Below are 56,492 nucleotides of genomic sequence, written 5' to 3' on the forward strand. Positions count from 1 at the left end.
GTGGAACCTGAGTTGTGTGACACGCCTCAATCGCGTTCCGGCTCATCTGCGCCGCAAATGGATGGGTCGCATCCACGACATGGGTGATCGCGTTTTCACGGATGTAGTGGGCCAGACCTTCCGGGCCGCCAAACCCGCCAACTCGCACCGGCAACGGCTGCGGACGCGGGGTTTCCACCCGTCCCGCATAAGAATACACAGCCGTAATCCCTTGTTCCGCAACAGCTTTGGCCAAAGCGTTGGCCTCGGTCGTGCCGCCAAGAATCAGGAGGTTGGGCATGTCTGAGTCTCCGTGGCTGACCGTTTTGGGATTGGGCGAAGATGGGCTTGATGGCCTGTCGCCTGCAAGCCGTCAAGTGCTGGACCGGGCCGAAGTGATCATGGGGCCGCCTCGTCACCTGTCGCTGCTGCCGGAAAACGAGGCTGAGCGAGTCGAATGGCCGGTGCCGTTCTCGGACGGATTGCCGATCCTGAAAGGCCTGCGCGGACGGCAGACGGTGGTTCTGGCGTCAGGTGATCCGTTCTGGTTTGGCGCGGGGTCCGTCATCGCGCGTAACTTCGATGCCAACGAGTGGACCGCCCTGCCCGGCCAGTCCACGTTTTCGCTGGCCGCCGCGCGGCTGGGCTGGCCTTTGGAAAGCACGCCGACGTTCGGCCTGCACGCTGCGCCTTTGACCCGATTGCGGCCGCATCTGGCCCCGGCTCTTCATGCCATTGTGCTTTTGCGTGACGGCAAGGCGGTTGCTGAACTGGCGACATATCTGAGCGAAACCGGTTTTGCCGACAGCGCGTTGCATGTGATGCAGGCCCTCGGCGGCCCGCGGGAAAGCATCCAGACAGTGAGCCTGACCGAAGCTCTGCTGGGAACCTTCGATCATCCTGTCTGCGTCGGGCTGGAAGTGACCGGCACTGGGCGGGGACTTTCCAAGGCCTCGGGTAAGCCGGATGATCTTTTTGAAACCGACGGCCAGATCACCAAACGCCCGATCCGGGCACTGACCCTGTCCGCACTGGCACCGCAGCGGGGCGAACATCTGTGGGACATTGGCGGTGGCACCGGCTCGATCAGTATTGAATGGCTGATGTGCGACCCGACCCTGACCGCCACCAGTATCGAACCCCGCGCCGACAGGGCCGAACGCATTCGCCGCAATGCCGACGCGCTGGGGCAGGATCGGTTACAGGTTGTCCGCGGCACTGCACCCGAAGCGCTGGCCGGTTTGCCCCTGCCGGATGTGGTTTTCATCGGCGGTGGGCTAAGCGCCAGCCTGCTGGCGTGGCTTCGCGACGCCCTGCCCGCTGGCACACGGATGGTCGCCAACGCGGTAACGCTGGAGAGCGAAGCCTTGTTGGCGCGTTGGCACCAAGATCTGGGCGGAGACCTGTTGCGGATCGAACTGGCTCATTCTGCACCCCTCGGACCGCGGCGCGGCTGGAAATCTGCCTATCCGGTTGTCCAGTGGAGCGTGACGTTATGATCGTGGCAGGCTTGGGCTTCTCATCAGACGCGACGGCAGACAGTTTGCGCGCCGCCTATGACGCGGCAGCGGCCAGCCATGATGTCCAAGCTCTGGCGACGGTCGCTGACAAAAACGGCCACTCTGCGCTGGTGGCCTTTGCGGAAAGCCTTGCTCTTCCGCTGCATTTCGTGGCGGCTGCCGATTTGGCCGGACAACGAACCCTGACATGCTCGAACCGCAGCCGTGCCGCTTATGGCACCGGCAGCGTTGCCGAAGCATCGGCCCTTGCCGCCGCCGGGTCCGGCGCGCGACTGCTTTCACCCAGACATATTTCGGACGACCGGCTGGCCACCTGCGCCATCGCCATCGGAGGACAAACATGACCGTTCATTTCATCGGCGCCGGACCGGGCGCTGCAGACCTGTTGACATTGCGTGGGCGCGACATCATAGCCTCGTGCCCCGTGTGCCTTTATGCCGGATCGCTGGTGCCAGCGGAAATTCTGAGCCACTGCCCCAAAGACGCAAAAATCATCAACACTGCGCCCATGGATCTGGACCAGATCATGGCCGAGATCGAAGTCGCGCATAAAGCGGGTCAGGACGTGGCACGGCTGCATTCGGGCGATTTGTCAGTCTGGTCAGCGATGGGCGAACAAATCCGGCGCCTGAAAGAAGTGGGCATTCCGGTCAGCGTCACCCCTGGCGTGCCATCCTTTGCCGCCGCCGCAGCGGCCCTGGGCACCGAACTAACCCTGCCGGGACTGGCGCAGTCGGTGGTTCTGACCAGAACGCCGGGGCGCGCGTCATCCATGCCCGAAGGTGAAACCCTGGTTAATTTTGCCCGTACCGGCGCGACACTGGCCATTCATCTGTCAATCGGCAATCTGGACAAGGTTATCGCAGACCTGACCCCGGCTTATGGTGCCGATTGCCCGGTGGCCGTTGTATATCGCGCAAGCTGGCCGGATGAACAGATCATCCGCGCAACGCTGGAAACCCTGAAAGGGTCGCTGGATGAAAGCATCTCGCGCACGGCTTTGATCATGGTTGGCCCTGCGTTGGCCGGTGAGGGTTTTGACGAAAGCTGTCTTTATTCCAGAGATTACGACCGCCGCTATCGCCCGCAAAGCGCCGACAGCCCTTGGTCAAGCTGGAGACATGGTGATGACTAACCCTCCGGGTATTCTGATTTCAGCACCCTCTTCGGGTACTGGCAAGACGACGGTCATGCTGGGCCTTTTGCGCGCGCTGGCCGAAGATGGCCTGACCGTGCAACCCTTTAAAAGCGGGCCGGATTATATCGATCCCGCCTTTCACCGGGCAGCTGCCGGGCGGGCTTCGTTCAATCTGGACAGCTGGGCGATGGCAGATCCCCTGCTCAGTGCAATTTCTGCTCAGGCCGAAGGCGCTGACATTGTGGTGGCCGAGGGCTCGATGGGTTTGTTCGACGGTGTCGCAAAGTCTGGCGAAGTCGGGCAAGGATCGAGCGCCGAGACCGCCCTGCGCATGGGCTGGCCCGTTGTGCTTGTGCTGGATGTGGGCGGGCAGGCACAATCAGCGGCGGCAACGGCGCTGGGGTTCAGGATGTACAATCCCGATCTGCCCTTTGCCGGAGTGATCCTGAACCGATGCGCCAGCCCCCGCCACGAACGCCTGACCCGTCTGGGAATGGAGCGCGCGGGCCTGCCTGTTCTGGGCGTGCTGCCCCGCCGTGGTGATTTGACCCTGCCAGAGCGGCATCTGGGACTTATTCAGGCGGTCGAACACCCCGATCTGGAAAGCGCCATTGTAGGCTATGCTGCGTTTTTACGAGAACATGTGGACCTTGACGCAATCAAGCGGGCAGCTTCCTCAGGCCCCAGCGGACCTTCGTCAGCCGCACTGCCGCGGCCCCCGGCCCAGCGGATCGCGCTGGCCCGTGATGCCGCCTTTTCCTTTACCTATCCCCACCTTTTGCAAGGGTGGCACGATGCGGGTGCCGAGATCTTGCCTTTTTCACCCTTGGCAGACGAACCTCCGGCGGCGGATGCCGATCTGGTCTGGTTGCCCGGCGGGTATCCCGAATTGCACGCCGGAACATTGGCAGCGGCCACCACCTTTCTGAGTGGTTTGCGTAAACACGCGGAAACAAAACCGGTGCACGGAGAATGCGGCGGCTACATGGCGCTTGGTCAGGCGCTGATCGACAAGGACGGCGTGCACCATGAAATGGCTGGTTTGCTGGGCCTTGTCACATCTTATCAGAAGCGCAAGTTCAACCTTGGTTACAGAAAGGCGGCCCTTCTGGCCCCTATGCCCGGCTTTGCCAAAGGCTCGGCCTTGCGCGGACACGAGTTCCATTATTCCTCGATCGTGGACCAACCGGACGCCCCATTGGCACGCGTGTTTGACGCCGAAGGGGAAGAAGGCCCGCAAACCGGATCACTGCGTGGCAATGTCACTGGCACGTTCTTTCACCTGATTGCGGAGGCGTCGGCATGAGCGGCTTTGTCTCTTTCATCGGCTCTGGCCCCGGCGATCCGGAACTGCTGACGCTCAAGGCGGTGGACCGGATGCAAAAGGCCGACGCGATCTTGTTCGACGATCTCAGCAGCGGCCCGATCCTGAGCCATGCGCGCGACGATGCGGATCTGGTTGGTGTCGGAAAGCGGGCCGGTCGTCCGTCACCCAAGCAGGACCATGTCAGCCGGTTGCTGGTGGATTACGCGCAGTCCGGTCAGCATGTGGTGCGCCTGAAATCCGGCGACGGCGGTATGTTCGGACGGCTTGAGGAAGAGCTTGTCGCCCTGCGCGCAGCCGGTATCGCCTATGAGATCATTCCCGGCGTCCCCTCAGCAGTGGCAGCGGCAGCGGCCGCAGGCATTCCATTGACGCGTCGGCTTACGGCCCGGCGGGTTCAGTTCGTGACCGGCCATGACGTCAGTGGTGAGTTGCCCGACGACCTGAACCTCAAGGCGCTGGCCGATCCGCAGGCCACCACCGTCGTTTTCATGGGCAAACGCACCTTCCCCTTGCTCGTCGAAGCCCTGCACACTCAAGGTTTGCCTTTGGATACTCCGGCGCTTATGGCCGAATCCGTCTCAACCCCCGACCAAAAACTGCAACGCGCCACGATTGGCGCGCTGGCGGAACAGCTGAAAACCGAGATCAGCAAAGCACCGGCGCTGATCCTTTACGGCCCGTTGGCGGAGTTCGACGATGATTGATTTGAGCCTGATCGGCATCGGCACCGGCAATCCGGATCATGTCACGTTTCAGGGTGCGCAGGCGATCCGGGCGGCGGATTTGATCCTGATTCCACGCAAAGGGGAAAACAAGGCTGATCTGGCCGGGCTACGTGAAGCGATCATTGAGCGTGTCGCCGAAACGCCGCCACAGATCGCCTATTTCGATATTCCCCAGCGCCGGGCCGACGATGGCTACCTGCGCGGTGTCGATGAATGGCACGACGCCATCGCCCTGCGCTGGCAAGCGGCCATTGCCGCTCATCCAGAGGCGCAGCATGTCGCGTTGCTGATCTGGGGGGATCCGTCCCTCTATGACAGCTCATTGCGTATCGCTGCCCGGTTGAACCCGCAACCCGATACCAAGGTTATCCCCGGCATCACCGCGTTGCAGGCGCTGACCGCTGCCCATGTGATTCCCATCAATGATCTGGGCGCGCCCTACGTTGTCACAACCGGTCGTCGTATCCGGGACGAAGGCTGGCCCGATGCGGACTCGAACGTCGCGGTGATGCTGGATGGCGAATGCTCGTTCCAAACCCTTGATTTGGCAGATTATGACATCTGGTGGGGCGCCTATGTGGGTATGAAAGAAGAGGTTCTGATCAGTGGCCCGCTGGATGAAGTCGCGCAGAACATCCTTGAGACCAGGGCGAAGGCCCGCGCCGAACATGGCTGGATCATGGATATCTACCTGTTAAAGACGCGCCGGAAAAACCGCACGGGCACATGAACACGGGTTTGTGATGTCGCGGGACGGTAAGGTCTGGCACACAGGTTGCACCTCAATACAGGAGACGTGACAATGAAAGCCCTCATTCCCTTGCTCTGCCTGATCACTTTACCCGTTTGGGCACAAGACGCCCCAACCGGTTGGGCCGTGTTTCCTGCGGACAAGACCTACTCGGAACTGGTCGATGCAACCAAGGCTGCGATCAAGGACAACGGGCTGATTGTGGTGACGCAGGCTGGACCCACCAAGGCTGCTGCGGCGCGCGGAATCACCATTCCGGGCAATCTGGTTATTGGCGCGTTCAACAACGATTACGCGGTAAGGGTGCTGGAAACCTCTACCAATGCGATGATCGAAGCACCGATCCGTTTCTATGTCACCGAGAACGAGGACGGAACCGCAACCCTGTCTTACAAGACCCCCAGTTTCGTGTTTGACCCTTACATGGCGGAAGGCGGACAAGCCTTGCAGGACATTGCTGCAGAACTTGATAAAACCTTTCAATCTGTCGCTGAAGACGCAGTCAAATAGTCACACTGACGTGATCCGCCTTGCGTCTGGTGGCGTCCTCCGCAATCTGCTTCGAAACGGTTATCTCGGAGCATGACTGATGCAGGACCCCACGCCGCGCGCCGCCGATCTTCTGGCCCAACGCCTGTATGAAGCGGGGTGCCGCCACGCCTTTGGAATGCCGGGGGGTGAGGTCCTGACACTGGTGGATGCGCTTGAAAAGGCGGGCATCACCTTTCATCTGACAAAACATGAAAACTCGGCCGGATTCATGGCCGAGGCCGTGCATCACCGCGACGGCGCGCCTGCGATTCTGGTCGCCACTTTGGGTCCGGGCGCGATGAACGGCATCAATGTGGTGGCCAATGCGTTGCAGGACCGTGTTCCGATGATCGTTCTGACCGGTTGCGTCGATGCGGACGAGGCGCTGACCTATACTCATCAGGTCATGGATCACAGCCAGGTTTACCGTTCCATCACCAAGGGCACGTTCACACTGACGGCCAAGGGCGCGGATATCGTCGCAGACAAGGCTGTGTCGCTTGCCACACAGCCGCGACCGGGCCCGGTCCATATCGATGTTCCGATCTCGGTCGCCGATACGCCAGTGACGGGTGTGAAACGCCGCCGTCTGGCCAAGGTCGCGCCTGTCAGTCCCAATGGTGAATGCCTTGAAAAAGCCCGGCGCTGGGTGGCTGAGGCCGAGCGCCCAATCGCCATTATTGGTCTCGATGTCCTCTATGACGACTCGCGCAGTGTGGTGCAGGCGTTTTTGGAACATTTCGGAATTCCATTTGTGACCACCTACAAGGCCAAGGGTGTTGTTCCCGAAGATCACCCATTGTGTTTGGGCGGCGCTGGCCTGTCGCCTTTGGCAGACAAGCACCTTGTCCCATTGGTCGAACAAGCCGATCTGGTGCTGTGTCTGGGGTATGACCCGATCGAAATGCGCCCCGGCTGGCGCGAAATCTGGGACCCCGAAGAAAAGCGCGTCATCGACATATCAGCGGTGATCAATGACCACTACATGCATCAGGCGGGTCTTAATCTGGTGGCCGACACGGGCGAGACGCTTGAGGCCATTGCCAAGGGAAACCCCGCCCGCACGACATGGCCGGGTGGTGAGCCCGCGCAGGTCAAAACCGCACTGGCATTGGCCTTTCCCACCGATGAGGACTGGGGACCCGCCGCTGTCATCGCCGAAACGCGCACGACCCTGCCCCCCGAAACACTCGCAACCGCTGACAGCGGCGCGCATCGCATTCTGCTGAGCCAGATGTGGGAATGCAGCGAAGAACGTGGGCTGATCCAATCCTCGGCGCTCTGCACCATGGGCTGTGCTGTCCCAATGGCCATTGGTCTGAAACTGGCCGAGCCCGACCGCCCGGTGATCAGCTTTTCGGGTGATGCCGGGTTTCTGATGGTCGCCGGGGAATTGTCTACGGCGGCTCAAATGGGCGGCAATCCGATCTTTCTTGTCTTCGTAGATGCCAGCCTTGCCCTTATCGAGTTGAAACAACGGCAGCGGCAGATGGTCAATAATGGTGTGGATTTCGACCACCATGACTTCGCCGCCATGGCCCGTGCATTTGGTGGGAACGGCCACACTGTCCGCAACCGGGCAGAGTTGCGTGCAGCACTTGAAGCTGCTGTAAAGGCCGAGACATTTACCGTAGTCGCCGCTGAAATCGACCGTGGAGGATACGATGGCCGCATCTGAGGGCCCGCTGAAGGGCGTCAAAGTTCTGGACCTCAGCCGTATTCTGGCCGGGCCAACCTGCACGCAGTTGCTGGGTGATCTGGGCGCAAGTGTCATCAAGATCGAGAACCCTGCCACCGGGGGCGACGACACGCGGCAATGGGGTCCGCCCTATGTCACCGATGCCGATGGCAACCGTTCGGACCTGAGCGCCTATTTCATGTCAGCGAACCGAAACAAGAAATCTGTGGCCCTGGATATCGCAACCGAGAAAGGTCAGGCGGAAGTACGGCGGCTGGCCTCACACGCGGATATTCTGATTGAGAATTTCAAACCCGGCGGTCTCGCGAAATACGGGCTGGACTATGCCACCCTGTCGCAGGAATTCCCTAGCCTCGTTTACTGCTCGATCTCGGGCTACGGCCAAACCGGGCCAAATGCCAGCAAACCCGGCTATGACCTGATGGCACAGGGCTATGGCGGGATCATGTCCCTGACCGGCGACCCGGAAGGCGCGCCGATGAAAGTGGGGGTCGGCATCGCTGATGTGATGTGCGGAATGTATGCAAGCGTTGGCATTCTGGCCGCGCTGCGCCACCGCGACCTGACCGGTGAAGGTCAGCAGGTCGATCTGGCACTTGTTGATTCTCAGATCGCATGGCTGATCAACGAGGGCGTCAATTACCTGACTTCTGGCAACGTTCCGCAGCGCCGTGGAAACGGGCACCCCAACATCGTGCCTTATGACGTTTACGAGACATCCGATGGGCATGTCATTCTGGCGGTTGGAAATGATGGCCAGTTCAGAAAGCTGTGCGGTTTCCTGGGACAACCCGAACTTGCCGACAACCCCAGATTCGTGACCAACCCGGCGCGACTGGAACACCGTGATGCGCTAAACGCCATTCTACGGCCCGCTGTCCAAGGTCTGGATACACGATCAGTAATTTCCGGTCTTGAAGCCGTGAAAGTGCCCGTAGGACCGGTCCAGACGCTGGATCAGGTTTTTGATACGGAACAGGTGGCAGCACGAAAAATGCAGATTTCGATGCAGGCCCAGCCCGGTATCGTGAACCTGATCGGGAATCCCCTGAACTTGTCACGCACGCCTGTAACATATCGCAGCGCGCCACCCACCTGCGGGGCCGATACTGACTGGGTGTTAAGCGCTGAAAACCCGTTCGACGATTGAAACACTTGCACAACTAGGCGGCAAGTTGCTGAAACATGCCTTTGAATCGGCGGATTTTTTCGACTTTCTTACACACGACATTTCACCAATTCGAGAGCGGGGTCGATACTGATACGCCGCTCTCGCACACTCTGTTACATCAAACAGTGTCAAATACCGCAATCAGATTGGACCCAAGTATGAAACAAGACGTTTTTGGACAGATGAACACCTTGGCGCAGCCGGAAGCTGTCGAAGCCTGGAATGGTGTTCTGCTTGGGTTTATGGCGCATGCCGCGGCTACACCCCAACATCTGGGCAAAGTGTTGGAGCTTGAGCCCGATTTTGCTTTGGGTCATGCCGTGAAAGGCCTGTTCATGGCCCTTCTCGGTCGGCGTGAGATGATGGCGGTTGCAGTCGAGGCTTTGGCGGCTGCCAATGCTGCGATGAGCCGGCAGCCCGTCTCGGCGCGCGAGCGGCTGTTTGTCGATGCATTGGGGCTGTATCTGGCGGGACACCTGACACAGGCGGTGCAAAAGTTCGAAGCGGTTCTGCGCGATCACCCACAGGATACGTTGGCGATGAAACTCAGCCATGCGACCCGTTTCGTTCTGGGGGATCCGGATGGAATGCGCCGTTCGATCGAACGGGTAATGCCAGCATATGAACCCGATCACCCCGGTCGCGGCTATCTGCTGGGCTGCCATTCCTTCGCGCTGGAAGAAACCGGAGCCTACGAAAAGGCCGAAATTGCAGGACGTCAGGCGCTTTGGATGGTGTCCGACGATGCCTGGGGTCTGCACGCGGTGGCCCATGTCCATGAAATGACTGGCAACGCGCAGCTGGGCCTTGACTGGCTGGCCGGGCGCGAGGCGGCCTGGGCCCATTGCAACAACTTCCGCTATCACGTCTGGTGGCATAAGGCTCTGATGCATCTGGATCTGGGTCAGATTGATCAGGTGATGGATCTGTATGACAACCACGTCCGCAAGGACAAAACCGACGATTACCGCGACATCTCGAACGGAACTTCGCTGCTGATGCGGCTTGAACTTGAAGGCGTAAATGTTGGGAATCGCTGGGAAGAACTGGCTGACCTGAGTGCTGCGCGCACCGAAGATGGCTGCCTGATCTTCGCCGATCTGCACTATCTACTGGCGCTGACCGGTGACAACCGCGCCGACGCCACCGCCAAGATGCTGACCCGCATGAACAAGGATGCAGCGCGTGCCAATGACGACACCACCCGCCGTATGGCCGATCCCGGTGTCGCGGCCGCCATGGGCCTTGAAGCCTTTGGTGACGGCCATTATGGCACGGCATTTGATCACTTGTTGGCGGCGCGCGGTTCAATGCAACTGGCCGGTGGAAGCCACGCACAACGTGATGTATTTGAACGCATTACCATCGACTCGGGTCTGCGTGCCGGGCGTCTGGATGCCGTCGAACGTATTCTGGATGACCGCCGTGCTAAACGCGCCGGCGGTGAAGACAATTATGCCATTGCGCGCCGCGCCCTGATTGATGCGGCGCGCGACGGCGGAGACATGCAAAGCGTCCCCGCCGAGTAACAAGACGACCAAGAAGGACAGAGACCGTATGGCGACCATATCGCCCGCTGCTGATTTTGCACCCGTCGCGGCCTCGGCTGCGACCCCCGCCCGCACGCGTGACCCGCGACTGGATTTCTATCGCGGCATCGCGATGTTCATCATCCTGATTGCCCACATTCCCAATGATCCCTGGGCGAATTGGATCCCGGCGCGCTTTGGGTACTCAGATGCAACCGAGATCTTCGTGTTCTGTTCGGGCATGGCCTCGGCCATCGCCTTTGGCGGGGCGTTCCTGTACAAGGGCTGGTGGATGGGCACAGCCCGTGTGGCCTATCGCATCTGGCAGGTTTATTGGGCCCATATTGCCCTGTTCTTCTTTGTTGCCATGACAATGGCAGCGCTGGACCTGACCGGTGCGTTCGAGAAAACCTATGTCTCGTCGCTGAACCTTCAGCATTTCTTCGATGATCCCGCCCCGCAGATGGTGGGGCTCTTCACGCTGACTTATGTACCGAACTACTTTGACATCTTGCCGATGTATCTGGTGGTACTGGCGCTGATGCCGCTCTACATCGCGCTATACCGTATCAGTTTCTGGCTGATGGCTGCTGCATCTGTGGCAATCTGGTGTGTCACCCAGACCGGCGCGCTGGCCCTTCCGGCCGAGCCGTGGTCGGATCGACAATGGTTTTTCAACCCGTTTGGCTGGCAATTGCTGTTCTTCACCGGATTTGCCTTGATGCGCGGCTGGATTCCCGCTCCACCGGTATCGAAATCTCTGGTCTGGGCGGCTGCCTTGTTCCTGATCCTGTCAGCTCCGTTTGGATCTTGGAAGGTCTTCCTCTGGGTCAATACCGCTGCGCCTGAGTTGGGCGCTGCGATCCGAAAGATCTGGCCACTGACTGACGAATTGCGCGACAAAACCGAGTTTGGCGCGCTGCGATATGTCCATTTTCTGTCATTGGCCTATCTGGGTTGGGCCGCGGCAGGCGAACATGGTCACCGCCTGATTGCGACGGGTCACAGCATGGGCGCGCGCGTCTGGCAGTTCCTGTTGACAGTCATCACCAAAGTCGGTCAGCAATCCCTTGCAGTCTTTGTATTTTCCATGGCGGCAGCACGACTTATCGGCGTTGCCCTTGATCAGACTGGGCGGGATGTTGCCACCGTCTTTGTCGCCAATATGATTGGCTTTGCCATGATCATTGGCGTGGCTTATCTGGCATCTTGGTTCAAGTCTCAACCCTGGAAATTGAAGAGATGAATTTAACCCGTCGCGCATTCCTCGTCTCGACGACAGCCTTGGCCTTTGCCCCATCGGCCTATGCATCCGGGGGCGCAGTCCCCTTTGACCGCGACTACGTGGTCGAATTGGCCCGCGACCTGGCCAGCCGCCCTTATGCGGAACGTGAAATGGTTCCTCAGGAATGGCAGGATCTGACTTACGAACAGTATCGCTCGATCCGATTCCGACTGGACCGGGCTTTGTGGTACGAGACCGAAACACCATTCAACGTCGATTTCTTCACACCGGGCCTGTATTTCCCCCGGACCGTCAAGGTGGAAACGGTCGAAAATGGCATGACCACACCGGTCGTTTTCGATCTGGGGATGTTCGAGAAATCTGAAGATGTGCCACAATTGCCCATCGACGAGACTCTGGGCTTTTCAGGCCTGCGCCTTCGGACCGAGATGCACCGCCCCGGCAAGACGGATGAATTCTGCGTCTGGCAGGGTGCCAGCTATTTCCGCGCTATCGGTCTGGACGAGGTCTACGGTTTGTCAGCACGCGGTCTGGCCCTGAAAACAGGTGAACCGGATGGTGAGGAATTTCCTGAATTCATCCGTTTCTGGCTGGAACGCCCCAAACCCGGCCATCGCAATATGGTCGTCCATGCGTTGATGGACAGTCCGAGCGTGACTGGCGCCTATCGCTTCAATGTCACGGCGGGGGCAGATTGCGTTATCGATGTCGAGGCCACGCTTTTTCCCCGCGAAGACCTGCCTCATGTGGGTATCGCGCCGGGCACCTCGATGTTCCTGTTCGACCAGACCAACCACAGCCGGTTTGACGATTTCCGCCCTGCCGTCCATGACAGCGACGGGCTGTTGATCCGCAATGGCGCGGGCGAGGTGTTGTGGCGTCCGCTGGCCAACCCGACCCGCCTGCAAATATCTTCCTTCGTTGACGAGAACCCGCGCGGCTTCGGGCTGATGCAGCGCAAGCGCGAGTTTTCGGACTATGCCGACCTTGAGGCGAATTATCACAAACGCCCGGGCCTGTGGGTCGAGCCTCAGAATGACTGGGGCAAAGGCACCGTTAGTTTGGTCGAAATACCGGCAGATCAGGAAATCTACGACAACATCGTTGCCTATTGGCGCCCGGCAGAACCCTATGCAGCAGGCAGTCGGGTTGACCTGTCCTATCGTCTGATATGGGGTGAGGAGCCTCAGCGCACTCCGATGCCACGGGTGACCAACACTGCCATGGGCGAGAACACCTTCGGTGAAGGGCGTTTGGCTGTCATCGATTTCGAAGGCAGCGATTTGTTCGATGATATCGAGGCGATCAGTGTCTTCGTGGATTCCCCTCATGCAGAAACCTCGGACGGTGTACTGCAACGCAACCCGGATACGGGTGGATTGCGTCTTGCGTTTTCATTCCAGCCAGATGGGCGCGATCATGTCGAGTTGCGCGCGCAACTGCTGAAAGACAAACAGCCTGCCTCTGAGGTGTGGCTTTACCGATGGACCATATGAACCGCGATTTGCATATCATGCCGCCCGAGGCACCTCTGGCGATGCCCACGCAGAATTTCAGCGTTGGGTTCCACGATGCCGATGCCCCGTCGGGCACAGACATGGGCGCGACTGGATTTTGGCGCGCGCTTGCGTTTTCACCGGCGATGGTAGCGACATTGGGCCTGCTGTGGATCATGAGCGACTGGTTCAGCGCCCAGGGGATCAATCTGATCGAGGGCATCCTGTTGGCGCTTATCTCGTTCAACTTCTTCTGGATTTCGTTCACGGTCTGCACCGTTCTGCTGGGTATGGTTTCGCTGTCGAGACAGGATCGTCCGCAGCGCAAACGCACAGCACAGCCCCTGCGCGTTGCCCTTTTGACACCGGTATACAACGAAGTGCCATGGAACGTGCTGGGCAACGCCCGCACCATGCTCGAAGATTTGCAGGCACGCGGTGGGCAGCATCACTATGCCATGTTCATCCTGTCCGACACGCGCGATCCTGAAATCGCGGCACAGGAACAGGCCAGCGTCGAAGCCCTGCGCACCACGCTCGCCCCAGGACTGGAGTTGTATTACCGCCGTCGCGAGCAAAACACCGACCGCAAGGTGGGAAACATCGCCGACTGGGTCAGTCGCTGGGGCGCAGACTGGGACGCGATGCTGGTTCTGGATGCGGACAGCCTGATGACCGGCCGCGCTATACACCGGCTGACCGATGCGCTGGCGCGTGATCCCGGTGCCGGGCTGATTCAGAGCTATCCGCAACTGATCGGCGCGCAATCGGTTTTTGCCCGAATGCAACAATTTGCCAATGGAGTCTATGGCATCGCCTTTGCCGAAGGGTTGGCGCGTTGGTGCGGGCAAGAGGGTAATTATTGGGGCCACAACGCAATTATCCGCACCAAGGCTTTCGCTACCAGTGCCGGACTGCCCAAGATGCGTGCGCTCAACGGTCAGGATAAGCTGATCATGAGCCACGATTTCGTCGAGGCTGGATTGCTGCGCCGTGCCGGATGGGCGGTGCGGTTCCTGCCGCGCATTCGGGGATCTTACGAGGAAACGCCCCCCACACTGATCGATCATGCGTTGCGGGATCGGCGTTGGTGCCAGGGCAATCTGCAACACCTGAAACTGTTGGGCTCAACTGGATTCCGGGCCGTCTCGCGTTTTCACATGTTCCACGGTGCCGTTGGCTATTTGATGTCACCTTTGTGGTTTGCGCTGCTTTTGATGTGGGCACTGATCGGTCAGGGCAAAGACGCTTCTGTCCTGCATTACTTCAGCCCCGATAATCCGCTGTTCCCGCAATGGCCGGAAATGTCGGAAACCCGGCACGTTCTGATCATTCTTGTGATGTATGCAATGCTGCTGGCACCCAAGGTGCTGGGAGTTCTGGCTTTGCCGCTAAGCGGTGTACGCTATTCCGAATTCGGAGGCGGCCTCAAGTTCCTGACCTCGTTTCTGGCCGAGGTCATTCTGTCGATCCTGTATGCGCCGATCCTGATGGTGCAACAGATGATCGCCGTTTTCCGGACGGCGCTTGGCATTCAGCGGGGCTGGTCGCCGCAAGCACGCGACGGTGGCAGTTACGGATTACGCACACTGCTTCTGTGTCATGCATTGGAAACAGTCAGTGGCATCGCCTTGAGTGTTGGTATCCTGTCCGGGCTGGTCTCGATCTGGTTGGCTCCGATTGCCATCAGTCTCGCCCTGGCCATCCCGCTATCGGCACTCAGCGGTGTTTCGGCCGGTGCCGCACGCCGGATGGTCGGGATGCGCGAGGATTTCCGCGAACCTGCCATCACCCGGTCGGCCCGCCGTTACCGGGCCGAGCTGAAGCAACTGGTTGAAGGCAAGATCAAGATGGCGCCGGCAGAATGATCAACTGCCGGGAAGCCCTTCGTACCAATCCACGACCATATCGGCCCAACCGGCTGGAACTGTATGACCCCCCGGGAACAAGGCGAACTCCAGCGCGCTGCCTTTGGCACAGGTGGTCCAGCGGCGACGCATGAAATTCCCCGTTGTGCTAAAGCCGGCCGGTTTGTGATCGACGCAGCCATTTGCCTCGCGCCAGATTTCGAGCCCGGCATAGATATCGCCCTGCTGAAACCTGCCCCCGCCCAGTACGCGCCCCTCAAGCGGAACTACGTTGTCCGTCCAGCCATGGGTATGTAACATCCGGATCGGACCCTTGCAGGTTTCTGGGTGTGGCCGCCAGAATCCTCCGGACACCGGAACATATGCCGAAAATGTCCAGGGTGACTTGCAGGCGAGATAGTTGACCATAAAGCCACCAGCCGAAAACCCGCCCAGCATGACCCGGTCCGCATTGATTCCGAACCGGTTTTCCGCGTCCTGAACCACTTCGGACAGAAAGGCGGTTTCATCCCGTTCGCCAAATCCAGGGATAAAATTCCAGCTTTTTCTGCCGCCCCGGTTGGGCCTTTCCGAACCTTCAGGCGCCATCACTGCATAACCGCGCGCCAACAGAGGTTCGACCATCCCGCGATTTCGCATCGTTCCCGATCCACTGCCGCCATATCCGTGCAGAAACACCACCAATGGCGGGTTTTCCGCATCGGGCAGTTCGATATGGTACGCGCCCAAGGAGGTTTCGCAAATTTCCCCCTGATCAGCGCAACCCGCCAGGGCCAACTGCGCGGTGAAGGCAAATACTGCTGCCAGGCTGATTTCCCTGATCATCCTGCATCCTCACTGTATTTACGGACCGGTAAACCGGCCCTTACCCATCCCGGCCCGGCCGCCGAGCCCAACATACCCTCGGGTACGTCGATGATATTTGTGAATCCGGCTTCAATCAAACGATTGCTGAGGCGCGCGGACCGCACCCCTCGGGCGCAAATCAGCGCCACGGGCGCAGCCTGATCACCGCCGGTCATTTGTGTCAGAACGTCGACGAAATCCTCGCGGCGCAAGTCCAGCGGTACCGCGCCCTCGCCAATTCCCGAGGCGCGCCACTCGCGCGGTGTGCGGATATCAACCAGCAGAACGCGCCCGTCCACTGCCTGCTCATGAGCGTCGGCCACACTGATCCGGCCACCGCTGTGATCTTCGGGGATCAGCCTGTATTGCCTAATCGCAAACCCGACAGCAATCGCGGCACCGACGCCAATCACTACCCACCGTCGGGATCGGTTCATTTTTTCGGCCACACCTCAGCCTCCTGTTCGCTGGTGCTGTTTCTATCACAACCAAACAGCAGGTTGCGCGGTGAAAGACAGCTCGCAGATCAAGATCGCGTCATTAATGCGCTGCGCCGCCAATACCTTGGTGATCCATTTCAGCTCGTTAAAAAGTTGCCATCTCTGGACAGTCGGCAAAATATCCTTACAAAATTGACCTCACCCTGACCGCCCAGACCGGAGTATCGCACTTGTCCCTATTCCTTATCGCGGCCCTTCCCTTCCTTGGTGCTGTATTTCCCGCACTGCTGATCCGCGCGGGCCGAAACGCTGCCGCATCCGCAGCCGGGTTGACCACATTTCTGGCCCTGATGGGGCTGCTGATCCACATCCCTTCGGTCATGCGCGGAGACGTCGTGACTGCCCGGTTTGACTGGATACCGAGGTTGGGCCTGAACGCGAATTTCATGCTGGACGGGCTGGGATTTCTTTTCGCCTTGCTGATCCTCGGCATTGGATTGCTCATCATTCTCTACGCACGGTTTTACCTGTCGCGCGAAGACCCGATGGGGCAGTTCTATACCTACCTGCTGCTATTTCAGGGGGCGATGGTTGGTATTGTCCTGTCCGACAATATCCTACTTTTGATTGTTTTCTGGGAACTTACATCGCTCAGCTCATTCCTGCTAATCGGCTATTGGAAACATCTGCCCGATGGCCGACAGGGCGCGCGCATGGCTTTGGCCGTCACCGGCTCGGGTGGGTTGGCGATGATCGCCGGGATGCTGATCCTCGGCAATATCGTTGGGTCCTATGACCTGAGTGTCATTTTGCAGAGCAAGGAACTGATTCAGGCGTCCCCCTACTACCTGCCGGCGTTGATCCTGATCCTGTTGGGCGCTTTCACCAAGTCGGCACAGTTCCCGTTTCACTTCTGGCTGCCGCATGCGATGGCCGCACCGACACCGGTTTCCGCCTATTTGCACTCGGCCACCATGGTGAAAGCCGGTCTGTTCCTGATGGCGCGGATGTGGCCGGTTCTGGCAGGAACAGATGCCTGGTTCTACATCGTGGCCACGACTGGTCTGATCACCATGCTGCTGGGTGCGGTCATCGCGCTGTTCAAGGATGATCTAAAGGCGCTGCTGGCCTTTTCGACCGTATCCCATCTGGGCCTGATCACCATGCTGCTGGGCTTTGGCACCAAAATTGCCGCCGTGGCCGCCATTTTCCACATCATCAACCATGCGACCTTCAAGGCTGCCCTGTTCATGACCGCCGGGATCGTGGATCACGAAACCGGTACGCGGAACCTGAAACGGTTGGGCGGTCTGCGCCACCTGATGCCGATCACCTTTACCATCGGCACCATCGCGGCCCTGTCCATGGCGGGTCTGCCGCCGCTGAACGGCTTTTTGTCGAAAGAGATGATGCTGGAAGAGACCGTCCATACCACCTGGTTGCATTCACATTATCTGGTTCCGGGACTGGCACTTTTGGCAGCGCTGTTTTCGGCCGCTTATTCTTTCCGATTCGTCAGCCATGTTTTCCTTGGACCCCAGCGAGACGATTATCCCGCCCATCCGCATGACCCGCCTGTCGGGCTGTGGCTGGCACCCGCATTGCTGGTGGTGCTGGTCGTCCTGATCGGTCTGAATTCCGCAGTAATCGTTGGCCCCCTGATCGCCGTGGTTTCCAGCGCGGTAATTGGCGGAGAGAAGCTGCCGTATTACTCGCTCAAACTGTGGCATGGCTTCACGCCTGCACTTTACATGTCGGTTGTTGCGACGTTGGGCGGCCTGTTCCTGCTGGCAATGCACAAACGCGGCGAGCAGGTCTGGAATGCCCTGCCCCGACCCGAGGCCAAGGTGATCTTTGAGGCAATCATCGACGCGCTGACCAGGTTAAGCCGCTGGATAACCGATGAAATGCATAACGGTGTTCTCAGCCGCTATGCGGTCATCTTCGTCGCCTTCACTGTAGGCCTTGGTTATTACGCCTATTCGACAGGCACCATCGGTGTGGAAACCCGCGTTCCGCTGCCAGCGCAGATCATTCCGATCATCGGCTGGATCTGTCTGGTGGGCGCGACGCTTGGTATCATGTGGTTCCACCGGAACCGCCTGTTGTCGCTGGTTTTGATCGGTGTCGTGGGCCTGATCGTTTCCATCGCGTTCAACTATCTTTCAGCTCCTGACCTTGCCTTGACGCAAATCTCGGTCGAGGTGGTAACGATGATCTTGTTGCTGCTGTCGCTGAACTTCCTGCCGACCGAGACGCCGTGGGACAGCAGCGCGGCGCGGCGATGGCGGGATGCCGCGATTTCCGTCGTTGCCGGTCTTGGCACCGGCGCGCTGGTCTACGCGATGATGATGCGCGATTTTGTATTTCCAACGATTTCAGAATTCCATCTGGCCAATTCCTACAAGGGTGGTGGCGGCACCAATGTTGTCAACGTGATCCTGGTCGACTTCCGGGGTTTTGATACGTTTGGCGAGATCATCGTGCTGGGCATTGCCGCGCTGATTATCTTTGCGCTGACGGAATCCGTGCTAAGCACCAATGTCCGCAGTTACCTGCTGAATCGCAAACCGCATTGGCCTCAATCCGGTGATTCACATCCGCTGATGATGGTTGTGGCGACCCGCGTGATGATGCCAATTGCGCTGATGGTCGGGGCTTATATTTTCTTCCGTGGGCACAACCAGCCAGGCGGCGGTTTTATCGCCGGGCTGATCGTCGCCATCGCCTATCTGATGCAATACATGGCCAGCGGCTATACCTGGGCGATTGAGCGGCAGCGGTTTTATTACCATGGCACCATTGGCTGGGGCGTCCTGATCGCCGCAGCCACGGGTCTGGGGGCCTGGTTTAATGAACGCCCCTTCTTGACCAGTGATTTCGGCTATCTCCACTGGCCGCCACTTGAGGAATTCGAATGGGCCACCGCCATGCTGTTTGACACGGGCGTGTTCCTTGCGGTTCTGGGCGCGGTAATGCTGGCGCTCGACAGCCTGTCCCGCTTTGCATGGCAACCCGGAATGGCACAGGAATTTCCGATGGATATCAACCCTCTGCGGGACTCTCCACCGGAACAAGAACAAGAGAAGGAGCAGGCCTGATGGAAGCGCTCGTAGCCTCTGCCGTCGGTATCTTGACCGCTGCCGGAATATTCCTGATCCTGCGCCGCCGGACGTTCCCTGTCATTCTGGGCCTGTCGCTGATTACTTACGCGGTCAACGTGTTCCTGTTCGCGACCGGGCGCCTTGCGCTGAACGCCCCCCCGGTTCTGAACAAATACAAGGACGTCGCTTATACCGATCCTCTGCCACAGGCGCTGGTGCTGACCGCAATTGTGATTTCCTTTGGGATGACCGCGGTGATCGTGATGATCTCGCTCAGCGCGTACCTGTCCTCCAAGGATGACCATATCGACATGACAGCGCAGGACAGCGTAGATGCAGCAGGAGAAGACGCATGAACCACTGGATCGTTGCGCCGATCGTCCTGCCCGCGATCCTGGCTCCGTTTAACATCATGGTCCTGCGATACCATCTGGATTTGCAGCGCATCTTTTCGGTTGCCGGTGTTGTAGCCCTGTTGGGTATCGCCTTGACGATCACGGCACAGGCCTCGGGCGGAGATATTCAGGTATACGAGCTTGGCAACTGGCCTGCCCCGTTTGGCATTGTCATGGTGCTGGATCGAATGTCAGCCATGATGGTTTTGCTGACAGCTCTGCTTGCCCTGCCGATTGTGCTTTACGCCATTGCAACAGGCTGGGACAACCGGGGCAAGCATTTCCACGCCCTGTTCCATTTTCAGCTTATGGGTGTCTGCGGCGCTTTCCTGACCGGAGATGCCTTTAACCTTTTCGTGTTTTTCGAAGTTCTGCTGATCGCCTCTTATGGCCTGATGACCCATGGTGGCGGTGCGGTGCGGTTGAAGGCGGGTGTGCAATATGTCGCTTACAACCTGTTGGGATCGACTTTGTTCCTGTTTGCTTTGGGCACGATCTATGGCGTGACTGGGACACTGAACATGGCAGATATCGCCTTACGGGTAGCAGAAATCCCGGCCGAGGATACGTCATTGCTGCGGGTTGGCGCGGTTCTTTTGCTGCTGGTCTTTTGCATCAAGGCCGCCGTTCTGCCCCTGCATTTCTGGCTACCTGCCAGCTACGCCAATGCGCCAATGCCCGTCGCGGCCCTGTTTGCAATCATGACCAAGGTCGGGGCTTATTCGATTCTGCGGATGTTCACACTGGCCTTTGGCCCCGATGTCGCCGCAACACAGGGACTGGTGGGTGCGTGGTTGCAACCTGCTGCACTTGTCACTTTGGCTGTCGGGGCTATCGGCATTCTGGGGTCAAAACACATCGCCCGCATGGTGGCGTTCTGCGCGATTGCATCCATGGGCACCCTGTTGATCGCAATCTCGCAATTCACGCCTGATGCAACAGCCGCGGCACTGTACTATGTGTTCCATTCGACACTGGCGACAGCCCTGCTATTCCTGGTTGCCGATCTGGTGATGGCGCGGCGCGGCGGGGCCATCGCACCAACGCCACCCATGCCGCAAAGCGGGCTGGTGTCCGCGCTGTTCTTCGTGGGGGCGATTGCGATGGCGGGGATGCCGCCCTTGTCCGGCTTTATTGGCAAGCTGCTTGTGCTGGACGCCTCGCGCGATGCTTCGGATGCCACGACGGTCTGGGCCGTGATTCTGATCGGCTCGTTCGTCACAATAATCGGGTTGGCCCGAGCCGGAACTTTGATTTTCTGGAAAAGTTACGACACTCAGGCTGTTCCGATAGCTGAGCCAGCGGAAAATGAAGCTGCCCCTGCACCGGTCGCACCTGAACCGCAACCCGGTCTGGCCTTTACTGCCGTGTTTGGCGCCGTAGCCGGCCTGATCCTGCTGACATTGTTCGCGGGTCCTGCGCTGGAATATACAAGCCAAACCGCAGGGCAGCTGTTTATGCCTGAAAACTACATCTCTGCCGTATTGGGAGGGGCCGAGTGATGAAACTGCTACACCGGATTTTTCCGCACCCGCACCTGACCATTTTGTTGACGATCGTCTGGATTCTGCTGGCCAACAGCCCGTCACTGAATTCTCTGGTCTTTGGCCTGATCCTTGGAATCATCATTCCCTTCGTCACACAACCTTACTGGCCCGACAGGCCCAAGCTACGCAACTGGCCCATGGTCGCCGAATACATGATCGTGGTGCTGTGGGATATTGTCGTTGCAAATATGACGGTGGCCCGGATCGTACTCTTCAAACGCAATGAAGACCGGCGGCCCAACTGGGTTAGCATTCCGCTGGAGCTTCGGACACCCGAGGCCATAACCGTGCTGGCCGGAACCATCACGATGACGCCCGGCACCGTCAGTTGCGACCTGTCGGCACAGGGGCACAATCTGCTGGTTCATTGCCTGGACGCGCCGAACCCGGATCAGGTGCGCGACGAAATCAAGCAACGCTATGAACGTCGCCTGAAGGAGATTTTCGAATGATCGAATACGCAATCTACTTTGCATTTGCCTGTTTCGGCGCGGCGATCATGATGTGTCTGTGGCGGATCATTACCGCGGACGGCGTTGGGACACGGGTTCTGGCTCTGGATACGATGGTCATCAATACGATTGCCCTGATGATCCTTTATGGCCTGTCGAAAGGAACCGAAATTTTCTTTGAAGCGGCCATGATCATCGCGATGCTGGGCTTCGTCTCAACCGTGGCTTATGCACGATTCATGCTGCGCGGCAACATCATCGAATGAGGGCGATATGACATTCCTTGCAGAACTGCTGATCGCCGTTTTCTTGATAGTCTCGGGTATCTTCGGGTTTGTCGGGTCCTTCGGCATGATCAAGTTGAATGACCCTATGTCGCGCCTTCACGCGCCGACCAAAGCGACAACTTTGGGTGTGGGCGGGGTGTTGCTGGCTTCGATCACCCATTCCGTTCTGCTGGAAGGCAAACTGTCGCTACACGAGCTTCTGATAACGCTGTTTCTATTCCTGACGGCTCCGATCACGGCCCTGTTCATTGCAAAATGGCACATTCACCGTCATGAACTGCCCAGCGACCTGCCCGATGCTGGCGAGGATGAGCTCTGGGCCACCCACGCGGTCGAGCAGGTCGAGGATGTTCCAGACCACAGCGCGAATTAACACAAATGCACACATCTCCGCTGCCCCTGACCCGTGATCTGGTTTTAATTGGCGGCGGCCACACCCATGCCCTGCTGCTGCGCAAATGGGGAATGAACCCTTTGCCCGGCGCGCGGGTAACCGTGATCAACCCCGGCCCCACTGCCCCCTACTCAGGAATGTTGCCCGGATATGTCGCCGGTCATTACGACCGGTGGGAGTTGGATATCGATCTTGTCAGATTGGCCCGTTTCGCAGGTGCACGTGTGATCTTGGGTGCGGTCAGTGGCATCGACACCGAAACACATGAAGTGCACGTCCCCGGGCATCCTCCGGTAGGCTTCGATGTGGCTTCGGTCAATGTAGGGATCACGTCGGACATGCCCGCCCTGCCGGGCTTTGCGGAACATGCAGTGCCAGCCAAGCCGTTGGGACCTTTTGCTGCGAAATGGGCCGAGTATCTAAAGGGTCAAGGGCCGGCCTCGGTCGCTGTGATTGGCGGCGGCGTCGCCGGCGTCGAACTGGTCATGGCGATGGCGCACGCGTTAAAGGCCAGGGGGCGGGCGGCACAGATTACCCTGATCGATAGTGCCTCGGCCCTGACTGCAACCAAACCCAAGGCGGCGGCAACAATCCGGATTGCAATGCATGATCTTGGCGTGGAGGTGATCGAAAACACGGTGATCACCCGGATCGGGCAGGATCACGTGGAACTACAGGACGGGCGCACAATTCCGGTTGATTTCGTGACCGGTGCCGCCGGAGCCCGCGCCTATGACTGGATCGCAAATACAGGGCTTGACCTTCAGGACGGATACATCCGCGTGAACAGCTACCTGCAATCCAGTGATCCGGCTGTGTTTGCCGCCGGGGATTGCGCCCATCTTTCGGAAAACCCCAGACCGAAGGCTGGCGTCTATGCGGTGCGCGAAGCGCCGGTTTTGTTCGATAATCTGCGCGCAGCGCTCGGCGCGGGACGGATGCGAAAATACACACCGCAAAAAGACTATCTCAAACTGATCTCACTAGGTGGCAAGTCTGCACTGGCCGAGCGTTTGGGAACATCGTTCAGCGGCCCGTTGATGTGGGCCTGGAAGAACCATATCGACCAGAGTTTCATGAAAAAGTTTCGCGACCTGCCGCGAATGACACCGCCCGCCCTGCCACGCGACCGGGCCGCTGGGCTTGATGGGGTTTTGGGTGAAAAGCCCATGTGCGGAGGATGTGGAGCAAAGGTCGGGCACGACGCATTGCAAATCGCCCTGAAATCCCTCCCCGCCCCTACTCGTACCGACGTCACTATCTTGCCCGGCGACGATGCCGCGCTATTGCAAACAGGCGGGGCGCAGCAAGTCATGACGTCCGACCATCTGCGGGCTTTCACCAACGATCCCGCACTGATGACGCGTGTTGCCGCGGTTCACGCCCTAGGGGATATCTGGGCCATGGGGGCCGCGCCTCAGGCGGCCACGGCAACGATCATCCTGCCGCGCATGTCCGCCCCCCTGCAAAGCCGCACAATGTCCGAAGTCATGTCAGTCGCGAGTGACGTCATGCGCGCTGCGGGTGCAGAAATCGTGGGCGGGCACAGTTCAATGGGCGATGAGATGACTGTTGGTTTCACGCTGACTGGCCTGTGTGAGGCTACCCCGATTACATTGGCGGGCGGGCAGCCGGGAGATCGCCTGATCCTGACCAAACCCTTGGGAAGCGGAGTTCTGATGGCAGCGGAAATGGCCGGTCTTGCCGAAGGGGCCTGGGTCGCGGCAGCCTACAAACATATGACACAGCCCCAGGGCGATGCAGCCCGCATTTTGGCCAACGCCCATGCGATGACCGACGTGACCGGGTTTGGTCTGGCCGGGCATCTGCAAGGCATCTGCGACGCATCGCATTGCGGCGCCATGCTTGATCTGAACGCTGTAAAGGTGATGGACGGTGCTCTTGCGCTGACGGATCAGGGGGTCCGGTCAACGATTTTTGCTGACAACAGCGCGATTGCGCCCAATCTTCCGTCCGGGGGCAAGGCGGCGCTGCTTTTTGATCCGCAATCAGCCGGGGGCCTGCTGGCCGCCGTGAATGCGAAGGACGCCGATACTCTTCTGCAAGATCTTCTGGACGCGGGATATCCGGCAATGATCATTGGCCAACTGACCAGCACACCCGGCTTGCGCATTCACAGCTGATCCAGCAGGCTTTCAATTTGCGCGGCCGCGTTGCTCAGCCCCGCATTGTCCAAAGTTGCGATATTGAGATTGGCCAACACCTGTACCGGGCGGGATTGCCGGGACTTGGTGTATGCGGGATCATAATGCTGTTCCATCAACGCCTGTGTCAGCGCCTGTTTTTCATCCGCATCAATCAAGCGCAGCCACCCGTCCACGACCTCATGCCCGCGATGGAACCGCAGCGGTGATAACCGGTCCCGCAATCGGTCACTGTCAGACAGAATGTCGTCATAAGCCCGCACCAGATAGGCCGAACGTGCTTCAATCGAAGCCGTAATGCTCACGCGCGGAGCCTCACACAACGCGTTCCAAAGGCTGGGTGGCAGAATCAAGCTGCCAATTTTGGAGGATTCCGCTTCGACCACGACTGGACGCGCCGGGTTCATTGCGCACAGCGCAGCGGACAGAGCAGATTCAAACCCCTTTTGGCTGGGCTGCCCCCCAGGCCTTTCGCCCAGCAAGGACCCGCGATGGTTGGCCAGCGCTTCAAGGTCCAGAACCTGTACACCTCGTGCGTGCAACAGAGCCAAAAGATCGGTTTTTGCGGTGCCCGTGTAGCCATCCAGCGCGATCAGCCGATGTGGCAAGGGATCATCGTACAAATAAGCGTTCACCAATCGACGGTAGGTACGATAGCCGCCCTCAACAACTTCCGCGCGCCAACCGATTTGCTGCAACATCCATGTGAATGATCCGGAACGCTGTCCACCGCGCCAGCAATAGACCAAGGGGCGCCACGCTCCGTCATGATGGCTGAGGTGGTGTTCGATGTGATTAGCTGCATTGCGGAACACCAAAGCAGCGCCCAGCTTGCGCGCCAGAAAGGGGCTGTCCTGTACATAAATGGTTCCGACCCGGGCGCGTTCCTCGTTGTTCAGCACAGGCAGGTTTATTGCACCCGGTAGATGATCTTCGGCAAACTCGGCAGGGCTGCGAACGTCGATCACGGTATCATACCCGTGCGCGTAAAGTTGGGTCAGGTCAGGAAATTTCAGAGCCATGCCGAAGGTTTAGCTTGCTGCGTTTCTAAAGAAAAGGTCACGCGTCATAAGGTTCGATCAGCTCTGGCCCGCTGGCCCGGTTCGAGTTCACCACAGGACTGACCCGGTGGAAGGTCAGCACATCCTCGTGCCCCGGCTGCATCAGCCGCGCGGCCCCTTTTCCGGCTTCACCCAACCACAATGGCCAGTCTTCGGGTTCTACGATCAAGGGCATTCGCTGATGAATGACCTCAAGCCTTTTGTTGGCGGCCGTCGTCACGATTGCACAGGTGCCCTGCCGTTCACCTTCAGGACCCCAGTCCTGCCAGACCCCGGCAAAAGCAATCGGAGCTTTGTCCTGACGGTGGATATACCAGGGCAGGCGCGTTCCCTGTTTCGTTTTTGTCCATTCATAGAACCCGGTCGCTAAGATCAGACAGCGGCGTGTCCGGCAAGCATCGCGAAAGGCGGGCTTGTCCGCCAGGGTCTCGGCCCGGGCGTTGATCAGCAACGGCCCCGCTGTTTCGGTCTTGTACCAATGCGGCAGGAATCCCCACCGCAGCGCGTCCAGATGGCGCCCTGTTTCGCCACTACGCACGACATGTACCTGATTTGTCGGACAAACATTGAAATTCGGCACCGCAGGCAGAGCGTTTGCCGGGCGAGCCGAAAACAGCTGCGCCATTGCGTCGTTGGGAAGAGTTATTGCAAACCGTCCGCACATGGGTAATGAACCACCGATACATTCTTGATACAGGCACAGGATTTCACGGGGTCACATGGAAAACCAGACAACGCAATCCCTTAAGAGCAAAGCACTGGCCCTTCTGGAAGCAGGCAAGCTGCCGCAAGCTTTGAAAAAGGCCCAGTTGGGTGTCAAGAAATTCCCAAAAGACTCAGATTATCATGCCATCGCCGGCTTTGTCTTGACCGAGATGAAGCAATACAAGAAATCAATTCCGCATTTTGTTGAAGCCTCGCGGATGAAACCGGACGACCTGCAGTTTGTCGAAAACCTGGCGAATGCATTGATGCAGACCGGGCAAATTCCCAAGGCCCTGGAATATACCGAACAAAAGCTGGAGCAATTCCCCAACAACCAGGAATTGAACCGCGTGCTGGATGAAATTCACCTCAAAGGCACCAACTGGCGCATGATGATCGAACATGCGAGCAGGAAGCTGGAGAGCGATCCAGACAATGTGGACCTTCTTGCTAAACGTGCCAGAGCTTACGCCAATATCGGCTTTGACGATGAAAACTCGCGGGATGTCGCCCGCGCCTACGAGCTGGACCCCGAGAACTCAAAAATTGCCCTTATAAAATCTGTAGACCTTCACCAAACCGGCGAAAAGAACGAGTCCAAAGCAATACTGAGGCGCATTCTTCAAAACGAACCCGAGCATGTGTCGGCTTTGCTGCAATTATCGGCAATGGCAACTACAGATGAAGCTCCGGAGCTGCTGGAAGCCGTAAATAAAGCCATCTCCGAAAAGGGAGATGATAAGCTGGAACTCCAGTTCGCCAAGGCGCATTTGATTTCAAAGTTAGACGGTTTGAATGCCGCCATGCCGTATTACGCGCGGGCCAATGATATTCAGCACCAAGGCAACCCTTATGTCTCGGCCGATGAAGAGGAAAAACTGTTCCGGATCACCAGCTTGTTCCCCGTCGATTCAGATGCACCAGAGTCCGGCTTTGCCGAGGGGCCAACACCAATCTTTGTACTGGGTCAGCCCCGCTCGGGCACGACATTGATGGAAATGATGTTGAGTTCAGCCCCCGGAATATCCGGTTGCGGTGAACTGACTTTGGGGGCCGACCTGTCGCGTGAATATGAGAAAAAAGGCATGAAGTACGACGTTGCCAAAGCGTCTGAACTCGCGCGGGAATTCCTCGAATTGATGCCGCCAATTCCAGGCGACTCTGTCGCCTTTGTCGACAAGATGCCGCACAATTATCAACGTATCGGCTTCCTGCTGTCTGCCTTCCCAAAGGCAAAGATTATTAATATGCTGCGCGATCCGCGTGATGTTGGATTGTCCAAATGGATCAGGTGTTTTCCTGCCGGTGGAATGCGCTATGCCTCGAATATGCAGGCCATCGCCCATTCGGCAAATATGTATCGTCGCTACATGGCACATTGGGATGCCGTGTTCGGCAATCGTATTCTGACGGTGCCTTACGAAGAACTGGTGGCAGACCCGAAAACTTACAGCCAGCAGGTCGCCGCGTTCTGCGATTTGGAGTGGAACGAAACGATGATGCACCCTGAAAAGAACACGAAACAGGTGCGCACGGCCAGCATTGATCAGGTGCGCAGCAAGATCTCGACCAAGTCTATCGGAGGTTGGCGCGGGGTTGTCGAGCATATCAAGCCGATGCTCGACGGGATCGACCCCGAACTCTGGCCGGAATACGATTTCAGCTGATCGGTTCCCCAAAAAGCCGCATCACGAGGATGCGGCTTTTTTCTTTGTCGTAAACCCAGTTATTTCTGCTTGATACGCCCGTCGACATAGGGCTGATAGGGCGCATTTTCCGCCAGGTATTCTGCGGTTACATCCGCAAGGTCCGGGCCGAAGTCATAGGCGTTCTTGTCGTCGCCTTCGAACATCTTGTACCCGTCACCGCCGTTGCGAACAAAGTTGTTGGTGACGACAAGGTAAGTCTTGTTCGGGTCGATCGGTATAAAACCGTCACCGTCGGCAACCATCACCTCGCTGACGCGTCCTTCGTTCGGTGCAACGCTTGGGTCCCAGGTAAAGCTAAGACCAGCGACCTGCGGGAAACGACCTTTCACTTCTTCCACCTGACTAACGCCATTCTCCAGCGCGTCAATGACACCCTGTCCGCTGATTTCGAAGGTCGACAATGTGTTCTGGAAAGGTAGTACAGCCAGAACTTCGCCCATGGTTACATCGCCAGGGTCGATGGACGCCCGCAACCCACCCGAGTTGGCAATGGCGATCTGAACGCCCTGATCCGCCACGCGCGCCAGCATCGCATCGGCGACCAGGTTGCCCATCTGGCATTCCTGCACACGGCAAATAGAGCGATCCCCTTCAACAGCTTCCGCAGCGCTTGCAACGACCTTGTTACGGATTTCATCCAAAGGCACCGCCAGTTCCGCAATCCTGTCCAGCGCGGCCTGATCCTCGGTTACTGCGTTGTCCATGATCAAAGGCTCGCCAACTGCCTCGACCACTTTGCCGTCGTCATCGAAAGTGACGTTCAACTCGCCCAGAAACTTGCCATAGGCATAGGCCTGAACGATCTGTACGCCGTTTACCACCGTTGGGTACGGACCTGCCGCCTTATCCGACACATTCGAAAGATACGTATTTGAATGTCCGCCGACGATCACATCAACGCCGGTCGTTTCTTGCGCGACGCGCTGATCGACGCCATAGCCGGAGTGGCTGAGAACGATGATCTTGTTAACGCCCTCACCCGTCAGTTTATCGACTTCGGCCTGCACGGCTGGCACCGGGTCCGAGAACGTGACGTTGGGGCCGGGCGAGGCAAGCTCATCCGTGTCGATTGGGGTCAGACCGATCAGGCCGATCTTTTCGCCGCCCACCTCGATAACAGTCGATTTCTTGATCCTGTCCGTCAAAAGCTCTTCGTCGCGAATATCAGCGTTGGACATCAGGACCGGGAAGTCGACCGAGTCGATGAACCCCCGCAACACTTCGGGGCCGTCATCAAACTCGTGGTTGCCAACGGTCATGGCGTTATAGCCCAGCTTGTTCATGAACTCGGCCGCGACCTTGCCCTTGTAGTAGGTATAGAAAAGGGACCCCTGGAACTGGTCACCTCCATCCACCAGAATCGAGTTTTCTGCGCGCTCGCGCGCATCGGCAACTGCCGTAACAAGGCGCGCCGAGCCGCCAAAGCACTTACCTTCCGCATTGTCTTCCGCACCGCATCCGCTGTCGTATTTGTTGATCGGCTCAAAGCGCGAATGGAAATCGTTGGTGTGCAGAATTGTCAGCTTATAGTCGGCTGCCGCGACGCCCGCAGTCAGGCCCACCACCGCAACCGAAGTTAAAAATCGGGTCAACATCTTGGAACTCCCTATTATTATTGCCGGGGATCGTGCGCTTATGTCGACTGAGAGTCAAAGGAGAAATCCAGCTTGATTCCAAGCGCCGTGCGGGGCATCAGGTCATCATGCTGATCTACAAGATTTTCCGAACCGACGAATGGACTGAACTGCAAAGTCTGGGCGCCACAGACGGAGCACCCATTGACGTGTCAGACGGGTTTGTTCACTTTTCCACCGCTGAACAAGCGGCTGAAACCGCCGCCAAGCATTTTGCCGGCGTTGAAGGGCTTACACTGTTGGCATGTGATGCCGACGCCATGGGCGATGACCTGAAATGGGAAGTGTCGCGAGGAAACGCCCTGTTTCCGCATCTGTATCGTCAGATCAGGTTAAGCGATGTTGTCTGGGCGCGTCCGCTGCCTTTTGTCGGTACGGCACATCGGTTCCCCGAGGACATGGCATGACATCCTATGTCGATCCGGATCGCGCCCAGTTCGAGGCGTTCAAGGCCCTGGACCGCGACCAGCCGATCGAGATGCTCAATCTAGTGAAGTTCCGCGCCGAGGCGCAGTATCCCAGTTCGCATGAATTGGCCGGCGCAGGGCTGACCGGGGCGCAGGCCTATCAGAAATACGGGACTGAAACCGCCGCAATCATTGGCCGTATCGGGGCAAGCATCCTGTGGCGGGGTGTATTTGAAACGACTCTGATCGGACCGGCTGATGAGGTATGGGATGCCGTCTTTATCGCACGCTATCCGACTGCACATGCGTTTCTGGAAATGGTGACTGACCCGGTGTACCGGGCAGCGGTGGTCCATCGGCAGGCTGCGGTAGAAACCTCGCGCCTGATCCGGTGCGGATCAAGCAAAAGCGGGAAAGCGTTTGGATGAAACTGACCGAGAAATTCGGGCTTGCGGCCCTGCACTGCATAGACCCTGAGACCGCCCACAGGATGTCGATCAGGGCTTTGAAGGCGGGGCTTGCGCCTGCGCCGGGGCCGGTGGCAACGCCGCGCCTGAAAACCAGCCTTGCAGGTTTGGACCTGCCTAACCCGGTAGGATTGGCCGCGGGCTTCGACAAGAACGGTGAGGTTCTGACGCCGCTGTCACGCGCAGGATTCGGCTTCATCGAAGTCGGCGCCGTCACACCGCGCCCCCAACCGGGAAACCCCAAACCCCGCCTGTTTCGCCTGACCGAGGACAAAGCGGCGATCAACCGTTTTGGCTTCAACAACGAAGGCATGGAGGTGATGGCAAAACGGCTTGCTGATCGCCCCAAGAATGCGGTGATCGGCCTGAATCTGGGTGCCAACAAGGACAGCGAGGATCGCGCGGGTGATTTCGTCAAGGTGCTGGCGCATTGTGCCGCGCATCTGGATTTTGCCACGGTCAACGTGTCATCCCCGAATACGGAAAAGCTGCGGGATTTGCAGGGCAAGGCGGCGCTAAGCGCGCTTTTGAACGGTGTGATTGAAACCCGTGATGCGCTGCCTCGCCCGCTGCCCATCTTCCTGAAAATCGCGCCGGACCTGACCGATGCCGAGTTGCAGGACATTGCCGAGGTTGCGCGCGAGACCCGTGTGGATGCCGTGATCGCCACCAACACCACCCTGTCACGCGACGGGCTGCGCAGTTCGCACAAAGGTGAAACCGGCGGGCTGTCCGGCGCACCGCTGTTCGAGAAATCAACACGTGTTCTGGCGCGGCTCAGCCAGTTGACCGGGGGTGACATTCCCCTGATCGGCGTCGGTGGCATCAGCAATGCGGAACAGGCCTATGCAAAGATTGGCGCCGGGGCATCTGCTGTGCAGTTTTATACGGCGATGGTGTATGGCGGCATTTCTCTGGCGGCGGACATTGCGAAAGGGCTGGATGAACTGCTGGCCCGCGACGGCTTTGAAAATGTAGCTCAGGCCGTCGGCAGCAAACGAGAAGACTGGCTATGATCGAATATTGGCACAACCCGCGCTGTTCAAAATCCCGCGCCGGTCTTGCATTGCTGGAAGAAAATGGCGCGCGGGTCACGGTGCGCAAATATCTTGAGGATGCACCATCAATCAATGAGCTGCGAGCGGCACAATCCGCCTTGGGGCTTTCGCCCGTTGAGATGATTCGTACCGGAGAATCTCGGTTCAAGGAACTGGGGCTGACAAAGGCTTCGCCAGACGAGGCCCTGATCCGGGCCATGGCCGAAAACCCGATCCTGATTGAGCGTCCGCTTGCCATTGCGGGGGATAAGGCCGCTATCGGGCGTCCACCGGAAAACCTTCTTACGCTGCTCTAGGCCACCTGCGCCTCGAGCTTGGGATAGCGCCATCCCAAAGTCACGCCACGTGCTATATTAAGCACCATCAACGCGGCCCACAGGCCGTGGTTTCCGAAACTTGGCACCAGAATGAACAGCGCAACCAGATAGATAGCGACCGATTGGAACATCGCGCTACGCATGGCGCGGGTCCATGTAGCACCTATGTAGATGCCGTCAAACATCCAGCTTGCCACGCCGATAACGGGTGCCAACGCGGCCCAGATAAGAAACTCGCGCCCGGCCTCGCGCACCTGCGGCGATGTTGACATAAGGTCGATCAACGCTGGTCCGGCAACAAAGAAAACCACACCCAGTAACAGGGCGCCCCCAACACCCCATTGCGATGTCATGACAGACGCGCGGCGCACCTGATACCTGTCTCTGGCACCCACCGCGCTTCCGACCAGCGCCTCGGCGGAAAAGGCAAACCCGTCCAGCGCAAAAGCTGTGATTTCTAGAAACTGAAGCAAGACCTGATTGGCCGCCAGATTGACATCACCCAGATCGGAACCGACGAAAAGAAAGGTCGTGAAGGATCCGGTTAGCAAAACCGACCGGATCATAATATCGCCGTTGACCTGCAACATCCGGCGCAGTCGGGCAGCATCAAATACGCGGGCCCAGTCACGCCAGTTTCCGTCTTCGAACCCGTCCCGACACAGCCAAAGGCCCAGCGCCAGACCCGTCCATTCCGCAATCAAAGTGGCTATGGCAACCCCTTCGACCCCCCAGCCGAGACCAAGCACGAACCACAGGTCCAGAACGATGTTCAATCCGTTCATCCAGACCTGAAGAACAAAAACCCCACGCGTGCGTTCAACCGCAATCAGCCATCCGGTAACCGCATAAAGTGCGATGGTTGCTGGCGCCCCCCAAATTCGAATCTCAAGATAGGCGCGGGCAAGCGTTTCGACCTCGGGACTTGCCGGAGAAAGGGCGAACGCACCCGCGAACACAGCCACTTGGGTGAGGATAAAGAACAACCCGGCCGCGCCGCCAAGCATCAGACCGCGCATCAGCAATGCCCGGGTTTCAACAGCGTCGCCTGCCCCGCGTGCCTGCGCCGCCATCCCGGTGGTTCCCATCCGCAAGAAGCCGAAGATCCAGTAGATCGTTGACAGGATAACTGCGCCGATCCCGACCGCCCCGATAGGCGCAGCCTGCCCCAACTGACCGACAACGCCGGTATCCACTGCCCCCAGAATCGGGACCGTGGCGTTCGACAGGACAATCGGCACCGCGATCTTCAGCACCCGTCCATGCGTGATGGGCGCCGAGGCGTCCTGCATGGTCAGCTCTTGTCTCTGGCAGGTTGCGGCATCAAGAAATGCCCGGAGGCCTGCGCAAACAGTTTCGCATGATTGTCCTGCCAGGCTTCAACCCGTACCGAGGCGTAACGCCGCCCGGACCGGCTGATAAACGCCCTCGCATAGGCGTCTCGCGGCAAGCCGGAACGCAGATAGTCGACGGTAAAGTCGATCGTCTTCGGAAACCGGATGCTTTCGTCTGACACGATGGCATCTGCATCGATCTCACCGTTTTCTATACTTGGGAATATGTGTTCCCAGCTCAGCGTGATAACGGCTGTCACCTCCAAAAAGGCAGCGGTTACGCCGCCATGAATTGCAGGCAGAAACGGATTGCCGATCAGCTTGTTATCGAAATTCAAAACGCCGGTCAGCTCATCCCCTCGCCTGTCAAAACTGATGTTCAGAAAACGGATATACGGTACGCCGTCGACAAGCGCGCGTAGGGCTGCATCGCGGCGCTGCTTGACCACCTGCATCGGCTCGGGACGAGGTCTTGGCATATTACTTCCCTTCAACCGTAAAAGAGCCCGAGGCAGTCGCCACAGGCAGATCCGTGTCGTTGTCCATTGCGGTGGCCCGCACGAAGGCAACGTTTCGCGTGATATGGTGACAGACGGCGTGCGCAGTAATCGTCTGACCTGGCGTCGCCGCGCGCATATAGTCTATCCGCAGATCGATTGTTGCGGTTCCTCCGGGGCCCGACGGGTGGCTCATCACCGCAGCACCACAACAGGTGTCCAGAATCGTGGATATCGCCCCCCCATGTATCACCCCTGTGCGCGGATCCCCGATCAGGTCTTCGTTGTAGGGCAAGGTTATCTCAGCCTCACCTTCGCCGATCTGCGTGAGCGTAAGGTTCAATGCCCGCGCATGGGGGATCGCCTCGATAAACTGGCGGGCTAAAACTGTCTTATCGACCATGGGTATGCGTCCTGTTCTCTGCACCGCCTTTATGAGCCGGTGTTCCGGTAAAGAGCAAGCCTGCCTGTTGCGCTTGGGATCGGGACCGCCTAGGTTGCTGACGAGGAGACCGGGAATGTCCAACAACCGTTTGTCATTCAAAGAAATGTGCGCCGAGTTTGACGTGACGCCGCGCACCCTGCGCTACTACGAATATATCGAGCTTTTGCAACCGGACCGCGAAGGGCGTTCGCGCTTTTATGGGGCCCGGGAATGCGCGCGGATGAAACTGATCATGCGCGGCCGAAAGTTTGGTTTTCCTCTAGAAGAGATTCGCCAATGGCTACTGATCTATGAAGATCAGGGAAACGAGGCCCAGATGGCCACCTTTGTCGAAATGGCGGACCGCCAGATGAGTGAGCTTCAGCAGCAGCGACAGCAGCTGGATGAGGCAATGGACGAACTCAAAAGCCTGCGCGACCAAACGGCCAAGTCGCTGGAATAACCTTTTCCGATATTTCACAACCAAACATTGCAGGTGGCAGAACCTGTCAAAACCGGTGCGCATCCCCTTCAAGGCACCCGTTTATTCATGCCGGAAATTAGTTGACGCGACGGTAACAAAATTACGTCGGAAACCGCTTACGTGCACGGATGTTACGTCAACTAAAAAGTGACGCAGCGTCTGGATTACGTAAACGTCACTCACATGTTGTAAAGCACCCACCAACTGCGCAACTCATGTCTCATGACGCCAGTGACGAGAGTATGACGAATGACCGAAGATGTGATGACCATTCGCGAGATGTGCGAGACCTATGATGTCACACCACGCACCTTGCGGTTCTATGAGGCAAAGGAACTACTGTTCCCGATCCGCGAAGGCCAAAAACGTCTGTTCACCAAACGTGACCGGGCGCGGCTGAAGCTGATCCTGCGCGGAAAAAGATTTGGGTTCAGCCTCGAGGAAATTCGACAGCTGCTGGATCTCTACCATGTGGGCGATCAACAGGTCACCCAGATGAATCGCACTTATGAAATCGCGTGCGAACGTCTGGCTGACATGGAATCGCGCCGCGAAGAGCTGACGCAGGCCATCGACGATCTGAAAGAGCAGTTGCGCTGGGGCGAGAAAGTCATCGCCTCAATGAAACAGGAAAAGAAGGCGGCCGAGTAACCTCGCCCTGCTTTCCGGACATATGAATTAAGGGAGCTTCACATGCCCGTTTACAACGCGCCAACCAAAGACATGCAGTTCATTCTGCACGATGTTCTGAAAGTCTCGCAGTCGGACATCCCCGGCTATGATGAACTGGAGGCCGAATTCACCGGCGCAGTTCTGGAAGAAGCAGGCAAGGTTGCCGCCAACGTCCTGCATCCTTTGAACGTTGTTGGTGACACCGAAGGGTGCCGGTTGGAAAACGGCATTGTGTACACACCTACCGGGTTCAAAGACGCGTTCGAGCAGATGAAGGAAGGTGGCTGGACTGGCCTCGACATGCCGGAAGAGTATGGTGGCCAGAACATGCCCTACGTGATCGGCACAGCCGTAGGAGAGATGTTCTCGGGCTCCAACCAGGCTTTCACCATGTATCAGGGCCTGACCCATGGCGCAGCCTCGGCCATTCTGGCGCACGGGACAGACGAGCAGAAGAACAAATACCTGCCCAACATGGTCAGCTGTGAATGGACCGGCACCATGAACCTGACCGAACCGCATTGTGGCACCGATCTGGGCCTGATGCGTACCAAGGCAGAACCGCAGGGTGATGGCAGCTATAAGATTTCCGGCCAGAAGATCTTTATCTCGGCCGGCGACCACGACATGGCAAACAACATCATCCACCTGGTGCTGGCCAAGATCCCAGGTGGCCCCGAGGGCATCAAAGGCGTGTCGCTGTTTATTGTGCCCAAATTCATTGTGAACGAAGACGGCAGCCTGGGCGAACGCAACGGCGTATCGGTCGGAAAGATCGAAGAGAAAATGGGCATCCACGGCAACTCGACCTGCGTCATGAACTATGACGAAGCCACCGGCTGGCTGCTGGGCGAAGAGCACAAGGGCATGCGCGCCATGTTCACCATGATGAACGAAGCGCGTCTGGGTGTGGGCATGCAGGGCCTGTCGCAAGCCGAAGCGGCCTATCAGAACGCTCTGGAATACGCCAAAGACCGTTTGCAGGGTCGCGATGTGACCGGTGTCAAAAATCCGGATGGTCCGGCCGATCCTCTGATCGTGCATCCTGACATCCGTCGCAACCTGATGGATCAGAAAAGCTTTACCGAAGGCGCACGCGCGTTCATCCTTTGGGGCGCGACAATGATCGACAAGGCGCACCGCGCGGGAGACAAGGATGCAGACGGGCTGATCTCGTTGCTGACTCCGGTCATCAAAGGCTTCCTGACCGACGAAGGTTACGACATGACCGTTCAGGCGCAGCAGGTCTATGGTGGCCATGGCTACATCGAAGAATGGGGTATGTCACAATACACCCGCGACGCCCGCATCGCGATGATCTACGAAGGCGCAAATGGCGTTCAGGCGCTTGACCTTGTGGGTCGCAAACTGGCGCAGGATGGCGGCAAACACGTCATGGCCTTCTTCGAGATGGTCAAAAGCTTCTGCAAAGAAAACGGCGGCAAGGACGAAGCTTACGATAAAGCCTTCATCGAACCGCTGAAGGCCGCGTCCAAGGATCTTCAGGCCGCAGGCATGTATTTCATGCAGGAAGGCATGAAGAACCCGAATAACGCACTGTCCGGGTCCTATGACTTCATGCACATGTTCGGCCATGTTTGCCTGGGTCTGATGTGGGCGCAAATGGCCAAGGCCGCGCAGAACGCTCTGGACAGTAATGCGTCGGACAAAGAGTTCTACGAGACCAAGATCAACACCGGTCGCTTCTACATGGCGCGCCGCCTGCCAGCGACAGCGATGCATCTTGCGCGCATTCAGACCGGTGCGGACACGGTAATGGCACTAGACGCGGCGAACTTCTGAACTCAGTCTGGGTCCGGGCAACACCGCCCGGACCCAGCTTACCGGAGGAGACCAAATGCCAAAACGTTTTCGCCTGACCCGCCGCTTTCCGGTTGCGATGACTGAAGATGGGTATCGCAAACTCAAAGCGTTCGCGCGGGATGCTGGTCTGGATGAAGGCGAGGCGCTGTCTTTCTTGTTCGAGAATTTCAACAGCGTGATTGATGAGGAGAACCTGACCCACCGCCTACGCATCTTCAATTCCGAACTTGAGGCACGGAAGAGGTGAACTGCTGCGGAGAAAACTCAACGGCGCCTTTAATTTGAATGCCGGACGCCTCCGGCGGGAGTATTTGTGAAAAGATGAAGCGGCGATGCGTCCCTGCCACCGGGCGCACTCGCCATCAGGACAGGAACGACTTCACCTTTTGCGGTCATCGGCTCTCCAGCCTGTACTGCACGACCACTGAATACGAAGATGGTTGATGAAAGGTTACCTACTGCCCTTCATCTTTTCAAAAATACTCAAATCCGGCCTAGCCAAATGCGCCTTGGGAGGGGCGAGCACATGACCATCAAACTTCATTGCTTCGGAGAAAGTGGAAACAGCTACAAAGCTGCTTTGGCTCTGGAAATGTCCGGATTGGAGTGGGAACCGGTCTTTGTCGATTTCTTCAAAGGTGTAACCCGCACGCCGGAATATCGTGCTGATGTAAACGAGTTGGGTGAGGCACCTGTTCTTGTCGATGGAGATTTTCGCACCAGCCAATCCGGTGCGATTCAGGCCTATGTCACAGAGAAATCCGGCAAGTTCGGTGGCAAGGACCGGGAAGAAAACTACGATATTCTGCGTTGGGTTTTGTGGGACAATCACAAACTCAGCTCCATGGCTGGTTTGACGCGGTTCCTGATCAATTTCCTACCCGAGCAGCACCGCAACCCCGATGTCATTGCATTCAACAAAGGACGTTTGAAGGCGGCTTATGAGATCCTGAACAACCACCTGGACGGCCGCGACTGGATCGTCGGCGACGGCGTGACCAACGCCGACCTTAGCTGCTGCGGCTATCTGTATTACCCTGAACCATTCGGTTTTGACCGTGCCGACTGGCCCCATATCGACGCCTGGCTGACCCGCTTGTCCGAACAGCCCGGCTGGAAACACCCCTATGACCTGATGCCCGGCAACCCGTCGGATCGAGCTTGAGGAGAAGACCCATGACCGAAGCCTATATCTATGACGCCCTGCGCACGCCGCGCGGCAAGGGCCGCAAGGATGGCAGCCTGCACGAGGTAACCTCGGTGCGCCTGTCCGCCCTGACCCTGAACGCGGTGAAAGAGCGCAACAACCTGGAAGGTCACGCTGTCGAAGACGTGATCTGGGGAAACGTCACGCAAGTGATGGAGCAAGGCGGCTGTCTGGCGCGCTCGGCCGTTCTGGCGTCCGACCTCGACCAGTCGATCCCAGGTCTGGCGATCAACCGTTTCTGCGCCTCGGGCATGGAAGCCGTGAACTTGGCCGCAAACCAGGTGAAAGGTGGCGCGGGCGATGCCTATATTGCAGGCGGTGTCGAGATGATGGGTCGCGTGGCCATGGGCAGCGACGGTGCAGCAATCGCTGTTGACCCCTCGCTGGCGATGGAGACCTATTTCGTACCTCAGGGCATCTCGGCCGACATCATCGCGACCGAATATGGGTTTACCCGTGATGACGCGGATGCGCTGGCGGTTGAATCGCAAAGGCGTGCTGCGGAAGCATGGGCCGACAACCGGTTTGAAAAATCCGTGATCACCGTCAAGGATCAAAACGGTCTGACCATTCTGGACCGCGACGAATACATGCGTCCGGGCACCGATATGCAGAGCCTCGGCGCTTTGAACCCGTCATTCGCAATGATGGGCGAACAGATGCCTGGCTTCGACAAGGTTGCGATGCTGAAATACCCCCATCTTGAACGCGTAAACCACATCCACCATGCAGGCAACAGCTCGGGCATCGTGGACGGAGCCGCTGCTGTTCTGATCGGCAACAAGGAATTTGGCGAGAAATACGGCCTCAAGCCGCGTGCTCGCATCAAGGCCACCGCCAAGATTGGCACCGATCCAACCATTATGCTGACCGGCCCGGTACCGGTGACCGAGAAGATTTTGGCCGACAATGGCATGAAGATCAGCGATCTGGACCTGTTTGAAGTGAACGAAGCCTTCGCCTCGGTCGTGCTGCGTTTCCAGCAGGCATTTGATGTCGATCCTGCACTGGTCAACGTCAACGGTGGCTCGATCGCGATGGGTCACCCGCTGGGTGCCACGGGTGCGATGATCATCGGTACGCTGCTGGATGAGCTTGAGCGTCAGGACAAGGAAACCGGTCTGGCCACGCTTTGCATTGCATCCGGCATGGGTGCGGCAACCATTATCGAGCGCGTCTGATGCCCAAGCTGGATCTTTCTCAGATCCCGTTTCAGGGCGGCTCGGCCTATCCCGGCAAGCTGGCCGAAGCGACCGCAGGTCGCTTCGCGCAGCGGGTGGGCGATGCGGGCGGGCTGACCCAATACGGGGTCAACATCGTGCGGCTGGAACCGCAGGGCCTGTCCTCGCTGCGCCATTACCACATGAAGCAGGACGAGTTTGCCATCATCCTCACCGGCTCGTGCACGCTGGTCGATGATGATGGCGAGCACGAGATGCAGCCCGGCGATTGCGCTGCCTGGCCCGCAGGTGAGGCCAACGGCCATCATCTTGTGAACAAGACCGATGCGCCCATGACCTTTCTGGTGGTGGGCACACGGACCCCGACCGAGACCGGCTATTACAGCGACATGGACATGATGGTGAAGGTTGATGAGAACGGATTCTCCTTCACACGCAAAGATGGCAGCCCGCTGACGGCTGACCAGATTGGAGATGACAATGACTGATTTCACTCTGAACAAAGACGCAGACGGCGTCGCCACGATCACCTGGGACGTGCCCGGGAAGACCATGAACGTGATGTCCTTTGATGGGCTAGCAGAATTGAGCGATTGCATCGATCAGGCGCTGGCCGACGATGAGGTGAAAGGCATCATCGTTACTTCGGGCAAGGAAGGGTCATTTGCGGGCGGCATGGATCTGAACCTGCTGGCGGTGATGAAAGAACAGGCGGGCGACAATCCGGCCAAGGGTCTGTTCGAGGGAACGATGAAAATGCACGCCCTGTTGCGCAAGATCGAACTGGCTGGCATGGACCCCAAGAACAAGAAAGGTGGCAAGCCGATTGCTACAGTTCTGCCGGGGACCGCTGCGGGCATCGGTATGGAACTGCCGCTGTCCACCCATCGTATCTTTGCGGCTGAAAACCCAAAGGCGAAGTACGGCCTGCCCGAGATCATGGTCGGCATCTTCCCCGGTGCGGGCGGCACCACCCGCATGGTCCGCAAAGTTGGCGCCATTGCCGCGGCTCCGCTGTTGCTGGAAGGCAAGATGCTGGACGTCAAGAAAGCCAAGGGCGCAGGCTATATCGACGAGATTGCAGCCGATCCAATGGCAGCAGCCAAGGAATGGGTGCTGAACGCCAAGGACACCGATCTGGTCAAGCCATGGGACGCGAAGGGTTATAAGATGCCCGGTGGCGCCCCCTATCATCCTGCAGGCTTCATGAACTTCGTTGGCGCGTCGGCGATGGTGAACGGCAAGACCCAAGGGGCTTTCCCGGCAGCCAAGGCTCTGCTGAGCGCGGTTTACGAAGGCGCTCTGGTGGATTTCGACACCGCGCTGAAAATCGAAGCGCGCTGGTTCACGTCCGTGCTGATGAACCCTTCGTCAGGTGCGATGATCCGGTCGCTGTTCCTGAACAAGGAAGCGCTGGAAAAAGGCGCCGTGCGCCCCGCCGGTGTCCCGGATCAGTCGGTCAAGAAGATCGGTGTTCTGGGCGCGGGCATGATGGGGGCTGGTATCGCCCTGGTTTCGGCGCAGGCCGGTATGGAAGTGGTTCTGATCGACCGCGACCAGGAGGCTGCGGACAAAGGCAAAGCCTATACCGATACCTATCTCGACAAAGGCATGAAGCGCGGCAAGGTCACGGCTGAGAAAAAAGAGGCCATGCTGGGTCGCATCACCGCGACGCCGGATCTGGACAACCTGAAAGGGTGTGACCTGATTATCGAAGCCGTCTTTGAAGACATGGGCGTCAAGGCTGAGATGACCAAGAAGGTCGAGGCGATTATCCCCGAGGACTGCATCTTTGCATCGAACACCTCGACCCTGCCGATCAGCGATCTGGCCAAAGCCTCGGTGCGGGCAGACCAGTTCATCGGCATCCACTTCTTCTCACCGGTCGAGAAGATGTTCCTGGTCGAGCTTATCAAGGGCAAGGAAACCGGGGATCGTGCCGTGGCCAAGGCGCTGGACTATGTGCGTCAGATCCGCAAGACCCCTATCGTGGTCAACGATGCGCGTTTCTTCTACGCAAACCGCTGCATCATTCCATATATCAACGAAGGCGCGCGCATGGTCACTGAAGGCGTCAGCCCCATTTTGATCGACAACGCCGCGCGGCAGTTGGGTTTCCCGGTCGGTCCGATCCAGTTGACCGACGAAACCTCGATTGATCTGGGTGCCAAGATCGCCCGCGCGACAAAGGCGGCGATGGGCGATGCCTATCCGGAAAGCCCCTCGGACGATTTGATCTTCTGGATGGAGGAACAGGGCCGTCTGGGTCGCAAGGCGAACGCGGGTTTCTTCGACTATGACGAAAAGGGCAAGCGCGTCGAATACTGGAAGGGCCTGCAAGAGAAGTATCCGCTTGCCGATGACCAGCCTGACCTGATCGAAGTGCAGGAACGTCTGATGTTTGCTCAGGTTCTGGAAGCGGTCCGCGCACTGGAAGAAGGTGTTCTGGAAGACATCCGCGAGGGCGATGTCGGTGCAATTCTGGGCTGGGGGTTTGCCCCGTGGTCGGGTGGTCCGTTCAGCTGGCTGGACATCATCGGCACGCCCTATGCGGCCGAGCGTTGTGATCAATTGGCTGAGACATACGGCGAACGCTTTGCCTGCCCGCCGCTGCTGCGCGAGATGGCAGAAAAAGGTCAGAGCTTCTACGGTCGCTTCAACCCCGAAGCAAAAGCCGCTTAATCCAATGACGCGGGCGCATGTCATCATGCGCCCGCATCGTTCTTGTCAGTGTTTGGTTAGATCTGCCATTCGGGCCGCAGGAACAGAACCGGCGCGCTTGGGCGTCCCGGTCGACCCGGTCGCCTGACCCCAAATGGCGGGCGGATCGGAAATATCGGTTCCTGGGGAATGGGTGCAGGCAGCGCACCCAATGGGTTAGCAAGAGCCGACATATCGCCTCTGCTTATAAGCGAATGGATCAGGTCGGAGGCAACCTCTTCGGTCGCGACTTCATACCGTGTTCCCGTAGTTGCGCCGCGCATGTTGAAGCGACCGGACGGGCAATAGGCCTGCAATCCGCCTTCGACAAAGATCACCTGATCATCATCAAAGAACAAGGAAAACACTTCAAAAGACGACCCCGGTGCCTGTGACGTCAGGCGACCGGCTCCGTTCAGCAAACGCGCGGGCAACACCGAAGGTCCATCGGCCTTGGCGTTGATCCGGGACAGGTTCAGCGCCATGCCCTGTTCGGGCATCAACCAGACAGCTCGCCCGTTATATGCGGCGTGGGCAGGCACGAGGATCGGCAGGAACTCGACCCGGCGCTCATCGGCCGGAATGACCACAACGCTTATTGAGATGCGCCGAACCTCTTTGAACCCATGATCGAGGGTTCGAACCAGATCACCTACCGCGATCCGTTCGACCGGCTTCCACCCTGCAGTCGTGGCGATCTTGGTGCCGTGCAAAAACCCGCCACGGCGCGCATTTACCGCCTGTTTTTTGTTGGTTCGATCAACTTCTGGCAGCTGATCCAGATAAACAGAAATACTTGTTACTTCGGACACGTGCCTTACCCCCTTTTGGCACAAAACGGTTATGCCAATGAGCTAACACCAAAAATTCTGCCCGTCACATTTCAGACATATTTGCGCCCATTTTTGACCAATTCCGCGTAATTACCGAGGGTTTTCGTGAACACTCCAGAAAGCTCACCGAGCATTTTTGCCATTTCTGAAACGAATGCCATTTGTCGATCCTCCGAATCCACGGCGTTTCACTGGATACGGAAATAACAAAACGGTCTGGCTTAGGCGTACATACGACCCAATCGCGTCAGGCAACTTTTTGCTGGTCAGATGATCGGCTGGCGCGCCACCCCAGCAACAGACCCGCTGACGCAATCATAAGGATGCCCGAAATCTGAAAGACGCCAATGGTTTGTCCAAAGGCCACAAAAGCGAAAAGCGGGCCGAAAATCATGACAGAATACTCGAACACCGCCACATAAGACGGCTCGCCCACCTGATACGCCTTGATCAGCATGAAAACCGCGATTGTAGAACCGATAGCCTGAGTAACCAGCCACGGTATGGCAGGCCCCATATCCCAGACCCATCCACGCGTAACAAACCCCTCGGCACCGTCTGCCGTAACGACCGGCGAGATTGTCAGAAACGTGAGCCCCATCGCACCGGCCAAACCCAGCGTAATGACCATGACGGCCAGCATGGCCACAGTGCTTTCCTGAGAACAATGTGTACGTGTGAGGATCGAACTGAGGGCATAGAAAAACCCGGCCGCCACGGGCACCAACGTGCGCAGGTCAAAATCGCCGGGGTTTGGCTGAAGCACCAGAAGGATGCCAGTAAATCCAATCAGTACTGCCAGTATGCGCCACGGCCCTATTGGTTGCCTGAGCACCAGAGCGGAGATCAACAGCACAAAAATCGGTGAGGTGAACAACCCTGCCAACGCCTGTGCAATAGGCATCATGGCAAGGGATGCAAAATAGAACAGCATTGCCGTGGTAATCAGAACGCTGCGCAAAATGACGGGACCCCACCGCACGGGCCTCAACCCGCCCAGCCCCAGAAACGACAGGCCAACTATCAGCGGCAGCATCAACAGTGCACGGGTCAGATGGAACTGCCACAGCCCGACGGTTTCGGCCAAAAGGATCACAACATTGTCGATGACGCCGATAATTGCCATGGCACTGACCATCAGGGCCGAAGCCAGCACAGCAGAAGATGAGGAATGCGCCTGCATGAAGTCGTGTCCTGATTGTGATCGTGGGCCGACAGTCTCGATCCTTTCGGGTATCCAGCACAATTCGCAATGACTGCGCAACAGGTTTGCGCCCTGCGATTTCACCATGCTAAGCTGCGGCAAAACAAATTCGAGCAGACCCACCCAGATGACGGCCCTGAAACAGTACCAGCGGATCGAAGCCACCGGTCTGTGGCGCCCCTCGCCCGATGAACAGCGGCGCGAGGTTGTGGTGTCTATCGGCGAAGCCACCCTGACCATTTCCGATTTCAATGACAGGGCACTGACCCACTGGTCGCTGGCAGCACTTGAACGCCAGAACCCCGGTTCCTTTCCGGCCATATTCAACCCGGACGGTGATCCGGATGAAACGCTTGAGCTGGCCGAATCCGAAACCACGATGCTTGAAGCGATCGACCGATTGCAGCGCGCTATAGATCGGTCCCGCCCCCACCCGGGGCGTTTGCGCTGGCTGAGTGTCGGAGGCGTCGTGGCCGCTGTGCTGGCGCTGTTGCTGTTCTGGCTGCCCGGTGCGCTGCAAAACCATGTTGTCTCGGTCGTGCCCCAAGTTAAACGGCAAGAAATCGGCGATATGATCTTGCATCGGATCGAGCGCGTCTCGGGCCGGGCCTGTACGTCGCGGGATGCTCGGGATTCACTGGAACAATTGGCCCGGCGCACCGGCGTACGGCAGATCATCATTCTGCCCGCAGGCGTTCAGGACAGCCTCAGCCTGCCTGGCGGCACAGTCCTGCTAAGCCGTGCTTTGGTAGAGGATTACGAAGACCCTGCGGTCGCAGCGGGCTATGTGATTGCTGAACGGGCGCGGACCGCGCACAAAGACCCGCTGGATGACTTGCTGGACAGAACCGGTGCAACCTCTGCCTTTAGACTGCTGACAACCGGCGGACTGACGTCCGAGATTATCGACAAATATACCGAGCAGGTCCTGTCACAGCCCCGCCCGGCCATTTCTGATGACGATTTGCTGGCGATGTTCTCGCAAAGCGCGCTTCCCTCAACCCCCTACGCCTATGCCCGTGATGTGACCGGCGAAACCGTTCTTGGCCTGATCGAAGCGGATCCAATGGCGGGAAGGGCGCTGGAACAGGTGCTGCCGGACCGCGACTGGGTCCGGCTACAGAATATTTGCGGCGAATAAACCGGGTTACTTGGTTCCGAACATCCGGTCACCGGCATCCCCCAGACCGGGCATGATGTAGCCTTTCGAGTTCAACTCGCGGTCCAGCGCTGCTGTGACGATACGCACGTCTGGGTGCGCTTCTTTCATCCGCGCGACACCTTCGGGTGCCGCCAACAGGCACAGAAAGCGAATATCCGTCGCCCCGGCCTCTTTCAGTAGGTCAATGGCCGCGGCCGAGCTGTTGCCGGTGGCCAGCATTGGATCCACCGCAATGACCAAACGGTCCTTCAGGCTTTCGGGGGCCTTGAAATAATACTGTACGGGTTTCAGCGTTTCTTCGTCGCGATACAGCCCCACGAAACCGACGCGTGCTGAAGGCACAAGTTCAAGCACCCCATCCAGCATCCCGTTTCCGGCGCGCAGGATTGACACCAGCGCCATTTTCTTACCTGCCAGAATGGGGGCGTCCATCTCTTCCATCGGCGTTTCGATATTGCGCGTGGTCAAGGGAATGTCGCGCGTGACCTCGTAGGCCAGCAGCAATGTGATTTCGCGCAACAACTGCCGGAACCCGGCGGTCGAGGTGCCCTTGTCCCGCATGAGCGTCAGCTTGTGTTGCACCAGCGGGTGATCGACGACGGTCAGATGTTCGCTCATGTGTTCTCCAGTCTTTTCTTGACCCGCGCGCGGGTGTCTTCATCGCAGAAGGCCGCATTCAGGGCCATCTCATTCATTGCCGCAAAATCCCCAGTCTCCCAACCGAAAGCCGCGTTCAACATCTCATATTCCCGCCGCATGGTCGTGTGAAAAAACGGAGGATCGTCGGTGGAAACCGTAACCTTTACGCCCGCATCGCGCAGTTTCGCGATGGGGTGGGCAGCAAAATCCGGGAAAAGGCCCAGAACCACATTCGAACCCGGACACACTTCAAGCGTGATATCCCGGTCAACCAGTTCACGAACAAGATCAAGGTCTTCGATGGCGCGGACGCCGTGCCCGATACGCTCAACCCCCAGATCGCGCACAGCGTCGCGCACACTGTCCGGACCGCCAAACTCACCTGCATGCGTGGTCAGGCGCAGCCCGGCTTCGCGGGCACAATCGAAAGACCATTTGAAGTCGCCCTGCGTGCCGATGGATTCGTTGCCGCCCATGCCGAAACCGGTGATCCAGTTTCCGGCGGTCTCGGCCGCACAATGGGCACTTCGCCTGGCTTGTTCGGCGCCAAAATGGCGGACACAGGTAACGACACCGCGCAAGGTGATACCGAATTTACGCTCGGCTTCGTCTGCCGCATCCTGAATGGCGTTCAGATAATCCCGCCACGCATGCAGGTCGCCACCGCCGCAAAAATCAGGGCTGAGGAATGTCTCGGAATAAACCACGCCATTTTCAGCGCTTTCCTCAAGAATGGCCAATGTCAGCCGCCGGAAGTCTTCGGGCGTTTTCAGAACTTCGCAAGCGGCTTCGTACACGCTCAGAAAATGCGCGAAATCACGAAAATCATACAACCCGTCCGCCTTGAAGATACCGCTCAGATCCACCCGTTTTTCATGCGCAAGCTGGCGGATGAAGGCCGGAGGCGCTGCACCTTCGTGGTGAAGATGCAGTTCAATTTTGGGCAGGTCTGCAACGCTCATAAAAAGTTCCTTCCCGGCCCTTGCGCCGGAATATTCAGATGATGGGCAATGCTGGCCGCGATATCGGCAAAATCCACTTGCCCGATCTGTCCCGCACCCTGCCCCGCAATCAGAACCGGAACCTGTTCACGGGTGTGATCTGTTCCGGTCCAGCTTGGGTCATTGCCATGATCAGCAGTCAACAGCAACAGGTCGCCCGGGTGAAGCTTCTTAAGGACTTCTCCCATCTCGCGGTCGAACCATTCCAACGCACGCGCATATCCGCTGATGTCCCGGCGATGTCCGTACAGGCTGTCGAACTCGACAAAGTTGGCGAAGGCCAGACTGCCCTCTTCCGCCTCGTCCACAAGGTCAGACAGGTGCTGCATTAGCTGGGCATCCGACCCTTTGCGCAGCGTGTTGATCCCTTGCATCGAGAAGATGTCGCCGATCTTACCTACAGCATGAACCCGCCGCCCTGCATCCTGCACCCAATTGGTCAGCACCGGTGCCGGGGGCAGAATGGCGAAATCCTTGCGATTGGTCGTCCGATCAAACCCCGTCTCAGGCGTTCCGACAAAGGGGCGCGCAATGACACGCCCGACTTTCATCTGATGCAAACGCGGAGCAAGCGCGCGGCACATGTCCAGCAACCGTTCCAGCCCAAAGCTTTCCTCATGAGCCGCGATCTGAAATACACTGTCAGCGGATGTGTAGCAGATCGGCCAGCCGGTGCGCATATGCTCGGCGCCCAGCTCGGCAATGATCGCTGTTCCGGACGCGTGGCAGTCGCCAAGAATGCCTTCGGTCCCGACGGCTTCGGCTGCCGCGCGGCTCAGTTCCGTTGGAAAAGCCGGAACCGTGTTCGGAAAGTAATGCCAATCCCAGGGCACCGGCAGGCCCGCCAGTTCCCAGTGGCCTGAGGGCGTGTCCTTACCGGGCGAATGCTCACGCGCGCAGCCCCATAGTCCAGCGGGTTCGGCATCGAGGCCCGGAGTGGCCTCTCCAGACGCCAGCCGCACAGCCGCGCCCAAACCCAGCGCGTCCAGATTGGGCAGGTGCAAAGGGCCGGTGCGCCCCTCTTCTGCACGGCCTTCCGCGCAGGCTTGGGCGATATGGGCCAGCGTGTTTGCCCCGGTATCCGGGACATCACCGTTGAAAAACTGATCTGCGTCGGGTGCCCCGCCTATTCCGACGGAATCCATAACCACAAGGAATGCACGGCTCATACGCTGATCCTTTCGTGGATCAGATCGGGACGCTTGGGAGCTGTATCGCTGATCGTCATCGCGCTCAGCACAGTTTCCGCCGCGCGCCGAGCGGCGCCTTCCCGCGCAGTGTGGACCACGGCAATCGGTGAACCTTTGGACACACGATCCCCCAGCCTGAGGATGTTAGATATTCCTACTGCCGGATCGATCTCATCGCTTTCGACCTGACGGCCGCCACCCAGCGCGACGACCGCAAGGCCCAGCGCCTCACCGTCGATGGAGGAGATGTAACCGTCTTCGGGAGCAGGAACCTCCTGAATAACGCTCGCCTCAGGAAGGAAACGGGTCCAGGTATCGACAAATTTCACAGGACCACCAACCGCAGCCAACATGCGACCAAACCGTTCGGCGGCGCGACCGTCACGGATGATCTCGGCGATCTGCTCGCACCCCTCCTCGACCGATTTGCACATGCCTGCATCGGCCAACAGGACGCCGCCCAACTCGGAAGATATGTCCACCAGAGGCGAAGCATCCGGACCGGTCAGAACCTTCATCACTTCCGCGACCTCCAGTGCATTGCCCAGCGCCGGTGCCAAAGGCTGGTTCATGTCGGTGATCACCGCCGAAGTCCGGCACCCGGCCGCGTTTGCAGTCTCGGTCAATGCTGTGGCCAGCTTACGAGCATCCTCAATTGTTTTCATAAAGGCACCGCTGCCGACCTTGACGTCAAGAACCAACGCATCCGGGCTGGCCGCCAGCTTTTTGGACAGGATTGATGCTGTGATCAGATCCAGACTTTCAACCGTCGCCGTCACGTCCCGAACCGCATAAAGCCGCTTGTCCGCCGGTGCAATCTGGCCCGTCGCGCCGACGATAGCCGCGCCCGTTTCGCGCAATATCTGCGCAAGTCGGTCCTGACTGATCTGAGTGCTGACCCCCGGAATCGCCTCGAGCTTGTCAAGCGTTCCACCCGTGTGCCCCAAACCCCGGCCCGAGATCATCGGAACAAACGCACCGCATTCCGCCAGCGCCGGAGCAAGCACAAGGCTGACACAGTCCCCGACCCCGCCGGTCGAGTGCTTGTCAATCACCGGTCCGTCCACATCCCAACTGAGAACATCGCCGCTATCGCGCATCGCAATCGTCAAGTCCGCACGCCCCTGAGGACCCAGCCCGCCCATACAGACGGCCATGGCAAACGCCCCGGCCTGCGCATCGCTGACGCTGCCGTCCGCCAATCCCTGCGCGAACCAGATCAGCTCGTCGCGGCCCGGTACGTCATGCCTGCGCAGTTTGGCTATGATTGAACGGGCGTCCATGCGTTCAGACATCCTCCATGTGCGACGCGTCAAACGCACCCGGCAGCAAATCTCCGATGGTTGTCTCAAACTCCGCACCATCGACGGTTGCCAGAGTAACTTTTACATCGCGCTTGCCAAACTCGGCCAGCTTCTGACGGCATCCACCGCAAGGCGGCACAGGCTGAGGGCTGGAGGCAACCACGTAGACTTCGGTCAGTTCCTGCTCACCCGAGGCCACCATTGCGGCAATTGCACCTGCTTCCGCGCAGGTGCCCTCGGGATAGGCCACATTTTCGACGTTGCACCCGGAAAAGACTTGGCCCGAAGAAGACCGGAGCGCTGCGCCAACTTTGAAGTTCGAATATGGCGCGTAGGCGTTTTCCCGGACAGACAAGGCAGCGTCTTTCAGCGACATGGCGATTCCCTATTTTTGATCATCTGGTCAGAAATTTGTACGCTAACGTATTAAGGCGGGGAAATTGAAGCCCCCGACCCGTGTTTTTTGCTTAGCCCAGCGTTGTGTTGAAGGTACCGGGTAAGGTGACTTCCAACAATTCGATATTGTCTGTTGGGTCGGACAGCCGTGTGCGCATCCCAGGTGGGATGACGAACGCATCCCCTTGCTCCAGCCGGTAGGGATCGCGCCCCTCTCCTTCCAGGGTGACCTCTCCGTCCATTACAAAGATAAAGTGAATGTCGGTGTCATGGGTGGCCCATTCCGGATCACCCGATCCTTTGCGCACAACCTGCACCCCAGCGACGCCCTTGGTGTTCTCGGCAATCGTGGTGTCGCGGCAGATGTAACCCGGAAGACGGAAGGGCATCCACTCGGCACCCTTGGCCTGATTATAGACAAAACGTTGCCCCTGCCATTCGCGGTCCGGGCGGATGTGCGGAGTGGGAAGTATCATGTCATGGTCGATTTCCGTGACATGCTCAGCCGGCACTCCAATCTCGATGACCTGAACATTATCAGAGGCTTCGAGAACACGGTGCCGGATTTCCGGTGGTTGAATAAAGCAGTCCCCCGCTGTCAGGCGCATTTTCTCGCCCTGATCCTCATAGACCACATCCACCCAGCCATGGATGCAAAAGATCAGCTGAAACCCGACCTTGTGAAAATGCACCATGTCCGGGACCGGTCCGCCATCGGGAATGCGGATATGACTGGCGATGATCGACCCGCCCAGCCGATCCGGCACCAGATCGCGATAGTGCATCCCGGCCCGACCGATGATCCAAGGGGCCTGATCCTTGAGCCTGCGCACGACAAAGGAATGCACGGTCTCTGGCATCACCAGTGGCGGATTTCGTTCTTCAATTTCGATCCGGGTGCCATTTGGGGCCACCAGAACGCGTTCACCACCCGCGTAATCAGACGGATTATCCGTCAGAATACGCAAGGTACCAGGGCTTTCCGGTGCGTCTTTTTCAATGCGCAACCGCACGCCATGCCCCGAAAACACCGCGACGCGCGGATCGTCAGCGGGATAGATCATGTCCATCTTCATCCCCAGTTTTTTCGTGTAAAAGGGGATGTCGTCGCGAATTTCCCGCGTGGGCAGGCGAATCTCAGCGTGCGTTTTCGCCAGATCGGATGTCTTGGTCATCAGTATTCTCTTCGAATTGCAACTTTGGCCATCCGATCAGAACAGACGCCAAAATGCCAACCGAAAAGAACATCCCTGGCATTTCTTCCACAGCGAAGAACCGCATTTCAATGATCACGGATAAAGCGCCGCCGTTCAGCGCGGTGAACTCGACCAAAATCTGGGCGACAACAACTGCCCAGCATCGCTGCAACCAACATCCAACCTACTGATCCCTCGTTGGTTACCAGCCACGTCATCAGTCCTGAATGTCACGACGGCCTTGCCAGAGTGATCTTGGACGTCGCAATGTGAAAAGATGCAAAAGAACTCAGACAATACCAATCCGGATTCTGGTTGCGACATCACGGCAGAGTTACGTAGCGTAGCCAAGTTCAAATAAATAGTTTAAGGCTAAATCAAATTCTCAATGGGAGCTGAATCGCCGATGTCTGACACCCCCAGCCTGCGACAAGCTGCGCTCGAATATCATGAATTCCCCAAACCCGGAAAGCTTGAGATCAAGGCCACCAAACCGATGGCCAACGGTCGCGATCTGGCCCGCGCCTATTCGCCCGGCGTGGCGGAGGCCAGCCTTGAAATCAAGGCCGATGCAGCCAATGCCGAGCGGTACACCGCGCGCGGTAACCTTGTTGCTGTGGTGTCAAACGGCACCGCCGTGCTCGGCCTGGGGAATATCGGGGCACTCGCGTCGAAGCCGGTTATGGAAGGCAAGGCCGTTCTGTTCAAGAAATTCGCAGGCATTGATTGTTTTGATATCGAGGTCGATCAGCCCGATCCCGAAAAGCTGGCGGATATCGTCTGTGCCCTTGAACCGACATTTGGCGCCATTAACCTTGAAGACATCAAGGCCCCCGATTGCTTTATCGTCGAAAAGCTCTGCCGTGAACGTATGAACATCCCGGTTTTCCATGATGACCAGCACGGAACTGCCATTGTGGTCGGGGCTGCGGCCAAGAATGCGCTGCATGTGGCCGGAAAGTCTTTTGAGGACATCAAGGTCGTGTCAACCGGTGGCGGGGCCGCCGGGATCGCGTGCCTGACCATGCTCGTCAAGCTGGGCGTGAAACGTGAAAACATTTGGCTGTGCGACATTCACGGGCTTGTCTACGAAGGACGGGCCGAGGACATGAACCCGCACAAGTCACAGTTCGAGCAGAAGTCGGACTTGCGGACGCTGGACGATGTGATCAGTGGGGCTGATCTGTTTTTAGGTCTCAGCGGACCAAATGTTCTGAAGCCTGACATGGTCCGGAAAATGGCAAGCCGCCCGATCATCTTCGCCCTGGCCAACCCGACGCCGGAAATCCTGCCAGAGGACGCGCGCGCAGTGGCACCAGACGCAATCATCGCCACGGGTCGCAGCGATTTTCCCAATCAAGTCAACAACGTGTTGTGTTTTCCGTTTATCTTCAGGGGTGCATTGGACGTCGGCGCGACCGAGATCAACGACGCGATGCAGATTGCCTGCGTGGATGGTATCGCTGAGATGGCGCGCGCAACCACAAGCGCCGAAGCCGCGGCTGCCTATAAGGGCGAGCAACTGACCTTTGGCCCGGATTACCTGATCCCAAAACCATTTGACCCGCGTCTTGTGGGCGTGGTGTCATCGGCGGTCGCCAAAGCCGCCATGGAAAGCGGTGTTGCAAAACGCCCTATCGACGACTTTGACGCCTATAAGGAAAAGCTCAACCAGACTGTCTTCAAATCTGCCCTTCTGATGCGTCCTGTGTTCGAGGCTGCGGCCGTCGCATCCCGTCGCATCGTTTTTGCCGAAGGTGAAGATGAAAGGGTTCTAAGAGCCGCGCAGGCCATTCTCGAAGAGACGACGGAAACGCCAATTCTGATCGGGCGACCCGATGTGATCGAAACCCGGTGTGAAAAGCTGGGGCTGACCATTCGTCCGGGCAAGGACTGTCAGATCGTTAACCCGGAGAACGACCCGCGCTATTACGATTATTGGACTTCCTACCACCAGATTATGCAGCGCCGTGGGGTGACGCCGGATCTGGCCAAGGCGATTATGCGCACCAACACAACAGCCATCGGTGCGATCATGGTGCATCGTGGCGAAGCGGACAGCATGATCTGCGGCACGTTCGGCGAATATCGCTGGCATCTGAACTATGTTGAGCAGGTGCTTGACGAGGGCAACCTGCGCCCGCATGGTGCCTTGTCCCTGATGATCCTGGAAGATGGCCCCCTGTTCATCGCCGACACGCATGTCCGGCAATTGCCGTCGCCGGAAGAACTGGCAGAAACCACCATTGGTGCTGCGCGACATGTTCGCCGGTTCGGGATCGAGCCCAAGATCGCCTTCTGTTCGCAATCGCAATTTGGCAATCAGGCTGAAGGATCAGGCAAACGGCTGCGGGCGGCGCTGGAAATCCTTGATCGGCAGCCGCGCGATTTTGTCTACGAAGGCGAAATGAACGTAGATGCGGCTTTGGATGCAGACCTGCGGGCGCGCATCTTCCCGGCGTCGCGATTGGAGGGAGCGGCCAACGTTCTGATATTCGCCCACGCAGATGCGGCCAGCGGCGTGCGCAATATTCTGAAGATGAAGGCGGACGGGATTGAAGTTGGCCCGATCCTGATGGGAATGGGCAACAAGGCCCATATTGTTACTCCATCCATCACCGCGCGCGGTCTGCTGAACATGGCGGCGATTGCAGGAACACCCGTGGCGCATTACGGTTAACCTGGGGCGGCCTGGCTGGCGCCCCTGTCAACAGGGGGGAAGCGCATGAAAGGACATTGCCACTGCAACGCCGTGCATTGGGAAAGCGATGCCCAAGCCGCATGGAGCTGTTATTGCCACTGTTCAGATTGCAGGCGAAACTGCGCCGCGCCGGTCACGGCTTTTTTCGGACTGCCGCATGAAGCAGTCAGATGGCTGGGTCAGGCACCAAAGATCTATCGTTCATCTGAAGGGGTCGAACGTCTTTTTTGTGGCAATTGCGGAACCCAGATGGCCTATCGCACAGCGCGCGATAGGGTGAACATACATCTTTACACCGCAACGCTGGACGAACCGGAAACCCTGCCACCACAGTTTCACGTGTTCCACGCCGATCACCTGCCCTGGCTGAACCTTCAGGACAAGCTGCCACGTTACGCCAAAACGGCTGGTTGAGATGATTCCCGGAGGAGCCCAAGATTTGCATGTAAAAGTTTGCAACTTTGCAAATCTTCGCACTGCGGCGATGAAAACTCTGCTACACCTGCGATTTTGCAAAAATTTGCAAGTCATATTCCGCTGATCTGCAAATTTTTTGCGATAAACTGACGCGTCGTCATGCGTCGCGCTTGCCCGGATGTTTTCTGCAACCTAACACAATGTCCAGGCCGTTGTGAGGAGGACGAGATGGCGTATCAGGACGTTTATGACAGCTGGAAGACTGACCCCGAAGCGTTCTGGATGAACGCCGCAAAAGGGATCGATTGGGTCAAGGCCCCCAGCAAGGCACTGTTCGACGACAATGCGCCCTTGTACGAATGGTTCAGCGACGCGCGGGTCAATACCTGTTGGAATGCCGTAGACCGTCATGTGGAAAACGGGCGCGGTGAACAAACCGCCATCATCTATGACAGCCCCATCACCCACACCAAGCGCGAGATATCCTATGTTGAGCTTCGCAACCGCGTGGCCACTCTGGCCGGCGCGCTTCGCGCAAAGGGTGTCGAGAAAGGTGACCGTGTCATTATCTACATGCCGATGATCCCCGAAGCGCTTGAGGCAATGCTGGCCTGTGCCCGCCTCGGCGCCGTGCATTCAGTTGTGTTCGGCGGGTTTGCCAGCAACGAACTGGCTGTGCGCATCGACGACGCCAAACCCAAAGCAATCATCGCCGCGTCCTGCGGGATGGAGCCGGGCCGCGTGGTTCATTATAAGCCCCTGCTTGACGGCGCGATCGACCTGGCTAACCACAAGCCTGATTTTTGTGTGATCTTCCAGCGGGAACAAGAAGTCGCTCAGTTGATTGAAGGGCGCGACTTCAACTGGCATGGCTTCCAATACGGTGTCGAACCGGCTGAATGCGTACCGGTCGATGGCAATGACCCGGCTTATATCCTGTACACCTCTGGCACTACGGGTGCACCCAAAGGGGTCGTGCGCCCCACTGCCGGACACCTTGTGGCACTGAACTGGACGATGAAGAATATCTATAACGTCGATCCGGGTGACGTATTCTGGGCAGCCTCCGACGTGGGCTGGGTCGTGGGACACTCCTATATCTGCTACGCGCCCCTGATCCATGGAAACACCACAATTGTGTTCGAGGGCAAGCCAGTCGGCACCCCGGACGCGGGCACCTTCTGGCGCGTGATCTCGGAACATAAGGTCAAAAGCTTCTTCACCGCACCTACAGCCATCCGCGCCGTCAAACGAGAAGACCCAAAAGGCGAATTGATCGCCAAATACGATCTGTCTCATCTACAGGCCCTCTATCTGGCAGGCGAACGGGCTGACCCTGACACAATTATCTGGGCACAAAACGCGCTGAAGGTTCCGGTGATCGACCATTGGTGGCAAACCGAAACCGGCTGGGCCATTGCCGGAAACCCGCTGGGTATCGAAGAGCTTCCGGTCAAGCTGGGCTCGCCCGCAAAACCGATGCCGGGTTATGACGTGCAAATTCTGGATGAAGGCGGTCACCCGATGAAGGCCGGTGAACTGGGTGCCATCGCGGTTAAACTGCCCCTGCCCCCAGGCACCTTGCCAACACTGTGGAATGCCGAAGCACGGTTCAAGAAATCTTATCTTGAACACTTCCCCGGATATTACGAAACCGGCGATGCCGGGATGATTGACGAAGACGGGTACCTCTACATAATGGCGCGCACCGATGACGTCATCAACGTAGCGGGCCATCGCCTGTCGACGGGTGGGATGGAAGAAGTGTTGGCCGCCCACCCCGATGTGGCAGAATGCGCGGTAATCGGTGTTTCGGACCAACTGAAGGGGCAGATGCCGGTCGGCTTCCTGTGCCTGAATGCTGGTGTCACACGGGATCATGGCGATGTGGTTCAGGAAGTCGTCAAAATGGTTCGGGAAAAGATCGGGCCGGTGGCCGCCTTCAAACTGGCTGTTGTTGTCGACAGGTTACCCAAGACCCGTTCCGGTAAGATCCTGCGCGGCACGATGGTGTCGATTGCAGACGGTCAGGATTACAAAATGCCTGCAACAATTGACGATCCTGCCATCCTTGATGAGATCAAGGTGGCGTTGCAGACAATTGGTTACGCAAAGTAACCATCGGGCGGCATCGGCCGCCCATACCATGTCCGCCCTT

Annotated in this window: 55 protein-coding genes (1 of these 55 running past the window's edge); 37 read left to right on the forward strand and 18 right to left on the reverse strand. The window is 58.2% G+C overall.

Annotation, left to right across the window (positions count from 1 at the left end):
- Positions 1-280: the 5' end (the start) of a cobalt-precorrin-6A reductase gene (locus ACR0NZ_RS06465; protein WP_480517628.1), read on the reverse strand. It extends 452 nt beyond the left edge of the window; 280 of the gene's 732 nt are visible here — the first part of the coding sequence; it begins with the start codon at positions 278-280; the stop codon falls past the left edge of the window.
- Between ACR0NZ_RS06465 and cbiE the strand changes: the two genes are divergently transcribed.
- From cbiE to mdoH, 13 genes are all read left to right on the forward strand, one after another.
- Complete coding sequence (gene cbiE / locus ACR0NZ_RS06470) at positions 279-1,478, forward strand: precorrin-6y C5,15-methyltransferase (decarboxylating) subunit CbiE (RefSeq protein WP_480517630.1); 1,200 nt, start codon at positions 279-281, stop codon at positions 1,476-1,478. The two genes, ACR0NZ_RS06465 and cbiE, sit on opposite strands and share 2 nt — an antisense overlap.
- The gene (locus tag ACR0NZ_RS06475; protein WP_480476793.1) at positions 1,475-1,843 is read left to right on the forward strand and encodes a cobalamin biosynthesis protein; all 369 of its coding nucleotides are present in this window, start codon (positions 1,475-1,477) and stop codon (positions 1,841-1,843) included. The genes cbiE and ACR0NZ_RS06475 overlap by 4 nt, the downstream gene beginning before the upstream one ends.
- The gene (gene cobM, locus ACR0NZ_RS06480; protein ID WP_480517632.1) at positions 1,840-2,634 is read left to right on the forward strand and encodes a precorrin-4 C(11)-methyltransferase; all 795 of its coding nucleotides are present in this window, start codon (positions 1,840-1,842) and stop codon (positions 2,632-2,634) included. The genes ACR0NZ_RS06475 and cobM overlap by 4 nt, the downstream gene beginning before the upstream one ends.
- Positions 2,621-3,943, forward strand: a complete 1,323-nt coding sequence (locus ACR0NZ_RS06485) for a cobyrinic acid a,c-diamide synthase CobB (RefSeq protein WP_480517634.1) — start codon at positions 2,621-2,623, stop codon at positions 3,941-3,943. The genes cobM and ACR0NZ_RS06485 overlap by 14 nt, the downstream gene beginning before the upstream one ends.
- Positions 3,940-4,668 carry a uroporphyrinogen-III C-methyltransferase gene (cobA, locus tag ACR0NZ_RS06490; RefSeq protein ID WP_480517636.1) on the forward strand — a complete coding sequence of 243 codons (729 nt, stop codon included), beginning with the start codon at positions 3,940-3,942 and terminating at the stop codon, positions 4,666-4,668. The genes ACR0NZ_RS06485 and cobA overlap by 4 nt, the downstream gene beginning before the upstream one ends.
- Positions 4,661-5,419 carry a precorrin-6A synthase (deacetylating) gene (cobF, locus tag ACR0NZ_RS06495; protein ID WP_480517638.1) on the forward strand — a complete coding sequence of 253 codons (759 nt, stop codon included), beginning with the start codon at positions 4,661-4,663 and terminating at the stop codon, positions 5,417-5,419. Before cobA ends, cobF begins: the two co-directional genes overlap by 8 nt.
- A gap of 72 nt (positions 5,420-5,491) precedes the next feature.
- Positions 5,492-5,950: a DUF302 domain-containing protein gene (locus ACR0NZ_RS06500; protein ID WP_480517640.1), complete on the forward strand. Its 459-nt coding sequence runs from the start codon at positions 5,492-5,494 to the stop codon at positions 5,948-5,950.
- A gap of 79 nt (positions 5,951-6,029) precedes the next feature.
- A complete protein-coding gene (locus ACR0NZ_RS06505) occupies positions 6,030-7,649 on the forward strand; it encodes a thiamine pyrophosphate-binding protein (RefSeq protein ID WP_480517642.1) in 1,620 nt (539 codons plus the stop codon).
- On the forward strand, positions 7,636-8,820 hold the full coding sequence (locus ACR0NZ_RS06510) for a CaiB/BaiF CoA transferase family protein (protein ID WP_480517644.1): 1,185 nt from the start codon (positions 7,636-7,638) through the stop codon (positions 8,818-8,820). Before ACR0NZ_RS06505 ends, ACR0NZ_RS06510 begins: the two co-directional genes overlap by 14 nt.
- A gap of 179 nt (positions 8,821-8,999) precedes the next feature.
- Positions 9,000-10,370 (forward strand): tetratricopeptide repeat protein, encoded by a 1,371-nt coding sequence (locus ACR0NZ_RS06515; RefSeq protein WP_480517646.1) that lies wholly within the window; start codon positions 9,000-9,002, stop codon positions 10,368-10,370.
- Positions 10,371-10,398: 28 nt separating this feature from the next.
- Positions 10,399-11,616, forward strand: a complete 1,218-nt coding sequence (locus ACR0NZ_RS06520; protein ID WP_480517648.1) for an OpgC family protein — start codon at positions 10,399-10,401, stop codon at positions 11,614-11,616.
- Positions 11,613-13,112, forward strand: a complete 1,500-nt coding sequence (locus ACR0NZ_RS06525; RefSeq protein ID WP_480517650.1) for an OpgD/OpgG family glucan biosynthesis protein — start codon at positions 11,613-11,615, stop codon at positions 13,110-13,112. The genes ACR0NZ_RS06520 and ACR0NZ_RS06525 overlap by 4 nt, the downstream gene beginning before the upstream one ends.
- Positions 13,109-14,980: a glucans biosynthesis glucosyltransferase MdoH gene (gene mdoH / locus ACR0NZ_RS06530; protein ID WP_480517652.1), complete on the forward strand. Its 1,872-nt coding sequence runs from the start codon at positions 13,109-13,111 to the stop codon at positions 14,978-14,980. Before ACR0NZ_RS06525 ends, mdoH begins: the two co-directional genes overlap by 4 nt.
- Here mdoH and ACR0NZ_RS06535 read toward each other — a convergent pair whose 3' ends face one another.
- Complete coding sequence (locus ACR0NZ_RS06535; protein ID WP_480517654.1) at positions 14,981-15,805, reverse strand: CE1 family esterase; 825 nt, start codon at positions 15,803-15,805, stop codon at positions 14,981-14,983.
- Complete coding sequence (locus ACR0NZ_RS06540; protein WP_480517778.1) at positions 15,802-16,263, reverse strand: rhodanese-like domain-containing protein; 462 nt, start codon at positions 16,261-16,263, stop codon at positions 15,802-15,804. Before ACR0NZ_RS06540 ends, ACR0NZ_RS06535 begins: the two co-directional genes overlap by 4 nt.
- Before the next feature lie 233 nt (positions 16,264-16,496).
- Here ACR0NZ_RS06540 and ACR0NZ_RS06545 point away from each other — a divergent pair, with 233 nt between their 5' ends.
- From ACR0NZ_RS06545 to selD, 7 genes are read left to right on the forward strand one after another with little or no spacing between them, the layout of a single operon-like run.
- Positions 16,497-19,367 carry a monovalent cation/H+ antiporter subunit A gene (locus ACR0NZ_RS06545; RefSeq protein ID WP_480517657.1) on the forward strand — a complete coding sequence of 957 codons (2,871 nt, stop codon included), beginning with the start codon at positions 16,497-16,499 and terminating at the stop codon, positions 19,365-19,367.
- On the forward strand, positions 19,367-19,726 hold the full coding sequence (locus ACR0NZ_RS06550) for a Na+/H+ antiporter subunit C (RefSeq protein WP_209503290.1): 360 nt from the start codon (positions 19,367-19,369) through the stop codon (positions 19,724-19,726). The genes ACR0NZ_RS06545 and ACR0NZ_RS06550 overlap by 1 nt, the downstream gene beginning before the upstream one ends.
- Positions 19,723-21,267: a monovalent cation/H+ antiporter subunit D gene (locus ACR0NZ_RS06555; RefSeq protein ID WP_480517659.1), complete on the forward strand. Its 1,545-nt coding sequence runs from the start codon at positions 19,723-19,725 to the stop codon at positions 21,265-21,267. The genes ACR0NZ_RS06550 and ACR0NZ_RS06555 overlap by 4 nt, the downstream gene beginning before the upstream one ends.
- Positions 21,267-21,764, forward strand: a complete 498-nt coding sequence (locus ACR0NZ_RS06560; protein ID WP_480473523.1) for a Na+/H+ antiporter subunit E — start codon at positions 21,267-21,269, stop codon at positions 21,762-21,764. The genes ACR0NZ_RS06555 and ACR0NZ_RS06560 overlap by 1 nt, the downstream gene beginning before the upstream one ends.
- A complete protein-coding gene (locus tag ACR0NZ_RS06565; protein ID WP_209503286.1) occupies positions 21,761-22,030 on the forward strand; it encodes a K+/H+ antiporter subunit F in 270 nt (89 codons plus the stop codon). Before ACR0NZ_RS06560 ends, ACR0NZ_RS06565 begins: the two co-directional genes overlap by 4 nt.
- A 7-nt stretch (positions 22,031-22,037) precedes the next feature.
- Entirely contained in the window at positions 22,038-22,424 is a 387-nt protein-coding gene (locus tag ACR0NZ_RS06570; protein ID WP_480473524.1) for a Na+/H+ antiporter subunit G, read from the forward strand.
- Between the two features lie 5 nt (positions 22,425-22,429).
- Positions 22,430-24,589, forward strand: coding sequence for a selenide, water dikinase SelD (gene selD, locus ACR0NZ_RS06575; RefSeq protein ID WP_480517661.1), 2,160 nt, complete (start codon positions 22,430-22,432; stop codon positions 24,587-24,589).
- On the opposite strand, the gene mnmH is transcribed toward selD, so the two are convergent.
- Positions 24,580-25,632: a tRNA 2-selenouridine(34) synthase MnmH gene (gene mnmH / locus ACR0NZ_RS06580; RefSeq protein WP_480517663.1), complete on the reverse strand. Its 1,053-nt coding sequence runs from the start codon at positions 25,630-25,632 to the stop codon at positions 24,580-24,582. The genes selD and mnmH overlap by 10 nt on opposite strands.
- A 37-nt stretch (positions 25,633-25,669) precedes the next feature.
- Complete coding sequence (locus ACR0NZ_RS06585) at positions 25,670-26,335, reverse strand: SOS response-associated peptidase (protein ID WP_480517665.1); 666 nt, start codon at positions 26,333-26,335, stop codon at positions 25,670-25,672.
- Between the two features lie 145 nt (positions 26,336-26,480).
- Between ACR0NZ_RS06585 and ACR0NZ_RS06590 the strand changes: the two genes are divergently transcribed.
- Positions 26,481-28,043, forward strand: a complete 1,563-nt coding sequence (locus tag ACR0NZ_RS06590; protein WP_480517667.1) for a tetratricopeptide repeat-containing sulfotransferase family protein — start codon at positions 26,481-26,483, stop codon at positions 28,041-28,043.
- A 59-nt stretch (positions 28,044-28,102) separates the two neighbouring features.
- Here the strand turns inward: ACR0NZ_RS06590 and ACR0NZ_RS06595 are convergent, their stop codons facing one another.
- The gene (locus tag ACR0NZ_RS06595; RefSeq protein WP_480517669.1) at positions 28,103-29,680 is read right to left on the reverse strand and encodes a bifunctional metallophosphatase/5'-nucleotidase; all 1,578 of its coding nucleotides are present in this window, start codon (positions 29,678-29,680) and stop codon (positions 28,103-28,105) included.
- A 107-nt stretch (positions 29,681-29,787) separates the two neighbouring features.
- On the opposite strand from ACR0NZ_RS06595, the gene ACR0NZ_RS06600 reads away from it, so the two are divergent.
- Genes ACR0NZ_RS06600 through arsC form a run of 4 tightly spaced genes read left to right on the forward strand, consistent with a single transcriptional unit; the run spans position 29,788 to position 31,947 of the window.
- The gene (locus ACR0NZ_RS06600; protein WP_480517671.1) at positions 29,788-30,126 is read left to right on the forward strand and encodes a DUF952 domain-containing protein; all 339 of its coding nucleotides are present in this window, start codon (positions 29,788-29,790) and stop codon (positions 30,124-30,126) included.
- The gene (locus tag ACR0NZ_RS06605) at positions 30,123-30,554 is read left to right on the forward strand and encodes a DUF1330 domain-containing protein (RefSeq protein WP_480517673.1); all 432 of its coding nucleotides are present in this window, start codon (positions 30,123-30,125) and stop codon (positions 30,552-30,554) included. Before ACR0NZ_RS06600 ends, ACR0NZ_RS06605 begins: the two co-directional genes overlap by 4 nt.
- Positions 30,551-31,609 carry a quinone-dependent dihydroorotate dehydrogenase gene (locus ACR0NZ_RS06610; RefSeq protein ID WP_480517675.1) on the forward strand — a complete coding sequence of 353 codons (1,059 nt, stop codon included), beginning with the start codon at positions 30,551-30,553 and terminating at the stop codon, positions 31,607-31,609. The genes ACR0NZ_RS06605 and ACR0NZ_RS06610 overlap by 4 nt, the downstream gene beginning before the upstream one ends.
- Positions 31,606-31,947, forward strand: coding sequence for an arsenate reductase (glutaredoxin) (arsC, locus tag ACR0NZ_RS06615; protein WP_480517677.1), 342 nt, complete (start codon positions 31,606-31,608; stop codon positions 31,945-31,947). Before ACR0NZ_RS06610 ends, arsC begins: the two co-directional genes overlap by 4 nt.
- On the opposite strand, the gene ACR0NZ_RS06620 is transcribed toward arsC, so the two are convergent.
- Genes ACR0NZ_RS06620 through ACR0NZ_RS06630 form a run of 3 tightly spaced genes read right to left on the reverse strand, consistent with a single transcriptional unit; the run spans position 31,944 to position 34,202 of the window.
- Positions 31,944-33,260, reverse strand: coding sequence for an MATE family efflux transporter (locus tag ACR0NZ_RS06620; RefSeq protein WP_480517679.1), 1,317 nt, complete (start codon positions 33,258-33,260; stop codon positions 31,944-31,946). The two genes, arsC and ACR0NZ_RS06620, sit on opposite strands and share 4 nt — an antisense overlap.
- A gap of 2 nt (positions 33,261-33,262) precedes the next feature.
- Entirely contained in the window at positions 33,263-33,781 is a 519-nt protein-coding gene (locus ACR0NZ_RS06625; protein ID WP_480517681.1) for a PaaI family thioesterase, read from the reverse strand.
- Between the two features lies 1 nt (position 33,782).
- On the reverse strand, positions 33,783-34,202 hold the full coding sequence (locus tag ACR0NZ_RS06630; RefSeq protein WP_480517683.1) for a PaaI family thioesterase: 420 nt from the start codon (positions 34,200-34,202) through the stop codon (positions 33,783-33,785).
- 115 nt (positions 34,203-34,317) lie between these two features.
- Between ACR0NZ_RS06630 and ACR0NZ_RS06635 the strand changes: the two genes are divergently transcribed.
- The 8 genes from ACR0NZ_RS06635 to ACR0NZ_RS06670 all read left to right on the forward strand — a co-directional run bounded on the left by ACR0NZ_RS06635 (position 34,318) and on the right by ACR0NZ_RS06670 (position 42,273).
- The gene (locus ACR0NZ_RS06635) at positions 34,318-34,686 is read left to right on the forward strand and encodes a MerR family transcriptional regulator (protein ID WP_267364662.1); all 369 of its coding nucleotides are present in this window, start codon (positions 34,318-34,320) and stop codon (positions 34,684-34,686) included.
- A 270-nt stretch (positions 34,687-34,956) separates the two neighbouring features.
- On the forward strand, positions 34,957-35,358 hold the full coding sequence (locus ACR0NZ_RS06640) for a MerR family transcriptional regulator (RefSeq protein ID WP_209503256.1): 402 nt from the start codon (positions 34,957-34,959) through the stop codon (positions 35,356-35,358).
- Positions 35,359-35,400: 42 nt separating this feature from the next.
- Positions 35,401-37,182, forward strand: coding sequence for an acyl-CoA dehydrogenase C-terminal domain-containing protein (locus ACR0NZ_RS06645; RefSeq protein ID WP_480517685.1), 1,782 nt, complete (start codon positions 35,401-35,403; stop codon positions 37,180-37,182).
- A gap of 55 nt (positions 37,183-37,237) precedes the next feature.
- Positions 37,238-37,450: a hypothetical protein gene (locus ACR0NZ_RS06650; RefSeq protein WP_209503252.1), complete on the forward strand. Its 213-nt coding sequence runs from the start codon at positions 37,238-37,240 to the stop codon at positions 37,448-37,450.
- Positions 37,451-37,729: 279 nt separating this feature from the next.
- Positions 37,730-38,368, forward strand: coding sequence for a glutathione S-transferase family protein (locus ACR0NZ_RS06655; RefSeq protein ID WP_480473540.1), 639 nt, complete (start codon positions 37,730-37,732; stop codon positions 38,366-38,368).
- Positions 38,369-38,379: 11 nt separating this feature from the next.
- A complete protein-coding gene (locus ACR0NZ_RS06660) occupies positions 38,380-39,591 on the forward strand; it encodes an acetyl-CoA C-acetyltransferase (protein ID WP_209503248.1) in 1,212 nt (403 codons plus the stop codon).
- Positions 39,591-40,079, forward strand: a complete 489-nt coding sequence (locus ACR0NZ_RS06665) for a cupin domain-containing protein (protein WP_480492872.1) — start codon at positions 39,591-39,593, stop codon at positions 40,077-40,079. The genes ACR0NZ_RS06660 and ACR0NZ_RS06665 overlap by 1 nt, the downstream gene beginning before the upstream one ends.
- Positions 40,072-42,273, forward strand: coding sequence for a 3-hydroxyacyl-CoA dehydrogenase NAD-binding domain-containing protein (locus tag ACR0NZ_RS06670; protein WP_480517687.1), 2,202 nt, complete (start codon positions 40,072-40,074; stop codon positions 42,271-42,273). The genes ACR0NZ_RS06665 and ACR0NZ_RS06670 overlap by 8 nt, the downstream gene beginning before the upstream one ends.
- Positions 42,274-42,329: 56 nt before the next feature.
- On the opposite strand, the gene ACR0NZ_RS06675 is transcribed toward ACR0NZ_RS06670, so the two are convergent.
- Entirely contained in the window at positions 42,330-43,103 is a 774-nt protein-coding gene (locus ACR0NZ_RS06675) for a Hint domain-containing protein (RefSeq protein WP_480517689.1), read from the reverse strand.
- Positions 43,104-43,371: 268 nt separating this feature from the next.
- Positions 43,372-44,307 carry a DMT family transporter gene (locus ACR0NZ_RS06680; protein WP_480473545.1) on the reverse strand — a complete coding sequence of 312 codons (936 nt, stop codon included), beginning with the start codon at positions 44,305-44,307 and terminating at the stop codon, positions 43,372-43,374.
- A 148-nt stretch (positions 44,308-44,455) separates the two neighbouring features.
- On the opposite strand from ACR0NZ_RS06680, the gene ACR0NZ_RS06685 reads away from it, so the two are divergent.
- Entirely contained in the window at positions 44,456-45,469 is a 1,014-nt protein-coding gene (locus tag ACR0NZ_RS06685; RefSeq protein ID WP_480517691.1) for a hypothetical protein, read from the forward strand.
- A 6-nt stretch (positions 45,470-45,475) separates the two neighbouring features.
- Here ACR0NZ_RS06685 and upp read toward each other — a convergent pair whose 3' ends face one another.
- The 7 genes from upp to ACR0NZ_RS06720 all read right to left on the reverse strand — a co-directional run bounded on the left by upp (position 45,476) and on the right by ACR0NZ_RS06720 (position 51,388).
- Complete coding sequence (gene upp / locus ACR0NZ_RS06690; protein WP_480473547.1) at positions 45,476-46,108, reverse strand: uracil phosphoribosyltransferase; 633 nt, start codon at positions 46,106-46,108, stop codon at positions 45,476-45,478.
- On the reverse strand, positions 46,105-47,091 hold the full coding sequence (locus tag ACR0NZ_RS06695) for an adenosine deaminase (RefSeq protein ID WP_480517693.1): 987 nt from the start codon (positions 47,089-47,091) through the stop codon (positions 46,105-46,107). The genes upp and ACR0NZ_RS06695 overlap by 4 nt, the downstream gene beginning before the upstream one ends.
- On the reverse strand, positions 47,088-48,299 hold the full coding sequence (locus tag ACR0NZ_RS06700; protein WP_480517695.1) for a phosphopentomutase: 1,212 nt from the start codon (positions 48,297-48,299) through the stop codon (positions 47,088-47,090). Before ACR0NZ_RS06700 ends, ACR0NZ_RS06695 begins: the two co-directional genes overlap by 4 nt.
- Positions 48,296-49,603, reverse strand: coding sequence for a thymidine phosphorylase (locus ACR0NZ_RS06705; RefSeq protein ID WP_480517697.1), 1,308 nt, complete (start codon positions 49,601-49,603; stop codon positions 48,296-48,298). Before ACR0NZ_RS06705 ends, ACR0NZ_RS06700 begins: the two co-directional genes overlap by 4 nt.
- A 4-nt stretch (positions 49,604-49,607) precedes the next feature.
- Positions 49,608-50,000 carry a cytidine deaminase gene (locus tag ACR0NZ_RS06710; protein ID WP_480517699.1) on the reverse strand — a complete coding sequence of 131 codons (393 nt, stop codon included), beginning with the start codon at positions 49,998-50,000 and terminating at the stop codon, positions 49,608-49,610.
- Between the two features lie 91 nt (positions 50,001-50,091).
- A complete protein-coding gene (locus ACR0NZ_RS06715; protein WP_480517701.1) occupies positions 50,092-51,195 on the reverse strand; it encodes a cupin domain-containing protein in 1,104 nt (367 codons plus the stop codon).
- On the reverse strand, positions 51,158-51,388 hold the full coding sequence (locus ACR0NZ_RS06720; RefSeq protein WP_480517703.1) for a hypothetical protein: 231 nt from the start codon (positions 51,386-51,388) through the stop codon (positions 51,158-51,160). The genes ACR0NZ_RS06715 and ACR0NZ_RS06720 overlap by 38 nt, the downstream gene beginning before the upstream one ends.
- A gap of 234 nt (positions 51,389-51,622) precedes the next feature.
- Here ACR0NZ_RS06720 and ACR0NZ_RS06725 point away from each other — a divergent pair, with 234 nt between their 5' ends.
- From ACR0NZ_RS06725 to prpE, 3 genes are all read left to right on the forward strand, one after another.
- Positions 51,623-53,896 (forward strand): NADP-dependent malic enzyme, encoded by a 2,274-nt coding sequence (locus ACR0NZ_RS06725; RefSeq protein ID WP_480517705.1) that lies wholly within the window; start codon positions 51,623-51,625, stop codon positions 53,894-53,896.
- Between the two features lie 45 nt (positions 53,897-53,941).
- A complete protein-coding gene (locus tag ACR0NZ_RS06730; protein ID WP_480504505.1) occupies positions 53,942-54,331 on the forward strand; it encodes a GFA family protein in 390 nt (129 codons plus the stop codon).
- 231 nt (positions 54,332-54,562) lie between these two features.
- Positions 54,563-56,452, forward strand: a complete 1,890-nt coding sequence (gene prpE, locus ACR0NZ_RS06735) for a propionate-CoA ligase PrpE (protein ID WP_480517707.1) — start codon at positions 54,563-54,565, stop codon at positions 56,450-56,452.
- Positions 56,453-56,492: the final 40 nt, after the last annotated feature.

Source organism: Ruegeria sp. AE3 (assembly GCF_056542225.1).

Coding starts and splice junctions, on each gene's coding strand:
- cbiE (WP_480517630.1), top strand. CDS start 279: ATGTCTGAGTCTCCGTGGCTGACCGTTTTGGGATTGGGCGAAGATGGG.
- ACR0NZ_RS06475 (WP_480476793.1), top strand. CDS start 1,475: ATGATCGTGGCAGGCTTGGGCTTCTCATCAGACGCGACGGCAGACAGT.
- cobM (WP_480517632.1), top strand. CDS start 1,840: ATGACCGTTCATTTCATCGGCGCCGGACCGGGCGCTGCAGACCTGTTG.
- ACR0NZ_RS06485 (WP_480517634.1), top strand. CDS start 2,621: ATGGTGATGACTAACCCTCCGGGTATTCTGATTTCAGCACCCTCTTCG.
- cobA (WP_480517636.1), top strand. CDS start 3,940: ATGAGCGGCTTTGTCTCTTTCATCGGCTCTGGCCCCGGCGATCCGGAA.
- cobF (WP_480517638.1), top strand. CDS start 4,661: ATGATTGATTTGAGCCTGATCGGCATCGGCACCGGCAATCCGGATCAT.
- ACR0NZ_RS06500 (WP_480517640.1), top strand. CDS start 5,492: ATGAAAGCCCTCATTCCCTTGCTCTGCCTGATCACTTTACCCGTTTGG.
- ACR0NZ_RS06505 (WP_480517642.1), top strand. CDS start 6,030: ATGCAGGACCCCACGCCGCGCGCCGCCGATCTTCTGGCCCAACGCCTG.
- ACR0NZ_RS06510 (WP_480517644.1), top strand. CDS start 7,636: ATGGCCGCATCTGAGGGCCCGCTGAAGGGCGTCAAAGTTCTGGACCTC.
- ACR0NZ_RS06515 (WP_480517646.1), top strand. CDS start 9,000: ATGAAACAAGACGTTTTTGGACAGATGAACACCTTGGCGCAGCCGGAA.
- ACR0NZ_RS06520 (WP_480517648.1), top strand. CDS start 10,399: ATGGCGACCATATCGCCCGCTGCTGATTTTGCACCCGTCGCGGCCTCG.
- ACR0NZ_RS06525 (WP_480517650.1), top strand. CDS start 11,613: ATGAATTTAACCCGTCGCGCATTCCTCGTCTCGACGACAGCCTTGGCC.
- mdoH (WP_480517652.1), top strand. CDS start 13,109: ATGAACCGCGATTTGCATATCATGCCGCCCGAGGCACCTCTGGCGATG.
- ACR0NZ_RS06535 (WP_480517654.1), bottom strand. CDS start 15,805: ATGATCAGGGAAATCAGCCTGGCAGCAGTATTTGCCTTCACCGCGCAG.
- ACR0NZ_RS06540 (WP_480517778.1), bottom strand. CDS start 16,263: ATGAACCGATCCCGACGGTGGGTAGTGATTGGCGTCGGTGCCGCGATT.
- ACR0NZ_RS06550 (WP_209503290.1), top strand. CDS start 19,367: ATGGAAGCGCTCGTAGCCTCTGCCGTCGGTATCTTGACCGCTGCCGGA.
- ACR0NZ_RS06555 (WP_480517659.1), top strand. CDS start 19,723: ATGAACCACTGGATCGTTGCGCCGATCGTCCTGCCCGCGATCCTGGCT.
- ACR0NZ_RS06560 (WP_480473523.1), top strand. CDS start 21,267: ATGAAACTGCTACACCGGATTTTTCCGCACCCGCACCTGACCATTTTG.
- ACR0NZ_RS06565 (WP_209503286.1), top strand. CDS start 21,761: ATGATCGAATACGCAATCTACTTTGCATTTGCCTGTTTCGGCGCGGCG.
- ACR0NZ_RS06570 (WP_480473524.1), top strand. CDS start 22,038: ATGACATTCCTTGCAGAACTGCTGATCGCCGTTTTCTTGATAGTCTCG.
- selD (WP_480517661.1), top strand. CDS start 22,430: ATGCACACATCTCCGCTGCCCCTGACCCGTGATCTGGTTTTAATTGGC.
- mnmH (WP_480517663.1), bottom strand. CDS start 25,632: ATGGCTCTGAAATTTCCTGACCTGACCCAACTTTACGCGCACGGGTAT.
- ACR0NZ_RS06585 (WP_480517665.1), bottom strand. CDS start 26,335: ATGTGCGGACGGTTTGCAATAACTCTTCCCAACGACGCAATGGCGCAG.
- ACR0NZ_RS06595 (WP_480517669.1), bottom strand. CDS start 29,680: ATGTTGACCCGATTTTTAACTTCGGTTGCGGTGGTGGGCCTGACTGCG.
- ACR0NZ_RS06600 (WP_480517671.1), top strand. CDS start 29,788: ATGCTGATCTACAAGATTTTCCGAACCGACGAATGGACTGAACTGCAA.
- ACR0NZ_RS06605 (WP_480517673.1), top strand. CDS start 30,123: ATGACATCCTATGTCGATCCGGATCGCGCCCAGTTCGAGGCGTTCAAG.
- ACR0NZ_RS06610 (WP_480517675.1), top strand. CDS start 30,551: ATGAAACTGACCGAGAAATTCGGGCTTGCGGCCCTGCACTGCATAGAC.
- arsC (WP_480517677.1), top strand. CDS start 31,606: ATGATCGAATATTGGCACAACCCGCGCTGTTCAAAATCCCGCGCCGGT.
- ACR0NZ_RS06620 (WP_480517679.1), bottom strand. CDS start 33,260: ATGCAGGACGCCTCGGCGCCCATCACGCATGGACGGGTGCTGAAGATC.
- ACR0NZ_RS06625 (WP_480517681.1), bottom strand. CDS start 33,781: ATGCCAAGACCTCGTCCCGAGCCGATGCAGGTGGTCAAGCAGCGCCGC.
- ACR0NZ_RS06630 (WP_480517683.1), bottom strand. CDS start 34,202: ATGGTCGATAAGACAGTTTTAGCCCGCCAGTTTATCGAGGCGATCCCC.
- ACR0NZ_RS06635 (WP_267364662.1), top strand. CDS start 34,318: ATGTCCAACAACCGTTTGTCATTCAAAGAAATGTGCGCCGAGTTTGAC.
- ACR0NZ_RS06640 (WP_209503256.1), top strand. CDS start 34,957: ATGACCGAAGATGTGATGACCATTCGCGAGATGTGCGAGACCTATGAT.
- ACR0NZ_RS06645 (WP_480517685.1), top strand. CDS start 35,401: ATGCCCGTTTACAACGCGCCAACCAAAGACATGCAGTTCATTCTGCAC.
- ACR0NZ_RS06650 (WP_209503252.1), top strand. CDS start 37,238: ATGCCAAAACGTTTTCGCCTGACCCGCCGCTTTCCGGTTGCGATGACT.
- ACR0NZ_RS06655 (WP_480473540.1), top strand. CDS start 37,730: ATGACCATCAAACTTCATTGCTTCGGAGAAAGTGGAAACAGCTACAAA.
- ACR0NZ_RS06660 (WP_209503248.1), top strand. CDS start 38,380: ATGACCGAAGCCTATATCTATGACGCCCTGCGCACGCCGCGCGGCAAG.
- ACR0NZ_RS06665 (WP_480492872.1), top strand. CDS start 39,591: ATGCCCAAGCTGGATCTTTCTCAGATCCCGTTTCAGGGCGGCTCGGCC.
- ACR0NZ_RS06670 (WP_480517687.1), top strand. CDS start 40,072: ATGACTGATTTCACTCTGAACAAAGACGCAGACGGCGTCGCCACGATC.
- ACR0NZ_RS06680 (WP_480473545.1), bottom strand. CDS start 44,307: ATGCAGGCGCATTCCTCATCTTCTGCTGTGCTGGCTTCGGCCCTGATG.
- ACR0NZ_RS06685 (WP_480517691.1), top strand. CDS start 44,456: ATGACGGCCCTGAAACAGTACCAGCGGATCGAAGCCACCGGTCTGTGG.
- upp (WP_480473547.1), bottom strand. CDS start 46,108: ATGAGCGAACATCTGACCGTCGTCGATCACCCGCTGGTGCAACACAAG.
- ACR0NZ_RS06695 (WP_480517693.1), bottom strand. CDS start 47,091: ATGAGCGTTGCAGACCTGCCCAAAATTGAACTGCATCTTCACCACGAA.
- ACR0NZ_RS06700 (WP_480517695.1), bottom strand. CDS start 48,299: ATGAGCCGTGCATTCCTTGTGGTTATGGATTCCGTCGGAATAGGCGGG.
- ACR0NZ_RS06705 (WP_480517697.1), bottom strand. CDS start 49,603: ATGGACGCCCGTTCAATCATAGCCAAACTGCGCAGGCATGACGTACCG.
- ACR0NZ_RS06710 (WP_480517699.1), bottom strand. CDS start 50,000: ATGTCGCTGAAAGACGCTGCCTTGTCTGTCCGGGAAAACGCCTACGCG.
- ACR0NZ_RS06715 (WP_480517701.1), bottom strand. CDS start 51,195: ATGACCAAGACATCCGATCTGGCGAAAACGCACGCTGAGATTCGCCTG.
- ACR0NZ_RS06725 (WP_480517705.1), top strand. CDS start 51,623: ATGTCTGACACCCCCAGCCTGCGACAAGCTGCGCTCGAATATCATGAA.
- ACR0NZ_RS06730 (WP_480504505.1), top strand. CDS start 53,942: ATGAAAGGACATTGCCACTGCAACGCCGTGCATTGGGAAAGCGATGCC.
- prpE (WP_480517707.1), top strand. CDS start 54,563: ATGGCGTATCAGGACGTTTATGACAGCTGGAAGACTGACCCCGAAGCG.